We start from the raw sequence: 57671 nt of genomic DNA, 5'->3' as shown, positions 1-57671 counted from the left end.
GACCAGTGCGAAGCCAAACATCGGCCACTTGCGCAACCAGACACTCGACCAGAGCTTGCGCAAGTCGAGCTCCGCCTCCGCCGGTTCCTGCGGCAGCACGCTCAGATGACGCTCGAGAGATGGAGGTTGGCTGGTCATAGCGGCCTCGCTGGATAAGGAAACTCACCACTTGCGCTCATGCACATCAGAAAAATCCTTCTTCGATGGTCACCGTATCGCCCGGCAACACGGGCGTATCCATCGACGCCTCGATCGGCCCTTGAACAGGGTCCAGATCACGGATGATGGTGATGCGCTTTGCCGAAGCCCGCTCGGTCAATCCACCGGCAAGAGCTGCGGCGCGACGCAGGGTCAAGCCCGGCTGATAGGGATAGCCACCAGGCAACTTCACCTCACCGATAATGTAGAAATGGCGGTACTCCAGCACATTGACCGAGACCCGAGGACTGACTAGGTACTTGCCCTTCAAAGCTGTCAGCAGAAAATTTTCGATTTGCGCAACGGTCTTCCCCTTCGCCTTTACTTCGCCGATGAACGGGTAAGAAAACGAGCCCGCGTCGGTCAAACGAAGTTCTTCGAAGGTAAGATCCGGCTCGCCGAGCACTCTGATGCTGACGACATCGCCAGCCGACATTCGATATTGGGATATATCCTGAGCAGCAACTGACGTGCCCAACAGAGATATCGGCAATATGAACAAAGCAAAAACCAGACGGATAGACATTGCCGCCCTCCTCCTTGTAATTACGCGCTAACGGCTATTTGAAATCACGGCCCCAGTCTGTTGGCTCAGGCAATGCGCGGCCCGCCGTTTTGTTCAACCACGCTCCCGCCCTGAGTCGCCACCCAACTACTCAAAACAGAACTACTACTAACTACCGACACCAGAAAAGCCTGCTGCTGCGTAACGCTTTCTCAGGGATACAGTACGGGCTCGATCAAAGCGCTGGAGACCGTCAGTCGACATTCTTGATTAAGAAGTTTTACTAGCAGGACGGCGCGCTCCGCTCCGTCCGCCGCCAGAAAAATTGCGTCGATACCCGAGCTTATTCCCAACCTCACCTGAACTTTATCGCCAGGTTCGAGCGGTTTTTGATCACCGCAGCGATACTTGATCTGTTCGATAAGCGCATCGTCTATCGTGTAAGGCCTGTTATTGAACCCTACGACGCGAAGTACACCGCGCGTACAGCGCAAACTATGCCAGTTCGAGTCTGGAGTAAGACGGACGAACAGGTAGCCGGGAAACAGTGCCTGGGCCTTGTGTATCGAAGGGTCTGCAGCGCTCGGTTTTTTCGCGATGCAAATATGCGGGAGATAGCAAAAGTATCCCTGCTCAGTCAGATTTGCCAACGCTCTACGTTCTTGCCTGGATTTGCAATGAATCAAGAACCAAGCATTCTCAGGTAGTTGTGCAATGTCATTCATAAACAAACTTCCATTGTTTGACAAAAGCAACTAATCGTCCGGTCACGTTCGCACTTCAGCTTTAGCATCGTCGTTCGGTTTGGACGGAACTATGAGAAACCATCCTTGTGAGTGCAAGCCTAAAAAACTATTAACCCAACTTCAGTGCAGTCACAGCCCGATTTAATCGTGAAACCTTTCGTCGGCTCGTTATTTTCTGACCAATAAAGATTAATCATCCAGCATACACAGCGGCCGTCTGTTGCTCCGAGCGACTTTAAAATTCGAAGTCGATGGGTAACCACTTGTAATCAGGCGAAAAATTGAGTACATGAACTCGTAGGAACTGTGCTGTCTCGTTTTTTCCGTGCGGCATTGAGGCAGTAACAAGCGAGACGCGAGACAATTAACCCCAGAAATTGTTCCTGGAGCGAAACGGATTAGCTCCGATCTGTAACATTTTCCATGAAGCAGTCTGACGAACGGTGCCGCAAGCGACTCGCCAGGCGGAGCGAGCCGTCAGCTCGTCACGGAATGCCGCCCCCAGACAGTTCGGGGCCTGCCAGTATTTGCCGGTTTCGTCGAGCATGACCCGCCGGCAAATGCGGGTGGCAGTTATGAACACCTCGCCTTGCCGGGCGTAGCGTCGACACACAACGATGCTTCGTTGGTCAATCATCTCGCTTGAACGCACCACGAAACTCGCTGGGCTTGAGTCCGGCTTGCTTGCGGAAGAACCGACTGAAGTAAGCGGTGTCGGCGAAACCCAGGTCGCGTGCGATCTGCTGGATATGCAGGCTCGTGTAGGCCAGTTGGCGCTGTGCTTCGCGGACCGTGCGTTCGTTGATGATGGCACTAGGTGCGACCCCGGCTTCTTCCCGGCAAACGCGGCCCAGGGTGGCGGTGGTCATTCCGAGCGTTTCGCTGTAGCGCCCCAGCGTCCAATGATTACGGAAGTGCTTGTCGACCAATTCGCGAAACTGCCTCAGCACGGCGGCACGCCGGCTTTTGCCCGGTCGTGGCGCGGTATTGACGGAAGCGTCCAACCGTGCGGCATGGATCAGCAGCGTCAGCAGCAGCGAATGGCCCGCTGCGAGGTTACCGCGGGCATCGCTCCGTGCTTCCGCCTGGATCAGCTCGATCAAGGGCCAGATGGGTTCGCTGCCGTCGGCCTGCCAGGGCAACGGCACGACGCTCGGGCGCTGCAGGAAGCCCAGCAGTCCTGGCGCCACGATACGCGCCATTGATTCCAGCGGCCGTTGTGCCGCGGTGATGACCGGCCCGTCGGTGTCGCGGTGATAGCTGAACGCATGCACGGTGCGGCTCGGCAGGACCAGGATACTGGGGCCGGTAAATGACAAGCGCTGATTTTCCAGCGAAACCTCGCCGCCGCCGCTACGGATGTAGAACAGCTGCAACAGCGCATCGTGCTGATGCGGTTTGATTTCCCACTGAAATTGCTCGCTGCGCTCGTTGATCCATTCGCAGTGCAGCATGTCGCGCCAGGCCGGCTGGGCGATCTCGCCATACAAGCCGTAATTAGGAATTCGCTTCATCGTGCCTCGAACAGGCGGACCGCCTGCGGTATGCGACCAAGACGTTCTAGGATCGAGGGCGCATGATTTTGGGAAGTTCGAATTGTCCTGTTGGTTGTTCGATTTGTCACATCGAAACACCGTTAAATGCAACAAAACGTGTAATACGCCGTAGCGCTCCGCTCCCCGCGATGCGGCCTCGTGAAAAGCCAAACCAATGAATATGCCTACCTGGCGCGAATGGCTGTTTTCAGCCAAAGCGCTGACCGCTGCGTTGCTGTCGCTTTACATCGCACTCGCCATTCCACTGGACAATCCCTACTGGGCGATGGCCTCGGTATATGTCGTCTCGCACCCGTTGTCGGGCGCTACGCGTTCGAAGGCGCTCTACCGGGCGCTGGGGACCCTGCTCGGAGCGGCGGCATCGGTTGCAATATTGCCGCTGTTCGGTCAGCAACCGGTGATGCTGAGCCTGGTCATCTCGCTATGGCTTGCCGCCCTGCTCTACCTTTCGCTGATCGACCGCTCGCCGCGCAGCTATGTCTTCATGCTGGCGGCCTATACCGTGCCGTTGATCAGCCTCACCGAAGTCAACGCTGCGCAGACTATCTTCGACGTGGCGCTGGCTCGTTCCGAGGAAATCCTGCTGGGCATCGTTTGCGCCAGTTTGGTCAATGCGGTGCTGTTTCCCAGCCGCATTGCACCGGTGCTGAATGCGCGTATGGCGGTGCTGCTCGCCGACGCCCGCGCAGGGGCGCTGCAGATGCTCAGCGCAACGGGATCGGCCGACCTCGATCAGCGCGCGTTGCATCAATTGATGATCGACGTGATGGGGCTCGACGGCATGATCGTGCACCTCGAGTACGATGCCGACAGCCACCTTCCGGCCCGCCATGCCCGTGAATTTCGCGCGCGCATGGCGATGCTCGCACCGCAGCTGATCTCCATCGGCGATGCGCTGCGTCAGTTGCGCCAGGTTCTGCCGGAGCCATTGCCGGAATTCGACGACTATCTGCAGCGCGTCGGCCAATGGTTGCAGGACGAGAATGCGCAGCTTGACGCTGACGGGCTGGTCGAGCGCAGCTGGCAACTGCAAACCTGGCTGAGCGATAGCCATCCTGAGCAGCACTTGGCGTTGGCCGGTGCGCTCGGGCAGCTCCGTGCGCTGATCGCTCTATGGCAGGACGCCCTGGAGCTGCGCCGATGCTTTGCCCAGGGCCATCCCGAGCAGGCGCCGGCGCTGCGCTATCGGGTGCGCCAGTTGATCGGCGCACCCCGTCATTACGACTACCCGCTGCTGGCGTTCAGCGCCCTGTCCGCCGGAGTTCTGGTACTGCTGGTCAGCCTGCTGTGGTACTGGTCGGGCTGGGCGCACGGTTATACCGGCGTCTTTCTTGCAGCCGTCGCCAGCTGTTTTTTTGCCGGCCAGGACAACCCTGCGCCTTTCATCAAGTCGATGCTGGTGGCGACGTTAATTTCCACCGCAGCCGCGGCGATCTACCTCTTCGCATTGATGCCCAACGTGCACGACTTCGGCAGCCTGGCCATTCTGCTTGCCGCGCCGTTGCTGCTATTGGGTACTTTTTCCGGTCGCCCCCAATATGCCGGGACGGTGGTCCTGCTGGCGGTCCAGACCATCTCCACCCTCACTATTCAGGATCGCTACAGTGCCGATTTCTCACGATTTGCCGATGTCGCTCTGTCCTCGGCCATGGGCGTGACCTTCGCCCTGATCTGGGCTCACCTGACCCGACCATTCGGTACGCAGTGGGCGGCGCGCCGCCTTGCTCGGAGCGGCTGGATCACGCTTTCGCGGTTGACGCTAGCAAAGCCGCAACAGGATCACGACGACGTTGCTTCCAAGGTGATTGACCGCACTGCACAACTGCTGCCCCGCCTCGCCCAATTGGCGGACCAGGGCCTGGCGCTGCACGATGCGACCCGTGGTTTGAGGCTGTGCTTCCGCCTGCTGGAGCTCAAGCGACGGCAGCTTCCGGCAGACGCCGAGCAACCACTGCAATCGATCCTTCTCGCCCTGCACGACTACTTTCAGGCCTGCGCGCGCACCCGTCATCCTGAGCTCGCGCCGGATGGCTTGCGTCAACAACTGGACGACAGCGCGCACTACCTGTGGAACCGTGGCGGCCAAGCCGCACACGACGCCAGCCTGGCGTTACACGGCCTACGTCTCGCACTGTTTCCCGCAGACTTGCCTACCTCCGCATCGCTACCGACCACTGGACACGAGCCCCTCGGAGCCTCCGCATGAACGGACATCTGAACATCTATGGCGTTTACGTGCCGGTGCTGCTGGTGCTGATGCTTGCCGCCTACCTACTTAAAAACCTGCTGGGCATGATCCTTGGCCGACTGGGCTTGTACCGCTGGATCTGGCATTCGCCGCTATTCAACCTCGCCCTCTACGTCATGGTGCTGGGCGCCTTATCCACCTTCCTACCCGGACTCGAATCGTGAAGAAATGGATACCTGCCACCGGTTCGGTGGTGCTGACCCTGCTGGCCGTCGCCATCGCCGCCGTGGTGAGCGTGCATCTGTGGGACTACTACATGGAAGCGCCCTGGACCCGCGACGGCCATGTGCATGCCGACATCATTCAGGTGGCACCCGATGTATCCGGGCTGGTCACCGAACTGCGAGTGCGGGACAACCAAAAGGTCAGCCGTGGTCAGGTGCTGTTCGTCATCGATCAGGCGCGCTTCGAACTGGCCCTCGGAGAAGCCCAAGCCACCGTGCTGGAGCGGCGTGCCCTGCTCGCTCAGGCGCGCCGGGAAGCCAAGCGCAACCGCGTACTGAAAGACCTGATCGCGGCGGAAACCATCGAGATCGGCGACACCCAGGTCAAACGCGCCGAAGCCGCGCTGAAGACCGCCGAAGCCGCACTCGGCGTGGCCCGGCTCGATTTGGAACGCACCCGCGTGCTCAGTCCTGTCGACGGCTACCTCAGCGACCAGACCATGCGCGTCGGCGATTACGTCCACACCGGCAAACCGGTGCTGTCGATCGTCGATACCCGTTCGCTGCGCGTCGAGGGCTACTTCGAGGAAACCAAACTGCACGCCATTGAGATCGGTCAGCCGGTGGACATTCGGCTCATGGGCGAGTCGCAGCACCTGCGTGGCCATGTCCAGAGCATCGCTGCCGGCATCGAAGACCGCGACCGCGTACGCGGCAACTCGCTGCTGCCCAACATCAATCCGAGTTTCAACTGGGTGCGGCTGGCCCAGCGGATTCCGGTGCGCGTGGTGCTGGAGGCCGAACAGGAAACCGATATTCGACTGGTCATCGGGCGAACCGCGACCCTCTCGGTCCTGCCCTGGCCGCAAGCCGGCGTGACGGAGCCGGCAGCGCTATGAGCCGCCACTGTCTCGCCGCCCTGCTGACTCTGGTCGGCACGCTCAGCGCCTGCACCACGGTGGGCCCCGATTATCGAATACCGGACGATGCTGCGATTCAACGGGCCGAAGTCCAGGCACCGTTCGATCTGGTCGGCAATGCGAAGGTGGAGAAAACCGAGTTGCCGGCCGACTGGTGGAAGCTCTATGACGACCCCCTCCTCGACCGGCTGGTGAGCGAGGCGCTGCAAAGTAATACCGATGTGCGCCTGGCCTATCAGAACCTACTGCGCGCCTACGAAGGCTTCCAGATGGCCCATCATGCGCAGGAAGTCGAGATTGGCGGCGCCGGATCGCTCGCACGTGGCCAGCTATCCAGCGAATCACTGGCGCTGCAGGAAAAAATTCCGGTAATGAACCTCGCCGATGCCGGGCTTTCGGTCGACTACCAGCTCGACCTGTTCGGCAATCTCAAGCGCGCCGCCGAATCGGCCGGAGCCAGTGCCGATGCCAGCGCCACGGCCCTCGACGCGGCCCGTATCACCGTCGTGGCCCAGGTCGTGCGCAACTACGTCGAGGCCTGCCACGCGAGCGAAGAACTGGCCATCGCCGAACATTCGCTGGATATTCAACGGCGCCAGCTGGACGTGGCTACGCGGCTGTTCAGTGGCGGCCGCGGCAACGAGGTGGATGTAGACCGCGCACAGGCTCAGGTCGAAGCGCTGCGTGCTGAGATACCACCGTTCGAGACAAAAAAATCCGCGGCGCTTTATCAACTCGCCGCGCTGCTTGGCCGTACGCCTGGCGATCTGCCCGAAGCGGTGGCTGCATGCAACCAGGCTCCGCAACTGGGTCGACCGATTCCGGTTGGCGATGGCGCGGCGTTGCTCAAGCGTCGTCCGGACATCCGCGCGGCGGAACGCAGCCTGGCTGCGGCCACTGCGGATATCGGTGTCGCCACCGCAATGATGTACCCGCAAATCAGCCTCGGCGCCTCGGCCGGGTATACCGGCATGCTCGAACATATCGCCGATCCCATTACCCGCCGCTGGGAATTCGGGCCCTCCATCTCTTGGCACATTCCGACGCAAGTCGACCGTGCTCGGGTCCGTGCCATGGAAGCCGGCGCCGACGCGGCCCTTGCACGCTTCGACGGTGTGGTACTCAACGCCCTGCGTGAAACCCAGACGCTGTTGGCGCGGTATGCCCATGACCTGCAGCGCAACCGTGCGCTGCGCGATTCCCGCGAGGCCGCCAGCCGCGCCGCCGATCACACCCGCAGGCTTTATCAGGAAGGCCGTCTGGCCTACTTAGACAGCCTCGACACCGAGCGCACCCTGGCGTTTGCCGAAGCCGCGCTGGCGGAATCGGAAGCACAGCTCTCGCTGGATCAGGTCGACCTGTTTCTGACACTGGGTGGCGGATGGGAAAACGCTGAGCCAGGGCACAGCTTGCGCACTGAGGTGTCTGCAACGATGCCGGGCGGCGACAAATGACGATTTCCAGACTCAGAGTGAAATTGAAATGACAGACAGAACAGGCGCATTGGTCGCGCCCGGCAGCGGCCAGCGGGACCTGCTCACGTGGCTTGGAGGTCACTAGGCCAATGGACATGCTCCATGCGATGCGAGTGTTCGTACGGGTAGCTGATGCCGGCAGCTTCACCGCAGCAGCGCTGCAGTCCGACACGTCCACCGCTCAGGTTTCCCGACTGGTATCGGAGCTGGAGAACCACCTGCAAGCGCGTCTGCTGCAACGCACCACGCGGCGTTTGTCTCTGACCGAAGCGGGTCAGCGTTTTCTCGAGCAAAGCCGTGCGATTCTCGATCAGGTCGAGCTGGCGCGAGTCGAAGCCAGCGGCGCGCATCTGGTGCCCAGAGGGCGGCTGCGGGTGCATTCCACCATTGGCCTGGGTATCCAGTTGCTGGCATCGCTCGCAGGTCGCTACGACGAGATCTATCCGGATGTCTATCTGGACCTGATCCTTTCCCAGCGCCAACCCGATTTGCTGGAAGACAACCTCGACGTGATCATTACGCTGTCGCGCGAGCTGCCCGATTCCGAGCTGATTGCCCAACAGCTGGGCACGGTCTTTCACGTCGTCTGCGCCTCACCGAGCTACATCGAGCAGCACGGTGCTCCACAGGTGCCGGCCGATCTCGAACGGCATCGCTGCCTGCGGCTTGCCGATCCGGTGTTCGCGGACAGTTGGAGCTTCATCGGCGGCGGTATCGAACAGACGATCCAACCCAGCGAAACCTTCAAGGTGAACGTGGCCGAAGCCATGAGCTCGGCCGCCGAAGCGGGAATGGGCGTTTGCCTGTTGCCCGATTACGTGGCGGTCCCGGCGCTGCAGCGCGGCACGTTGGTGCGGCTGTTGCCGCAGTTCCGTCTGCAGGAAAAAAACATCTACGCACTCTACCCGTCGCGGCGGTTCCTCGACGCCAAGGTCAAGACCTGGGTCGAATTTCTCAAAACGGAATTGCCGCAAGCCTTCGCCGGTTATCACCGGGTCATACAGAACCCCAACTACTGGGCCTGAAGATTGTTACCCCAGGGGTAAAGATCCCTCTCTGAAAACGCCATTTTTCCGCTGTTCGGCACTCCTTACTCTTTGCCTCGTGGAGAACGCGGTCGACTCCGGTCCCGCGTTGCGTCGTTCGAATTTTCGTTCCTGGAATCGCTCGGCACTTACCACTTTTGGCTGCCTTTCCTCGTTGGTAGCCAGTTTTATTCCCTAGCGTTCGCCACATCCGGCGGGCGTCAAAAGATGCAAAGAGGTCTTTATGAAAAATCTGCTCTGGATTGCCGGTCTGTCCGTGTTCGCTCAACTGGCTAGCGCTGCTCCGCAACCCGCTGCGTATGGATACGGCGACAAATTGGACATCGCCAAAGTCATCTCCATGGAGGTGCCGAACGGTGGTTGTGAAGTGGTCGAAGCCAAGATGACCTACCTAGACTCCAAGGGTGAAACCCATGTGATGAGCTATCTACGTCAGGGCGCTGACTGCAACGATCACTGATCGGCTCCTGGCTGTAGCAATCATTTCATCCCCAGCCGCTCGCGCATATCCGCTGTAATCGTTTGATCCGTCTCGTCGATACCGGCCCAGGGATCGTCATCACCCTGCTCTTCCAGCCGTGACATGAGGTTGCGGATGGTCCAGAGATTGGCGCCCTTGAGCTCGGCGAGCTCGTCGCGGTGAATCGGCACCGACACCGAAAGCCCTTCACGCGCGCGCACCGAATAGGCGGCGACGGTGCTGGCGCCCTGGCTGTTGCGCAAATAGTCGATGAAGATTCGTCCGACGCGGTTCTTCGGCCCGCTGACCGCAGAGAAATGCTGCGGCAGCAACTTCGCCATGTACTGCGCGATCGCCTGGCTGAACACCTTCACTTCCTTCCAGCTCAGGGTCGGCTTCAGTGGTACCAGCATGTGCAAGCCCTTGCCTCCGCTGGTCTTGAGGAAGGATTGCAGGCCGATCTCATCCAGCAGTGTCTGAGTTAGTTGGGTCGCCTCAACCATGCGCTTCCAAGGCAACGCTGGGTCGGGGTCGAGATCCAGTACGAAGCGGTCCGGATGATCGAGTACCGGAGCGACGGCGTTCCAGGTGTGCAGCTCGATGGTGCCCATCTGCGCGGCACTGACCAAGGCTTCGACGCTGTCGATGGTCATCAGCGCGGCGTGTTTGGGAAACAACGCCGTGTCCAGCTGGGTAATGTGCGGAATGCTCAGCTTCTCGGTGTGTTTCTGGAAGAACAGCTCGCCTTCGATGCCTTCCGGGGCGCGCACCAGTGCCAGCGGCCTCTGGCGTAGATGCGGCAATGCCCAAGGCGCTACCTCGGCGTAGAAACGCGCCAATTCCATTTTGGTCGCGCCGATGGATTTGTCGATGACGCGCTCGGGGTTGGAGATCTTGATCTTGCCGCCCGCGCTGCTTGCTGTTCTATCAGCGGCTTTACTCTTGGCCTTGGGTGCTTTCGCCGGGCGCTCATGGGTAATAGCCTGTGCGGGCTTGTCCGAGCGCAAGCCATGGAAGACTGAGTGACGAATCACGCCCTGCCGGGTCATTTCGGCAAAGGCTACCTCGCACATCAATTCCGGCTTGAGCCAGTGCGCGCCGCGCACATCCGCAGCTGGCGGTGCCTTCGCAAGCGGGCTTTTGTCGATTTTCAGCGGCTTCAGCTTGGCGTGCAGGCTTTTGAGCGTGGCCTGATTGAAGCCGGTCCCTACTTTGCCCGCGTAATGCAGTTCGCCCTCGTCGTTATGCAGACCCAGAAGTAAGGCGCCGAAGCCGGAGCGTGTGCCCTTTGGATCGGTGAAGCCAACGATGATGAATTCCTGGCGGTTCTTGCACTTGATCTTGACCCAGCTATTGCTGCGTTTGGAGACATAGGTGCTGCCAGCGCGCTTGCCGATCAATCCTTCGAGCTTCATCTGGCAGGCACTGTCCAGCACGCTTTCAGGCTGTTCGGTGAAGTCCGTCGAAAAACGAAGCAGCTCGTTTTCATTGGCTTCCAGCAGCTGACTCAAAGCCGCCCGGCGTTCTTCCAGGGGAACTTCGCGCAGGTCCATGCCGTTCAGATAAGGCAAATCGAACAGGTAATAAATAATGGTGCCGCTACGCCCGATTTCAAACGCGTTCTGCAATGCCTGGAAGTCAGGCGTACCCTCCTCGTTGGGCACCACCACTTCGCCGTCGAGCCAGGCCGATTCCAGCCCGAGCGCCGCTAACGCTTCGGCCTGTTGTGGCATCTTGGCCGTCCAGTCGTGTCCGTTGCGAGTGAATAGCTGAACCTTGCCCGACTCGATGCGCGCCATGATTCGATAGCCATCGAACTTGATCTCGTAGCGCCAATCCCCATCGGGCACGGATTCGACCAGCGTCGCGAGTTGCGGTTTGAGACTGTCCGGGAGCGGCGCGGGCTTTGCGCCGGATAGCGTAGTGTGTGCGGCTTTCTTATGAGTGCGCGCCGCAGGTGTTTTGACCGGCTTGGCGTCTACTTCGAGCTTCGCCTTGCCGCGTTTGCGCGGGATCAACGTTCGGTCGCTGAGTACGCTGTCAGGCTGTTCCTTAACAATGTCGTAATCCTGCTCGGGGCGCGCCGCGTCGTCGTTCGACTTGATCAGGAACCACTGCTCCTTGCCGCCGTCCATGCGCGTGCGCACCAGGTTCCAGACGCCGGCAAGCTTTTCCCCTTCCAGCGTGAATTTGAGTTTGCCTTTGCGATACCCCTCATGCGGATCGCCTTCCGGAATCCAGATGCCCCGGTCCCAGACGATTACATCGCCCGCGCCGTAATGGCCGGCCGGAATGGTGCCTTCGAAGGTGGCATATTCCAGCGGATGGTCCTCGACGTGCACCGCCAGCCGGCGCGACTTGGGATCCAGCGACGGGCCTTTGGGCACCGCCCAGCTCTTGAGCGTGCCGTCCAATTCGAGGCGGAAGTCGTAATGCAGCCGGGACGCATCGTGCTTCTGGATGCAGTACTGAAGCGCTCCGCTTTTGTCTTGCTTGCGACGCGTGCGGGTTTCGCCGCCCGGCTCGGGCGTCCCGGCAAAATCCCGCTTCCGGTTGTATTCGTCGAGGGCCATGGTGCCGGCTCCGTGACGCCGGGTTTATTCGAGCGTGCCGGGATCGGACGCCGAATCGGTCGGCCCGCCGTGGCTGGAATGGCGCCCCGGATTGACTGAAGCATCGCCCGCGTCCCGATCGGCCTCACCCTCGGTAGCAGGCGGCTCGCTGACAAGATCACCGTCTTCGGTCACGGTACGGCCTTGACTGTCCTTATGCGTATCGAGCGTTTCCTGAGGCGTCGGGTTGCCCATCGGGCTGGGACGGGCACCGCGTTCGTCTTCAGGCGTGCCGGCAGGCCACTGGGCGAACGCGGATGAAGCCATAAGGCTTGCAAATACCAATGCGAATATGGATTTCATAAAGGTTCCTCGTCGTCAGGTGTCGGCGCTCGCTGCGAGTGGCTCGCGAGTACCGTGACTGGTGTGGTTGCGCCGTATTTCGAAAGCGCTGAAGCCGTCGGCAAGCGCAACGGCGCAGGTTTTGCCACTTACATCTGGTCTGCCGAGCGGCGGCAAAGTGATGTTTACAACGGGACAGGGCCTGCTAGCGTTATTAGACGCTGCTACCGCAAAACCGTAGCGTCCGACCGCGAGCATGCTCGCCGACTCTGGAGACTCGAAAGGAGGAAGGATCATGGCTTCACGTCTACCTCTGCTGACGATTGAGAATATCCTCCGCAATTACCTGTATCCCTTCCGCTGTGATTGCCATGCTCAAGAAGATAGCCGTGTCACCGTCCGACTCTATGAAGAGCACGTGGACGGCGAAGAACTCACCGTTTTCGGCATCACCGATGATCAGTGTCGCGACGCCGCAAATCTGGTGCGGCTGGCTCAGGAACTGCGCTTCGAGCTGTACGCCACACGAGGCGGTCTGATGTCCGCCTCGCTTCCCGACAAAGTTGCCGAGCAGTAGCCGTACGTCGCGCGGTTACTCAACACCTTGTCAGCGTTTCGCCTCGACGTCGGGGGTCTGCGCGCGGGTCAGATAGGCCTGGGTCAGCTCGGCAAGGTGGCTGCGCATCCATTCGGCCATCGCCACTTCTTCAGCCAGAATGCGCGTACAAATCTCGGCGGTCTGGGTGTCGCCAATGGTCTCGGCCGCCGCAATCAGAATCTCGTAGGACGCGATTTCCAGGTTTTCGAAGACGTAGCCCATCTGAGCGCCCTTGACGATTTCGTCATTGACCATCATTCCGCCCATGGCTTGTCCCATAGCCATCATTTTGCCGCCCAGATCCTTGAGGCCCGAATACGACTTGTCGTAGCGCTGTAGGCAGCTTTCGATCAGCTTGGCCTGGTTCTGAGTCTCGGTAATGTGTTGCTCGATACGCGCTTTCAACTGGGGATAATGCTCGATGCGACTGGCCTGTTTGCTGAGCATGGACTCGGCCTGAGCCTCCATCGCGTGAGCATCGCGCAGCCATTCAATCAAACGTTCGACGCGGACGTCGTTTCCGGTTTGTGCACTTTGCATGTCGCTTCTCCCATGGGTTGGATACCGATTGGGTTTTCACCCTTGTTAAGTGTGAAAAGAGCCGTCACGGGGAGTTCCGCGTATCCGACTGAATGCACGTTCATGAACTTTGGAAAACAGCCATTAGTCATTTGAAGCAGTCATTCGAACGGAGCTGACTTATCGAAACCCTCGCCTTGCCCATGCCCTGGGAGAACTACATAGACGAGCCCGCGTTGCGGATACTGCTGGCGGCCTCCTTCGTGGTGGTCGTATTGAGTGTGTTTGGCCGTGTACTGACCGCGGTGATGCTGCGCTTGGGGCGAAGCTTTTTGTTTACCAAGGCAGTGTCAGAGCAGCTGGAAAAGCCCATACGGCTGCTGCTTCCGCTGCTTGGCCTGCAGGCCGTCTTGACGGCGTCCGGCGATGAATTCGCCTTGCTGGATGCGGCTCGGCGCATAACAGCCCTGTTGATCATCGGTTGCTTCACCTGGCTCGCTCTACGGCTTCTGCGCGGCCTTGAGCAGGCCGTGCGAATGAAGAACCCCGTGGATGTCAGCGATAACCTGCGCGCACGGCAGATCCAGACGCAGTCGCGTGTGTTGCTGCGGACACTGGCGTTTTTCGTCCTGCTGATCGGCGCCGCCAGCATGCTGATGACCTTCCCGGCGGCGCGCCAGCTCGGAGCCAGCCTGCTCGCTTCGGCAGGTCTCGCTGGCCTTGCCGTGGGCTTCGCTGCGCGTCCGGTGCTCGCCAACCTGATCGCAGGCATACAGATTGCGATCACTCAGCCGATTCGCCTGGATGACGTGGTGATCGTTGAAAACGAGTGGGGCCGTATCGAAGAAATTACCGGGACCTACGTCATCGTTCGCATCTGGGATGACCGCCGGTTAGTAGTGCCTCTGCAGTACTTCATAGAGAAGCCGTTCCAGAACTGGACGCGGCGCAACTCCAGCATCATCGGTTCGGTGTTTCTCTGGGTCGACTATTCACTGCCACTGGAACCGTTGCGCGAGGAACTGCGTCGGCTCTGCCAAGACGTTCCGCAGCTGTGGGACGGCCGTGTCATCGTGCTGCAGGTGACTGACACCAGTGAGAAATCCATTCAGCTACGAGTGCTGGTGAGCTCCCCGGATTCGTCGCGCAATTGGGATCTGCGCTGCCATCTGCGTGAGGGCTTGATCGGCTTCGTTCAACGTCAATACCCACAGTGCTTGCCACAACTGCGGGCAGACCTTAGCGTCGGTCACAAGCCGAACATAGACAAGTCCGTTCCGGAACACATGGAACCGGAGCGTCAGCCGCCGGTTTGACCGCGGCGAAATGGGCCCGCGACTCGCCCCGACTGCGGGCGCCTGGTTACCACTTCGGTGCAGCGCATATGTCGATCAGTCGTGCTCACGGAGTTTATCGATCAGCTGCTGGTATTTGATCGGCAACTGCTCCAGCCCGTAGCGCGCGGCCTGTTTGCGGATCTCCACCCGGTCTCCAGCGAACCGCACGGTCTCGCTGATGCTGACTTGGCGCTCGCCTTGCATCAGAGCAAAGGCGTAGCACTGAGTGCCGCTAGCGTCCTCTTCGCTACCATCGGCGACGCCGGTATTAGCAACCGCGATATCTGCGTAGCTGGCGTTCAACGCGCCTATCGCCATCTCGGTGGCGACTTCTTCACTGGTCAAGCCAAAGGTTTCAATGGTTTCGAAACTGACGTGAAGCATGCGGTTCTTGGCTTTCGGCGAGTAGACGACGAAACCGCTGTCGAGCACTTGGCCGCACCCAGGAATGTCACCTAGCAGCGAGGCCATCAGGCCGCAGGTGCAGGATTCAGCCGTGGTCAATTTCATCTCTTTGTCGCTAAAAAACCGCACGATTTCAGCAAGGTCTTGCATGGTCTTGGCTCCGACTGGCAGCGGTAAAACAACAGTGTCGCGTCAGTTTTCCGAGCCGGCCTTCGAGCGCAAAGTTCCACTCGGCGATTTTGGTAGAAAACTGAGAACGAATTCATAGCGCTGGAGTCTTTTTCAAGGTAGGGCCTTCGCGCTTCTACGCCGCGTAACAAGCGACTCCAAAAAAAGAAGAAACCACTCTTGCCGTGCTCATGATCTGCAGCTCCAGAGGGATGCTGCTTGGAAAACAAACGTGCTTGTGATCGGCCTCACGCCAACACCGGTCACCTGGGGAAGTGCTTATGAGTATTGCTGCGGTAAATAGCCAATCTGCCCGGCTAAAATCCATTCAACCTCAAGGCGTGCTCGTCGAGCGCCCTGTGCTGCAGCTTCGCAGCACGCAGAACGATAAGAAAAAGATCCTTTTCGTAACCTCTGAACTCACCGATCTGGTCAAGACGGGCGGGCTTGCCGACGTGTCCGCCGCCCTGCCCCGCGCGCTGAGCGATCTGCACGATGTACGTGTGCTGATCCCCGGTTATACGCAGGTGATGCAATGCGGCGAACCGATCCGTATCGTGGGCAGCGTGCATGCCTACAGCGACCTGCCCCCGTGCAAGATCGGCCGCCTCGATATGCCGGACGGCCTGATCGTCTACGTGCTGATCTGCCCGGAACTGTACGAGCGCGACGGCCTGCCCTACGGTGACGAACAGGGCAACGACTGGCCGGACAACCCGGTGCGCTTCGCCCGCCTGTGCCTGGCCGCGGCGGATATCGCCGCCGGTACCGCCTGCATCCGCTGGGCACCTGATCTGGTGCATGCCCATGACTGGCCGACCGGGCTGACGCCGGCCTATATGAAGTGGCGTGGTTTGAGCACGCCGAGCGTGTTCACCATTCACAACCTGGCGTACCAGGGCAACATCGACATGAGCCTGCGCCGCAAACTGGGCATTCCTCAGGAAGCCTGCAGCCCGGAGCGGATGGAGTTCTACGGCGCGCTGTCGCTGCTCAAGGCCGGCATTGCCTATGCCAACCGGGTCACGACCGTCAGCGCGACCTATGCCGAGGAAATCACCACGCCCGAATTCGGTTGCGGCATGGAAGGCTTTCTCGCCATGAAGGCGCGCCAGGGGCTGTTGAGCGGCCTGCTGAACGGCATCGACGAGAGCTGGGAGCCGCAGAGTTGCTCGTATCTGGTCAGCCCGTTCGGCCCGCACGAATGGGCCGGCAAACAGGCCAATGCGGCGCATGTGCGCGACCTGTTCGGCCTGGAGCCGGGCGAGGGTCCGCTGTTCGCCGTGGTGTCCCGGCTGGTGCATCAGAAAGGCATCGACCTGACCATCGAGGTCGCCGAGACCATCGTTCAGCGCGGCGGCCAGCTGGCCATCCTCGGCCGTGGCGAACCCCTTATCGAAGAGCAGGTGCGCCGGCTCACCGAACGCTTTCCCGGTCGTGTCGGCGCGCACATCGGCTTCAACGAGACCGATGCCAGACGACTGTTTGCCGGCAGCGATTTCCTGCTCATGCCCTCGCGCTACGAGCCATGCGGCCTGAGCCAGATGTATGCCCAGCGCTACGCGTCGCTGCCCATCGCCCACCGCACCGGTGGCCTGGCGGACAGCATCGATGACGGCGTCACCGGCTTTCTGTTCAACGAAGCCACCACGCACAGCTACCGCCAGGCCGTCGAACGGGCATTGGCGGTTTATGAGAACCCGCAACTGCTCAATGCGATGCGTTGCCGCGCCATGAGCGGTGGATTCTTCTGGAGCCACGCGATCGAACCTTACGACCGGCTGTATCGACAGCTGCTGGGCGAACGGCGCGAGGCCCAGGCCATCTTTTAACGAGGTCAATCAATGCAAAACAGGCCAGCCCATGAAGGGCGACACGGACCGGTGCTACTCGATGCCTCGCGTACCCGGTTCAGCCTCTGGGCACCGGACGCGCAACGCGTCAGCCTGGTGATGGTCGGCGGCGATACGCTGCCCATGCAGGAAGGCGAAGACGGTTGGTACAGCATCGAGGCGAATGCGCCCGCCGGCTCGCACTACAGCTTTCTGATCGACGACGAACTGACGGTGCCCGACCCCGCCTCGCGCGCGCAGTCGGCGGACATCCACGACCCCAGCGTTGTGGTCGATCCCGATGCCTATCAGTGGCGTAACCGCGACTGGCAAGGCCGGCCGTGGCATGAAACCGTGCTCTATGAACTGCACGTGGCCGCATACGGCGGCTATGCGCAGATCGAGCAGCGCCTGCCCGCGTTGGCCGAAATGGGCGTCACTGCGATCGAACTGATGCCGCTCGCCGAATTTCCCGGCGACCGCAACTGGGGTTACGACGGTGTCCTGCTCTACGCGCCCGAGGCATCCTACGGCACGCCCGAGCAGCTCAAGCATCTGATCGATACCGCTCACGGGCTGGGCCTGATGGTCTTTATCGACGTGGTCTACAACCATTTCGGGCCGGACGGCAATTACCTACACCGCTACGCCAAGCACTTCTTCCGCCACGATCAGCAGACGCCCTGGGGCGACGCCATCGATTTTCGCCGCCGTGAGGTGCGCGATTTCTTCATCGATAGCGCGCTGATGTGGCTGATGGAATACCGCTTCGATGGCCTGCGCATGGATGCCGTCCATGCCATTCCCGATCGCACCTTCCTGACCGAACTGGCCGAGCGGGTGCGCGCCGAAACGGAGCCGGGTCGCCATGTCCATCTGGTGTTGGAGAACGAAGACAACCGCGCCAGCCTGCTGACCCAAGGGTTTACCGCGCAGTGGGACGATGACGGTCACAACGTCCTGCACACGTTGCTGACCGGGGAAAGCCAGGGTTATTACGCGGAATACCATCAGGACGCGACCGACAAGTTGGTGCGCTTCCTCGGCGAAGGTTTCATCTATCAGGGTCAGCAGAACCGCCGCGGTGAATCGCGTGGCGAACCCAGCGGTCATCTCAGTCCAACGTCGTTCGTGCTGTTTCTGCAGAACCATGACCAGACCGGCAACCGCGCCTTCGGCGACCGGCTGATCAGCCTCACCGATCCCGACTCCCTGAAGGCAGCGACCACCATTCTGCTGCTTTCACCGATGATTCCGCTGCTGTTCATGGGCGAGGAATGGGGCGCGCGCGAACCCTTCCTGTTCTTCACCAGCCACCACGGCGAGCTGGCCGATGCCGTTCGTGAAGGCCGTCGCGGCGAGTTCGCCGAGTTTTCCGAGTTCGCCGACGAGCAGACCCGCGCGCGCATCCCGGACCCGAACGCTGTGGAAACCTTCGAGGCGTCCAGACCCGACTTCAGCAAGCGGGACCAACCCGAACATGCCGAGTGGCTGGCGTTGTATCGCCAGCTGCTGCAGATCCGCCATCGGGAAATCGTGCCGCGCCTCGAAGGCTCGCGGTTCCTCGGTGCGCAGGCGCTGGGAGACGCCGCCGCCCTCGCCCGCTGGCGCCTGGGCGACGGCAGCGAACTACGGCTGGAATTGAATCTCAGCGACCGCGACCTCGAGATGACTCCGCCTGCCGCCGATGCGCGACTGCTACATGCCAGCCGCAGCACTGACACGTCCAATCCCGGCACGCTGCCCGCGCGCTCCGCCAGGATGTATCTGGAGACTGCAGATGAGCGATGAACGACTGAACCAACTGGCCGAGGCAGCCGGCCTGTCCATCGATTGGGTAGACGCCGATGGCCGCGACCAGCGGGTGACTCCTGAGGTGCTGCGTGCGGTGCTCAACGGACTGGGACTCGCTGCAGGCAGCGACGAAGAAATCGACAGCAGCCTGGAAAAGCTCGACGCCATCAATGGCGGTGCGCACCTGCCGCCGCTGCTCACTGTCGATCAGGGGACTGCGCTGGAACTGGGCCGATACTGCGAGCCTTCTACCCGCTATCGCCTGGAACTGGAAGACGGCAGCCTTCATGAAGGAGCGCTGGACGAGCGGGCCCGCCTGGTTGCGATCGACACGCCGGGCTATCACCAGCTGGAGATCGCCGATCAACGACTGACCGTCGCAGTAGCGCCGCATGCCGGCCCCAGTGTCGAAGATGTCGCTGGCCCCCATGCCTGGGGGCTGACGGCACAGATATATAGTCTGCGTCGCCCCGGCGACGGCGGGCTGGGCGATACCCTGGCGCTCGAAACCCTGGTGCGCAACGCTGCCGCGCATGGTGCCGCGGCGCTGGGCATCAGCCCGATACACGCCATGTTCACCGGCAACAGCGGTCAGTACAGCCCCTACTCGCCCTCCAGCCGGCTGTTCTACAACATTCTGCACAGCGCGCCGGAAGCAATCCTCGGCGAGAAGCCGGTGCGGATCGCCGTCGATTCCTGCGGCCTGGCCGACGAACTGCAGCGGCTAGAACAGCTGGAACTGATCGACTGGGATGCGGTTTCCCGAACCCGTCAGTGCCAGCTTCGCGCGCTTTACGATGACTTCCGCACCGGTGGCAATGCCCAGCAGGCCGACTTCGACAGCTTCCGCGAGGCGGGCGGCGAAGCGCTGGAGAACCACTGTCGCTTCGAGGCCCTGCACGCGGCGCTGCTCAGCCCCGACGGGCATCCGCAAAACTGGCGCGACTGGCCAGAGGAATACCGCACGCCGCAAAGCGCTGGCGTCGAACGATTCGCCCAGGAGCATGCCAACGAGGTGAGCTATTACGCGTTCTGTCAGTGGCTGATCGCGCGCGGTCTGGAGCGTGCGCAGATCGCAGCGCAGAGCGCCGGAATGAAGATCGGCCTGATCAGCGACCTGGCCGTCGGCGCCGATGGCGGCGGCAGCCAAGCCTGGAGTCGACAGGACGAAGTACTGGCCGCACTGAGCGTCGGTGCGCCGCCGGACATCATCAATCGTCAGGGCCAGAGCTGGGGCATTTCCGCGTTTTCGCCGTGGGGTCTCAAGGCTCACGGCTATCGCGCCTTCATCGAGATGGTGCGCGCCAACCTGGCGCACGCGGGCGGCATGCGCATCGATCATGTGATGGGCCTGATGCGTCTGTGGGTGATGCCCTCCGGCGCAGGCCCTGCGGAAGGCGCTTATCTGAATTACCCGTTCGACGACCTGCTGCGGCTGCTGTCGCTCGAAGCCTGGCGGCGCAATGCGGTGATCCTCGGCGAAGACTTGGGCACTGTACCGGAGGGGCTGCGCGAGAAACTGGCGGCGCGCAACCTGCTGGCCATGCGCGTGCTGTTCTTCGAGCGCGATCACCAGGGCAACTTCCGCCCTCCGATGCACTGGCCGAGCAGCGCACTGGCCACCTCAACCACCCATGACCTGCCGACTATCAATGGCTGGTGGCAAGGCCATGACATCGATTGGCGCATCAAGGTCGGCCAGCACCAGGAGCACGAGCGCCCAGCGCAGCTGGAAGAACGTGAGCGTGAACGTGCCGGACTGCTTCGCCTGTTGCGAGAGTACGCACCGAACATCGAGGGCGACCTCCGCGATCCAGAAGTGCTAGCCGACGCGTGCGGCGCGTTCATCGGGCGCACCCCCGCGCCGCTGGCATTGTTTCCGATCGAGGACGCGCTGTGTCTGTTGGAGCAACCCAACATGCCCGGCACCGTCGACGAACATCCGAACTGGCGACGCCGCTATCCCGGCGACAGCGCCACGTTGCTCGACAGTCCGGCCTGTATGCGCCGGTTGAGCATCATCGCCAACGCCCGCAAGCAGACCATTGGAAGCAACCGTTGATGAAAGACCTGAGCGCCACCCTGCGATTGCAATTCCATCGGGACTTCACCCTTGACGATGCGACAGCACTGGTCGATTACTTCGCCGAGCTCGGCATCAGCCACCTTTACGCATCGCCCTTACTGACGGCGCGGCCCGGCTCGATGCACGGCTACGATGTCATCGACCCGACCCGCATCAATCCTGAACTGGGCGGCGAACCCGCCCTGCGTCGTCTGGTCGAGGCGCTGCGTGCCAAGGGCATGGGGCTGATTCTGGATATCGTCTCCAACCACATGGCCGTTGGCGGCGCGGGCAATCCCTGGTGGCTGGACGTGCTCGAATGGGGCCGCCGCAGCCCTTATGCGCAGTTCTTCGACATTCAGTGGAACTCGCCCGATCCCTTGCTTGAAGGCCAGCTGCTGGTTCCCTTCCTTGGTTGCGACTATGGCGAGGCGCTGCAGGAAGGCAAGATTCCGCTGCGCCTGGACGCGGAAAATGGCGCCTTCCATGCCGAGCACTACGAGCACCGCTTCCCTATTACGCCACCCAGCTACGGCGAAATCCTGCGGTTGACCGATAACCAGGAGCTGCGCGCCCTGGCGCAACATTTCGATGCTCTGAAAACCGAGCCGGCGCCTTATCAGACCGCACGCCAGCTGCGTGCCGATCTTGCGCAACTGCTGAAGGACAGCGCGCTCCGGCAAACACTCGAAGATGCCCTCACGCACTACGATTCGACCACAGACGAAGGTTTCAAGCGTCTGCATGGGCTACTCGAACGACAGAACTACCGCCTCGCCAGCTGGCGCACCGCTGGAGACGACATCAACTGGCGACGCTTCTTCGATATCAACGAACTGGGCGGCCTGCGCGTCGAGCGGCCAGTCGTATTCGAGGAAACCCACGCGAAGATTTTCGAGCTGCTCGCCGAAGGGCTGGTCGACGGGCTGCGCATCGACCACATCGACGGCCTGGCCAACCCGCGCGGTTATTGCCGCCGGCTGCGGCGCCGGGTCGATCGCCTCAATGCCGCCCGGCCTGCGGAAGCTGCGCAGGATCATGTGCCGATCTACGTTGAAAAGATCCTCGCCGAGGGCGAGCGCCTGCACGACGACTGGGGCGTGGATGGCACCACCGGTTATGAGTTCATGAATCAGGTTTCGCTGCTGCAGCACGATCCGGCTGGTAAAGCGGTGCTCTGCGGGCTGTGGAGCGAGACCGCCGAACGCCCGGCGGACTTTATGGAAGAGGTACGGCAGGCGCGGCAATTGGTGCTGACCGGGCCGCTGGCGGGCGACTTCGAAGCCGTCGCCCAGGCGCTGCTGCAAGTGGCGCGCTACGACGTGATGACGCGGGACATCACCTTCGGTGCTATCCGCCGCGCGCTGCTGGAGCTGATCGTGCACTTCCCGGTGTATCGCACCTATGTCGGTGCCCGCGGCCGGCGCGAAGCCGATGAGCCGTTCTTCCAGCAGGCACTGGCCGGCGCGCGCACGACGCTGGGCGAGGCGGACTGGCCGTTGCTCGATCTGCTCGACCGTTGGCTCGGTGGCGAAAGCCTGCGCGCATTGCCACCGGGCCCGGCACGGCGAATTCGACGCTACGCCTGCACGCGTTTCCAGCAACTCACCTCGCCCGCCGCCGCCAAGGCTGTGGAAGACACCGCCTGCTATCGCTCCGGTGCACTGCTGTCGCGCAACGACGTGGGCTTCGATCCGCAAACCTTCAGCGCACCGGTACAGAACTTTCATACCGCCTGTCTGGAGCGCGCCGAGCATTTCCCGCGCAATCTGCTGACCACCGCGACCCACGACCACAAGCGCGGCGAAGACACCCGCGCCCGCATGACGGTGATTAGCGAACGCGCCGAATGGTTCGCCGCCAAGGTACGTCACTGGCGGCAGCTCGCTTATAGCCAGCGCCAGGAACTGACCGACGGGCCGGCACCTTCAGCGGGCGACGAGATGCTGGTATTCCAGATATTGCTCGGGTGCTGGCCGCTGGACCTGAACCCTGATGACAAACCCGCCATGGAGGCGTTTTGCGGGCGGATCATCAAGTGGCAGGAAAAGGCCGTGCGCGAAGCCAAGCTGCGCAGCACCTGGACCGATCCCCACAGCGAATACGAAAGCGCCTGCCAGCAATACCTGCGTGCCCTGCTGCTCGGCGATGAGTGCCGGACGCTACGCAATGAAATCGCCGAGGCTGCACTCGAACTGGCGCCGGCCGGCGCCTTGAACAGCCTGACCCAGACACTGCTGCGCATGACCACGCCCGGCGTGCCGGACCTTTATCAAGGTGCCGATTACTGGGATTTCAGCCTGGTGGATCCGGACAACCGTCGCCCCGTCGACTTCGACCGGCGGCGCGCCACTTTCGACCTGCAGGCGCAACCGGCTGAGCTGCTGGCGAACTGGCAGGACGGTCGCATCAAGCAATGGCTGATCGGCCGCACCCTCGGCTTACGGCGTTCGCAGCCACGGCTGTTCACCGAGGGTAACTACCTACCGTTGACGGTCGAGGGCGAGCATGCCGACCGGCTGATCGCCTTCGCCCGCGAGCTCGACGGCAGCTGGCTCATCGTGGTGGCGGCGCGGCTGGCCAGCAGTCTGCTCGCTGACAGTCAGACACCACAGATTCCTGCTGAGCGCTGGGGCGACACGTGGGTGCGATTGCCCAATGCGCTGAGCGGTCATGCTCTGGAGCGACTTTTTGACGGAAAGACAGTCACACCCAAACAAACGGCTCTGAGTGCGGCAGAGGTTTTGCAGCAACTGCCGGTGGCGGTTTTACAGGTAACGATCAGTTCAACAGGAGAATCAGAACGATGAACAAGAACGAGCAGCGCATCCGCGAACTCGCGTACGACATATGGGTATCGGAGGGCCGCCCGCACGGCGAGGACGAACGTCACTGGGAAATGGCCCGCAAGCTTGCCGAGGCGGAGGCCAAGCCTGGCGACAAACCCGCAAGCCGCGCCCGCAAGACCGCCACCAAACCGACCGATGCGACTCCCGTTCCCAAAGCCTCGAAGGCGACGAAAACCGCGAAAGATGCGGAGGATCCGAAAGATGTAAAACCTGCCAAGGCTGCGTCCGCCGCCAAAGGCACCGCCCGCCCGAAGGCCAAGGCCGGCACCGATGCCGCCGAAGGCACCCCGGAAGGCATAAAGAAGAACCGCGCCCCTCGCGCCAAAAAAGAAACCTGAACAGCACCGCGGCGCAGCCCGGCTCCCTCAGAGAGTCGGGCGGCCGAGGTGTTCGATCATCTTGCACAGCCTCAACCTCAATCAAGAGTACGAGCACGAGCTGCCATCGGAGATTTCATGAGTAGAAAAAAGCCTGCGGCGCCTCAGATTCTGACCTCTTCGCGTATTCGCGAAGGCCTCCCCTTCCCGCTTGGCGCCACCTGGGACGGGCTGGGCGTCAACTTCGCGATCTTTTCCGCGAACGCCACCAAGGTTGAGCTGTGCCTGTTCGATGCCGATGGCGAAACCGAGCTCGAGCGTATCGAGCTGCCCGAATACACCGACGAGATCTGGCATGGCTACCTGCCGGACGCCCATCCGGGACAAATCTATGGCTATCGCGTGCACGGCCCCTACGAGCCCGAAGCCGGTCACCGTTTCAATCCCAACAAACTTTTGATCGACCCGTATGCGAAGCAACTGGTGGGCGAGCTGAAATGGTCCGAGGCGCTGTTCGGGTACACCATCGGCCATCCCGACGCCGACCTCAGCTTCGATGAGCGTGACAGCGCGCCCTTCGTTCCAAAATGCAAGATCATCGATCCGGCCTTCACCTGGGGCCACGACCGTCCGGTCCAGGTCCCCTGGGATCGCACCATCATTTACGAGACCCACGTACGTGGCTTCACCATGCGACATCCATCGGTGGCCGAAGACATGCGCGGCACCTTCGGCGGCTTCAAGACACCCGAGGTAGTCGACTACTTGAGCAAGCTCGGCGTGTCATCGATCGAGTTTCTACCCATTCATGCCTTCGTTCAGGACCAGCATCTGCTGGAGAAAGGCATGAGCAACTACTGGGGCTACAACAGCATTGCCTTCTTCGCGCCGCATCCGAAATACCTGGCCAGCGGCAAGATCAGCGAGTTCAAAGAGATGGTCGCGCACCTGCACAACGCCGACCTCGAAGTCATTCTCGATGTGGTTTACAACCACACCGCCGAAGGCAACGAGCTGGGCCCGACCCTGTCCATGCGCGGCATCGACAACGTGTCCTACTACCGGCTGATGCCTGATGAAAAGCGCTACTACATCAATGACTCGGGCACCGGCAACACGCTGGATATGAGCCATCCATGCGTGGTCCAAATGGTCACCGACTCCCTGCGCTACTGGGCTGAAGAAATGCACGTCGATGGCTTCCGCTTCGATCTGGCGACCATTCTGGGTCGCGAGCACGACGGTTATGACGAGCGCCATGGCTTCCTCGTCGCCTGTCGTCAGGACCCGGTACTGGCCAAGACAAAACTCATCGCCGAGCCTTGGGACTGCGGTCCGGGCGGCTATCAAGTCGGCGGCTTCCCACCTGGCTGGGCTGAGTGGAACGATCAATACCGGGACACCGTGAGAGCATTCTGGAGAGGTGACGACGGCCAGCTGGCCGACTTCGCCAGCCGCCTCACCGGCTCGGGCGATTTGTTCAACCAGCGCGGTCGCCGCCCGTTCAGTTCGGTCAACTTCGTGACGGCGCACGACGGCTTCACACTCAAGGATTTGGTGTCCTACAACCACAAGCACAACGAAGATAACGACGAAGACAACCGCGACGGCAGCGACAACAACATCTCCTGGAATCACGGTGTTGAGGGCCCGACCGACGATCCGGAAATCAACGAGCTGCGCTTCCGTCAGATGCGCAACTTCTTCGCCACGCTGCTGTTTTCGCAGGGCACGCCGATGATCGTTGCCGGCGATGAGTTCGCGCGGACCCAGCACGGCAACAACAACGCCTACTGCCAGGACAGCGAAATCGGCTGGGTGAACTGGGATATCCCCGAAGATAGCCGGACCTTGCAGGCCTTCGTTCGTAAACTGATTCGCCTGCGCCAGCGCTACCCGATGCTACGTCGTGGACGTTTCCTGGTCGGTGCCTACAACGAGGACCTTGGCGTCAAGGACGTCACCTGGCTCGCGCCGCACGCGGAGGAAATGTCCGTCGAACACTGGGAAGACGGCAACAACCGCTGCATGGGCATGTTGCTCGATGGCCGCGCGCAGGCTACCGGCATTCGCAAGGCCGGTTCCGACGCAACCTTACTGCTGGTCGTCAACTCACATCACGACATCGTGAATTTCACCCTGCCGGAAGTACCTCAAGGCATTTACTGGAACCGCTTGATCGACACCAACAACCCCGTCGCACGCGCCGAGCGTTTCGAATTCAGCGATGAATACGGACTGACCGGCCGCTCGCTGCTGCTGTTCGAGTTGATCAAGGAAGAGGAATAACGCCGCGACATCATCAATCGCGAAGCCCCGACAACGGGGCTTCGACTTAATAACGGCCCCGCCAGCAGGTACTCAACCCTTCGATGGTTCTCGACGTGCGGTATGAACCCTCGCGGATGTCTCCAGTCCCAACCCCCAGCGCGGCATTCAAGAAAACTCGACGGATTTGTTCTGCCAGCCGCAGGCGGGTTGTCCCTTCCGTGACGGATCGCACCTTATGGCTTCGACTCGGCTGATCGTTTCACTTGCTCTGCTGATCTTCATTTCCATCAGCGCCCTGCCCGTTCTGGCCGGTGGCGCCATCACCAATGCGACGCTCCCGGCGGGCAAAGCCGGTAGCGTCCGGCTATTCGTGAACCGCGTTGGCTCCGGCAAGGCGATGGACGTGCGCAACGATACGGACGTGCCGGTCGAGGTGGTGCTGCGCCTGACACGAATGGTCAATGTCGCGGGCGTCGGCAACGGCGTGGTGCGCAAGACAGTTCCCGCTCGCACCCGTATGCGTATCGCCACCTTGCGCAAGCGTCAGTCCGGCTACCCCTTGATGTATCAGCAGTCGTTCAGCTATTCGCTGATCTACTCGCCGGAGCCGGGCAAGAAAGGTTCGGTGGGCGGCTACGCCTATGCGCTGCCCTGGAAAGGCGGTCCGTTTCGTATTTCACAGGGGGCCGGTGGCGATTTCAGCCACAACTCGCCCAAAGGCCGCTTTGCCGTGGATGTCGCCATGCCGGTAGGCACGCCGATCGTTGCGGCACGTGCGGGTACGGTGGTAAAGGTGCGCAATGACCAACACGGACGCCGGCCGGACCCGGCGGGGAACTACGTGCGAATTCTCCACGATGACGGTACGCATAGTGCTTACCTGCATTTGAAGCGTGGTTCGGTGCAGGTGAAGGCGGGTCAGCAGGTGAAGGTCGGTAGCCTCCTGGGCCAATCCGGCAACACCGGACGCAGCACGGGGCCGCATTTGCATTTCGTAGTGCAGAAAGACATCGGGGACAGCTTGGTATCTGTCCCCTTCCGTTTTACCCAGCCGGTGGATTCGCTGCCCAACTTCGCCCTTAGCGAGCGCTGAAGCCGCTTACAGCATCCGCCGCATGATGTCGTCACGTTTGACGAAATGGTGGAGCAAAGCCATGCCGATATGCCCGATCACCAGCACCACCATGATCCAGGCCAGCGGCGAATGCAGGCTGCCGACGCTGGCTGCCCAATCGATCTCCGGGCCTTTGGCTACCAATTGCATGCCGAACACTTTCAGTCCATAGCCGTTACCCAGCATGGTCAGCAAGCCGGTAATAGGCATCAACAACATGCCGACGTACAACGCGAAGTGTCCTGCCTTGACTACGAATGCCGTCGCCGGATCATGCAGCGGACGTTGCTTGAGCTGGCTCGATGCCCAGAATATGCGCAAAACGATCAGCACCAACAGCAGCGCGCCGATGGAGACGTGCCAGGGCACGAGCGTCTGGCCAATCCAATGTTCACCTTCGCTGATGCGGTCGCCAAACTTAAGCAATTGCCAAATGATCAGCCCGCCCATCAGCCAGTGAAACCATTTACTGACCTTCCCGTAACGCTCTCTCGAGTCGTGAATCATCGCTTTTGCTCCTCCACCGTCCGTTTGAATCATTGCCAGGTAAAGCTCAGCATTTCGCCAGTCGCCATGCGTTCCAGATGATCGGCCACCACCTGTTGCAGATTCTGCAGCTGCTCTGACTCTTCGGCCTCGACCACGACCTGCAGTCCGCCTTCAGTGACCTGTAGCCGGCAATTGCCGATAGGCAGCTCGATCTCACCCTTCTGCTCATCGTGCTGTACGGGAAACTTGTGGCCCCAGTGCTTGCAGAGCCGGTTGATCAGTCGAGATGGGTTTTCGGTTGCGACCGTGGCGGTCGCCGTTTCGGATGATGCTTTCAACTATTCCTCCTTTGACGCGCAATGCGCGTCCGTGGTTGCGCTGGCCTGTTGCGAAGGAGCATACAGGCCGATATTTGGGGTCCGGTTCTCTTAGATGATTTGGAGATACGGTCTGGCATCGTAGAGGCTGGCACTACTCAACACCAAAACCGAACGCCGAGAGCGCGGTTTCCATGACGCGGTCACTGAACAGCTTGCGTCCGGTGGAATCACCTACCGCTCCGGCCACCACCAACAGCGGCAACAGGTGCTCCTCGCCACGCGGCGGGTGACACAGCCGCGCCGAAGGCGCTTGTTCCCAGCGCAGAAGCGCGGCGTTACGGCGCATCGGTTCCGATTCGACCGTCGAACTCAGCCAAGCGTCGAACTCATCTGAAATCGGCCCGAACCGGGCATCGCCATAGCCACGCATATTGTGAAAACTCATGCCGCTGCCGACGATCAGAACACCCTCATCACGCAGCCCAGCCAGCGCTTGGCCCGCATCGAGCAGCGCCTGCGGATCGAGATCGTTGCGTAGCGACAACTGCACGACCGGGATTTTCGCATCGGGAAACATCAATTTCAGCGGGATGAACACGCCGTGATCGTAGCCGCGCTCATCGTCCCGGCTCGAAGCCATTCCCGCTGCCCCCAGCAACTCGATAATCCGTGATGCCAGCGCTGGATTGCCTGGCGCCGGGTAGCGCAATTCATACGTGTGCTCCGGGAAACCGTAGTAGTCATAGATCAGCCCTGGCTGTGCGCCGCCAGTGACACGGAACTCGTCTTCCAACCAATGCCCCGAAATCAACACGATGGCCTTCGGCTTCGCCGGCAGGCTCGCAGCAATGCTTTTGAGGAACCGAGCCGTGGCGTCCCAGGCATGGGGCGGATTCCAGTCCATGAAAAAACACGGCCCCGCGCCGTGCGGCACGAACAGGGTCGGCATGCGCTCGCCATCCCGAGAAATGTCGGACATTTGCATGGCCATGGCCTCTTGAAATGAACGTGCGAGCAGTATGGATTACCATCCGGAACGCTAGAACCCGCAAAAATTAGCTAACACTTATCACCAGGAGTAGGAGCCGATATGCTCGACCGTATCACCAGCATGCGCGTGTTCGTGCGGGCAAGCAGTGCCGGGAGCCTGTCCGCTGCGGCACGCCATCTGGGCATGTCGCCGGCCATGGCGACCAAGCATATCGACGCTCTGGAGGTGCGCCTGGGCATCAAGCTGTTTCACCGCAGTACGCGGCGGCTGACACTCACCGAAGCCGGCAATCGTTACCTTGACGCCTGCCAGCGAATCCTTCTCGATATTGACGAAACCGAGGCCGGCATCGCTTCGCAGCGCGTCGAGGCGACCGGTCTGCTGCGACTCAATGTGCCGCTGGTGTTCGGCATCCATTACATCGCTCCGCTGCTGTTCGAGTTCAGCCGCCGGCATCCAGCGGTGAAGGTGGAGTTAGGGCTGTCTGACAGTCGGGTCGATCTCATCGACGGCGGTTGGGACATGGCGGTACGCATCGGGCGACTCGGCGACAGCTCGCTTCAGGCCCGCAAGCTCGGTGAAGTCCCGCTGGTGTTGTGCGCTGCGCCCACCTATCTGGACACCCGTGGCGTGCCACGCCGAGTCGCCGATCTGGCACAACACAATTGCCTGCTGTACAGCCTGTCGACCTCCACCAGCGCGCACGAATGGGTATTCGGACGCAACGGCGACATACGGGCAAAGGTCGATGGCGACCTGCTGGCCAACAATGGCGAGGCGTTGCTCGTCGCGGCCGTGCGTGGACAAGGGCTCCTCTACGGCCCGCAATTCATTGCCGCGGATGCGGTGCGCCGTGGCGACTTAGTCGTGCTGGAGCTGGATCATCCCGCGCTGATCATCGACGGCATTTACATCCTCTATCCACCCGACCGACGCCCGCCGGCCAAAGTCCGGGTGATGATCGACTATCTAGCCGAAGCCTTCTCCGGCCCTCAGCCCTGGGCGCTGTAGCACCAGATCTGCTAAGTGGCGCAGACGACAAAAGGTGAACTGCCGCTGGCGACGCCAGTCGGAATAGATGCGAGGGGCCTGGTTGGCTCCGCATCACCTGACCTTGGCGCGGACTGCGCGCAAGGCCAGATCCACCTCTGCGGCATCGCGCCGCCGCCCCGGAGACGCTATGAAAGCAGTTGTTTATCACGGTGTGGGCGACATCCGCCTCGAAGACGTAGCCGACCCGCGCATCGAAGCCCCAACCGACGCCATTGTGCGCATTACCGCCTCCGCAATTTGCGGAACCGATCTGCACTTCGTGCGGGGCACGTTCAGCGGCATGAACCCCGGCACCATCCTGGGTCACGAAGCCGTGGGCATCGTCGAAGAGCTCGGTGCGGACGTGCGCAACCTACAGATCGGCGATCGGGTGGTGATCCCGTCGACCATCGCCTGCGGTAACTGCTCCTACTGCCGCTCGGGCTATTTCGCTCAATGCGACGTGGCCAACCCCAACGGCAAGGAGGCCGGCACGGCTTTCTATGGTGGCCCATCCGCTACCGGCCCGTTCCACGGGTTGCAGGCGGAAAAGGCGCGCATTCCGTTTGCTAACATCGGTCTGGTCAAGCTGCCACCCGAGGTCAGCGATGACCAGGCGATCCTGCTCTCCGACATTTTCCCGACTGGCTATTTCGGCGCCGAAATGGCCGAGATCAAGCCCGGCGATACGGTCGCGGTGTTCGGCTGTGGTCCGGTCGGCCAATTCGCGATCGCCAGCGCCAAACTTCTGGGCGCCGGTCGGGTATTTGCGATCGACCAGTTCGAGGACCGGCTGCGCATGGCCCAAAATCAGGGCGCTGAAATCATCGATTTCAACCGGGAAGAGCCGGTCGAGACACTCAAGCGCCTCACGTCTGGCATTGGTGTAGATCGAGTCATCGATGCAGTGGGCATCGATGCCGAACACGGTTGTTGCGGGGGCAAGCCGGCCGACGGCGCGAAGGCGGATCAAGGCGGCCAATGGCAGCCGGGCGACGCTCCTTCGCAAGCGCTGGAGTGGGCGGTGCAGAGCCTGGCGAAAGCCGGCACGCTGTCGATCATCGGTGTCTATCCGCCGGATGCCATGACCTTTCCCATCGGCATGGCGATGAACAAGAACATCACCATGAACATGGGCAACTGCCACCATCGCAAATACATTCCACGGCTGATCGAAATGATCCAGGCGCGGCGAATCGACCCGGCGAAGATCCTGACTCAAATAAAGCCGATGACCGACGTCATCGCTGCGTTCGAGGCCTTCGATCGGCGTGAACGCGGCTGGATCAAGGTTGAGTTGCAGCCACAGCGCAGCAACCCTTCCGGCGCCGGATCGGAAGAGACCGTGATCGATAAGGCGGTCGCCGATACCTTTCCGGCCAGCGATCCGACCAGCATGCAGAACCCGCGATAACCACAGGAGCAAGCGATGGCAGCCATCCATATCGGAATTTCAGGCTGGCGCTACGCACCCTGGCGCGGAGATTTCTATCCCAAGGGCCTCACCCAGAAGAACGAATTGAAGTTCGCGTCGCGTGCCGTAAGCAGTATCGAGATCAACGGGTCGTTCTATTCCCTGCAGCGGCCCGAGCTGTACGCCGCCTGGTATGACGAGACGCCGAAAGGCTTCGTCTTCAGCGTCAAGGCGCCGCGTTACATCACGCACATTCTTCGATTGCGCGACGTGGAAAAGCCCATCGCCAACTTCCTCGCCTCTGGCGTGCTGGCGCTCAAGGACAAGCTCGGACCGATGCTCTGGCAATTCCCGCCGTCGTTCAAATTCGACCCCGAGCTGTTCGAGACTTTTCTCAAACTGCTGCCCCACGATACCGAGGCCGCTCTGGAAGTCGCCAAAGGTTGCGAGGCGCGCATGGAGGGCCGCAGCTATTTGCAGATCGACCGAAAGCGCCAGCTGCGCCATGCCGTGGAGATCCGCAACGAAAGCTTCGTCGACCCCGCGTTCATTGCGCTACTGCGCAAGTACAAGGTCGCACTAGTGGTGGCCGACACCGCGGGTAAATGGCCCTATCGCGAGGATCTGACCAGCGATTTCGTCTACATCCGCCTGCACGGCGCCGAGGAGCTTTACACCAGCGGTTACAGCGACGAGGCGCTGGATAACTGGTGCCAGCGCATCAAACGCTGGAGCGAGGGACGGCAACCCGACGACGCTCAGCTGATTTCCACGACCAAGCCCCGTCCACGCAAGGCGCGAGCGGTCTACTGCTATTTCGATAATGACGTGAAGGTCCGGGCCCCATATGACGCGCGACAGTTGTTGCGCCGGCTCGGACTGGAGGAAGACCTGGAAACCACTCCGGGCCATCTGGAAGGAGTACTGGCGTGAATCTGGACAAGAACCATCCACTCGACAGCAGCGACCTGGACGCGCACATGTCCACGGCGGTCAATTCGGTCCGCCTGCTGACCGTCAATACCCACAAAGGCTTCACCGCGCTGAACCGGCGATTCATCCTCCCGGAGCTGCGCGAAGCGGTCAGGGCCGTATCCGCCGATATCGTGTTCCTGCAGGAAGTGTTGGGCACTCATGAAAAGCATGCCCTGCGCTTTCATGACTGGCCGAAAATGTCGCAGTACGAGTTTCTCGCCGACAGCATCTGGACCGATTTCGCCTACGGCCGCAACGCCGTTTACCCGGACGGCGATCATGGCAATGCGCTGCTGTCCAAGTTTCCCATCACGAAGTACGAGAATCTGGATATTTCCATAGCTGGACCGGAGCGCCGCGGCTTGTTACACAGCGTGCTGCAGGTACCGGGCCATGACCAATTCCACGCGATCTGCGTGCATCTGGGCTTGCGCGAATCCCACCGGCAGCAGCAACTGCGCCTGCTCTGCAACCTGCTCGATTCCTTGCCCGAAGATGCGCCCGTGGTCGTGGCCGGGGACTTCAACGATTGGCGGCTGAAAGGTGCTCAGGTGCTGGATCGCTGCGCCGGTATGCATGAGGTGTTCGCAGTATCCCAGGGCAAAGTCGCAAAGACCTTCCCGGCACGCTGGCCCATGCTGCGCCTGGATCGCATTTACGTGCGCAACGCCACCAGCCACAAACCGCAAATACTTGGTAACAAACCTTGGACACACTTGTCCGATCATCTGCCCTTGGCGGTGGAGATACATCTATGAATTTTCACTGGAGAGACGGTAATCGCCTTCAGTTGCTGGAAAACGGCGAGGAATTCTTTCCTGCCGTGTTCGAGGCCATTGCGGCCGCAAAAAAAGAGGTCCTGCTGGAAACCTTCATTTTCTTCAAGGACAAGGTAGGCCAGGAGCTGCAGAAAGTTCTCATTGCCGCAGCCCAACGCGGCGTGAGCGTCGACGTTACCGTGGATGGCTATGGCTCGGCGGACCTGGACGGCGACTTTGCCGCCGCGATGACCAGTGCCGGGGTGCGGATCCACGTGTTCGATCCCGGCAAACGACTGATGGGCTGGCGGCTCAACGTATTCCGCCGCATGCACCGCAAAATCGTCGTGGTAGATGGCGAGCTCGCCTTCATTGGCGGAATCAACTTTTCCGCCGACCACCTCGGTGACTACGGGCCAGGCGCCAAGCAGGACTACGCCCTGCGGGTCGAAGGTCCAATCATTCACGACATCCATCGCTTCGCCCTCAGCACCATTGCGCCAGAGCAGGCGAACCGGCGCTGGTGGCAGCGTCGGGTGCGTACGCAAAGCAACGGGTACGTTGGCGTCAGCCGGGGCGAGGCGCGTGCGCTGTTCGTGACGCGTGACAACAACGAGCACCGCACTGATATCGAGCAGCACTACCTGCAAGCGATACGTGATGCACGCTCGCGGCTGTTGATTGCCAATGCCTACTTCTTCCCCGGTTATCGCGTGTTGCGCGAAATCCGTAACGCAGCCCGCCGCGGCGTGCGGGTGCGGCTGATCCTGCAGGGCCAGCCAGACATGCCGATCGCCAAGTTCGGCGCACGCATTCTCTACAACTACCTGATGAGCGACGGCGTGGAAATCCATGAGTATTGCCGTCGGCCGCTGCACGGCAAGGTTGCATTGGCGGACTACGAGTGGTCCACGGTTGGCTCGAGCAACCTCGACCCGCTCAGCCTCTCGTTGAACCTCGAGGCGAATCTGATCATCCGCGATCACAACTTCAACCGGCAGCTCCACGAGAAGCTTGACCAACTGCTGCAGGACGACTGCCGGCGGATTCCGCTAGAGCGCATGGTTCGTGGTTACTGGTGGCGCGCGCCGCTGGCTTTCTTCATCTTCCATTTCCTGCGCCATTTTCCACAGATGGTGGGCCTGTTCCCCGCTCACCGCCCAAAGCTGCAGCTGCTTGATGCCGAGCCGTTGGAGCCCGTTCAGCCTCCCTTGCAGCGAGATCAGCAATGACCGAGTCCAACCCCGCTGAGCCACGCACTGGCTGGCGACGTCGCTGGCCGCTGATCAAGAAGATCCTGACCTACGTCTTCTTCATTCTGGTTGCCGGCTTGCTGATCAGCCTTGCCCGCAACGTCGACTGGAATGAGGTCTACACCACCTTGCGCAACTACAGCGCTAGGACGTTGTGGATGGCCGGTGCCGCGGCCTTCGCCAGTTATGTCGTCTATTGCTTGTTCGACGTGCTTGGCAAGCGTTATGCGCAGCACAACCTGCCGGTTCGGCAAATTATCCCTGTGACCTTCGTGTGCTACGCCTTCAACCTGAATCTTAGCGCCTGGGTCGGCGGCATCGCGTTGCGCTATCGCCTCTATTCCCGCCTTGGCTTGAGGGCGTCGCAGATCACCCGTGTGTTCACCATGAGCGTGCTGACCAATTGGCTCGGCTATATCTGGCTGGCCGGGCTGATCTTTGCCATGGGCTGGATCACTCCACCGGACTCTTGGGAAATAGGCCACACCGCGTTGCGTGTGCTCGGCGTCGGCCTGCTGGTAGCCGCGGCGGTGTACTTGTGGGCCTGTGGTTTCTCCAAGCGCCGTCACTGGACCATACGCAAGCACGAGATCCATCTGCCCTCGCTGCGGCTGGCTGCTCTGCAGATGCTGCTGGGTGCGGCCAACTGGTCGCTGATGGCGCTGGTCGTTTATTTCATGTTGTCGCAGAAGGCACCCTACCCCGAGGTCCTAGGCATTCTCATGATCAGCAGCATCGCCGGCGTGATCGCCCACATTCCGGCTGGGCTGGGTGTGATCGAGGCGGTGTTCGTGGCCATGCTGGGCGGGGAACTTAGCAAAGGCGCAATCGTTGCCGGCCTGATCGGTTACCGCGTCGTGTATTTCCTGGTGCCTCTGTTCTTCGCCACCATTCTCTACGTCGTGCTGGAAGCGCGGGCGAAGAAGCTGCGCTCGAGCAACGAGGCGCAACCCAACGAAGATTCCCCGGAAGAGCCAAACGCAGAAAAGGCCGTCAGCCGATAGCGGAAGACGGATATGAAAAAGCCGGAGCGATGCTCCGGCTTTTTCGTGGTACATCGCGCTTTTCAGGGACGCAAAAACTTGATGACGAGCTGGCAAGATTGGGTGTGGTGAAAGAACGTTTTGCGTTCATGGCGCAATTAGCGAGTCACTTGAAAGCTTGGTTTCGCCCTGCTGGGCGAGTCACTTTTTCCAGACGCGGAAAAAGTAACCAAAAACGCTTGCCCCTGCATCCGGCCCCGCGCTTCGCTCCGGGTTCGTTCACTCCATCGCCGCTCCGAGGGTCGCCGTACAAGGGCCATCCATACCGATGGCGGCCCCGACCCATTACGGCTCTCGCCGCATCCATGCGGCTCGCCCCTCTACGCAACGATTACGCTCACCCTCCTGATGGGGCGTCTGGAGTTGTCTGACAGTTCGTCTAAAAATAATAAAAGCCATAGTAGGTATCGAAAGTCTTCAGGCGGTACGGACTTCGTTCCCGTCAGGAGGCCGAGTGGACGTGGTGCACAAGGACGCGAGGCAGGACGCCGAGCGAGGACCGATGGACTGGGACGCCTAAGTATGGACGCCCCAGTCGTGACGACCGCTACTCCTGTGGTCGCAGTATCACCACCCCCAGCGGCGGAAGCGTGAGCATCAGCGATACGTCCTGTCCATGGGAAGGCACCTGTTCGGCCAGCAGACCTCCACCATTGCCCACGTTGGAGCCGCCGTAGCATCCGGCATCGCTGTTGAAGATTTCCTCCCAGCGACCCTCTACCGGAACGCCTACCCGATAGCCCTCTCGTACCACTGGCGTGAAGTTGCCTACCACCAACAGCGGATACCCGGTCGAGCTCTTGCGCAGCCAGGCGAACACGCTGTTGGCGCGGTCATCGCCGATCAGCCACTGGAAACCCTGCGGATCGCTGTCCAGCTCATGCAAGGCAGGCTCATGTGCGTACAGACGGTTGATATCCCGTACCAGGTTCTGCGCACCGCGGTGGTCGGCCTCCTCGAGCAGATGCCAGTCCAGTTCGCGGTCGTGACTCCATTCGCGCCACTGGCCGAACTCGCTGCCCATGAACAACAGCTTCTTGCCCGGATGCGTCCACATGAACGACAGGTACGCCCGCAGGTTGGCGAACTTTTGCCAGCGATCACCGGGCATTTTGTCGATCAGCGAACCCTTGCCGTGAACCACTTCATCATGGGAAATCGGCAGCACGAAATGCTCCGAGTAGGCGTAGACCATGCCGAAGGTCAGCTTGTCATGGTGATACTGGCGGTTGATCGGGTCTTCCTGAATGTACTTGAGCGTGTCGTGCATCCAGCCCATGTTCCATTTGTAGGCAAAGCCCAGCCCGCCCTCGTAGGTTGGTTTGCTGACACCGGGAAATGCCGTGGACTCCTCGGCGATGACCAGCGCGCCGGGCGTTTCGGTGGCCACCACGTCGTTAAGGTGTCGCAGGAAGTCGATCGCTTCGAGATTCTCGCGACCGCCGTGGCGGTTGGGAATCCACTCGCCCTCCTTGCGCGAATAGTCGCGATAGAGCATCGAGGCGACCGCGTCGACACGCAGTGCGTCGACGTGGAATTCACGCAGCCAGTGCAACGCCGAAGCCAGCATGAAGCCGTGCACTTCGGTGCGGCCCAGGTTGTAGATGTAGGTATCCCAATCCTGATGGAAGCCTTCGAAGGGGTGCGCATATTCGTACAGCGCCGTGCCGTCGAATTCGCCCAGGCCATGGGCGTCGGTCGGGAAATGCGCCGGCACCCAGTCGAGGATCACGCCAATGCCGGCGTTGTGGCAGGCATCGACGAAGGCGGCGAAGTCATGCGCGCTGCCGTAGCGGGCGCTGGGCGCGAATTGCGACAGCAGCTGATAACCCCAGGAGCCGCCGAAGGGGTGTTCCATGATCGGCATCAGCTCGATATGGGTGAAACCCAGGTCGACGACATAGGGGATCAGCCGCTCGGCCAGTTCGTGCCAATCGTAGAGCCGCCCGTTATCGCCGCCCTCCTTGCGCCAGGAGCCGGCATGCAGCTCATAGATGGTCATCGGCGCGGTGTAGGACTGGCGCGCGGCCCGGTGTTGCAGCCAGGCCTCGTCCTTCCACTCGTATTCCAGCGGATGCGAAATCACCGAAGCGGTGCCGGGCGGCAGCTCGGTCGCCAGCGCAATCGGATCGGCCTTCAGCGGCAAGATGCCGTTCTGCCCTAGAATCTCGTATTTGTACTTCTCACCCGGCTGCAGGCGCGGAATGAAGATTTCCCAGACGCCGGACGGAAATCGCAGGCGCATGGGATGGCGCCGGCCGTCCCAGCCGTTGAAGCTGCCAACTACCGATACGCGTCGTGCATTGGGCGCCCAGACGGCGAAACGCACGCCCTGCACGCCCTCGACTTCCATCGGCTGTGCACCGAACACGCGGCCAATCTCACGATGGTTGCCTTCGGAGAACAGATACATATCCATCTCGCCGAGCTGCGGCCCGAAGCTGTAGGGATCTTCGGTGACCTGCTCGCCGCCCGCCCAGCGAATATTCAGCAGGTAAGGCTGCGAGTGGGTCAGCCGGGTGACGAAAAAGCCGGGCACCTGGCCCTGCTCCATCGCTGCCAGCAAGCGGCCGCTGGAGCGTTCGAGCACCTCGACGCTCAGTGCGTTGGGCAGATAGGCGCGCACCACCAGCCCATCACCGTCAGGGTGCGGCCCCAGTATCGAGAACGGATTGCCATGTTCGGCGCGCACCAGCGCGTCGACATCGGCATCGTTGGGCAGCAGGGTTTCTCCGGGCATGGTCAGGGCCGGACGATCATTCATGGGAGTCTCCGTGGGTAAGTTGTTGTGCCATATCCGACAGCCCTTGAAGGGGAACCGAGAGCCAGGCTGGCCGATTCTCGGCTTCGTAGGCTATTTCGTATGAGGTTTTCTCGAAGCTGAACAATGCCAGCGCCGCCTCGGCTCCGTTGGCCTCACGCCACGCATGGGGCAACTCCTCCGTCGCTTGGCGATAGGCAGCCAGGAAGGTGGAGCGTGCACTCTGTCGATAGCTTTCGGCGATGCGGCGGCGAGCGGCATCGGCCTCGGGCGAGCTGTCGCTGCCCTGGGCGTTGCGCTGGGTCATGGACGCCGCGTACTCAAAAGATCGCAGTACACCGGCGACATCTTTGAATGGCGAGAGCTTGCTGCGGCGCTCTTCCAAAGGGCGAGCCGGCTCGCCTTCGAAATCGATGAAATAGGCATCGCCCTGCATCACCAGCACCTGCCCAAGATGCAGATCGCCATGCACGCGTGTGCGCAGGCCGCCAATCGCACAGCGTGCCAGCCGGTCCACCTTATCGAGCAGGTCGTCGCGCAATCCCATCAGCCGGTCCACCTCGGCCGCCGCCTTGCTGTCTAGGTCCGAGCGATGCGCGACAAGCACGTCCAGCGCATGCCCAAGCTGGACGCGGATGCTTGCCGCGCATTGCTCGCTGTCGGCCTGTGTGGTGGTTTCGTGGGCGAAGTCCGGGTTGTCCGTGTCCGAAGCCAGCGTCATATGCAACTCGCCCAGACGCTGGCCCAGCAGGCGATTGAAGTCCTCCAGTTCATGCAGCGCGGCATACTGGTTTTCCACCAGGGACACGCCACCGGTCAGCTCGTCACGCACGGCGCGGTCCAGGGTGTTCAACGTCCATTCCCAGGCGTCGCCCTGATTGTCGAGGAAGCGCTGCACGACCATCAGCGCATGCGGCTCGCCCCGCTTGTTGACGCGCGTGACCTGACCGAGCATCGCTGAAATGTGCTGGAAGCCCTGCTCGGTCAGGAAGCGGCCCATTTCCAACTCCGGGTGCACGCCCGCCGAAACCCGGCGCAGCACCTTGATCATCATGCTGCTGCCGATGATGGCCGAGCTGTTGGATTGCTCCGCCGTGAGATAACGCACCTCGGCATCGGCCGGCAATTCCACGTTGGCCAGATCGCCGATCGGCTCGAAGCGGATCTCGCCCTCGCCGCACGGCAGTTTCTGTTTTTCACGCAAGCCTTGAATCACGCCCAGGATGAACTGCTTAAGCGCGAAAGCATCTGTCAGCAGCCCTACCTGCGGGCCACGGCGCACCCGTGCCATGGCCAATTGCTGTGGCAGCGCAATGTTGAAATCGTCTTCATTGAGGAAGCCCAGCGGCAGCTGATAAAGGTCGGTTCGCCCGGCCGTCGCCACGGCAATCTCGCTCAGCAATACCGGCCGCTGTGGATCGCCGAACGGCACGCTGTAGCAGATCTTGATCGAGTCGATCGCGGCATCCTTGCTGGCGAACCAGCGCCGTTTCGGCAGATAAGCCGGTAGCGACTCGGTTTCGAGAATGCGCTTGTTCGCTGCAGTGAGCGTATCCAGGCGCTTGAGCACGAGGGTTTGGAAGTCGGGCATGGTTTCCACCGGTTCCTGGTGCCAACTGGGCATCTGATGACTGGTTGCCAGCTGGAACCAGTAGAAACCGTAAGGAGGCAGCGTCAGCAGATACGGCAACTGGCCGATTGGCGGGAAGGCACTGCCGCCGACCATTTCCACCGGCACCATGCCGGCGTAATGCGACAGTTCCAGTTCTGCGGCCTGAGCCGAGCGCGATACGTTTGCAACGCAAAAGATGACTTCCGTATCACCGTTGGGCCCGGTGTATTCGCGCAAATACGCCAGAATCCGTCGGTTGCTCGGTGCGAGCATTTTCAGCGTGCCCCGTCCGAACGCTTTGAATTGCTTGCGGATCGAGAGCAGACGCCGCGTCCAATTCAGCAACGAGTGAGGATCGCGCTGTTGTGCCTCGACGTTGATCGCCTGATAGCCGTACAGCGGGTCCATGATTGGCGGCAGCACCAAACTCGGCGGGTCGGCGCGGGAGAAACCGCCATTGCGGTCCACCGACCATTGCATCGGGGTACGCACGCCGTCTCGGTCACCGAGGAAGATGTTGTCGCCCATCCCGATCTCGTCGCCGTAATAGATCACCGGCGTGCCGGGCATCGATAGCAGCAGGCTGTTGAGCAGCTCGATGCGGCGACGGTCGCGTTCCAGCAGGGGCGCCAGACGGCGGCGAATGCCGAGGTTGATCCGAGCGCGCTTGTCCGAGGCGTAGTAGTTCCAGAGGTAGTCGCGCTCCTTGTCGGTCACCATTTCCAGCGTCAGCTCGTCATGGTTGCGCAGGAAAATTGCCCATTGGCAGTTCTCCGGAATGTCGGGCGTCTGGCGCAGGATGTCGGTGATAGGGAAGCGGTCTTCCTGCGCCAGCGCCATGTACATGCGCGGCATCAGCGGGAAATGGAACGCCATGTGGCATTCATCGCCCGGTCCGCCGTCTTCGCCGCCGAAGTACAACTGGGTGTCTTCCGGCCACTGGTTGGCCTCGGCCAGGAGCATGCGGTCGGGGTAATTGGCGTCGATCTCGGCGCGTATCTGTTTCAGCACCACATGGGTTTCGGGCAGGTTCTCGTTATTGGTTCCGTCACGCTCCACCAGGTATGGGATGGCATCGAGCCGCAACCCGTCGATGCCGAGGTCGAGCCAGTAGCGCATGACGCTGAGCACGGCCTTCATGACCTGCGGGTTGTCGAAATTGAGATCCGGTTGGTGCGAATAGAAGCGATGCCAGAAGTACTGCTGAGCCACCGGGTCCCAGGTCCAGTTCGACACCTCGGTATCGAGAAAGATGATTCGCGTGCCGTCGTACTTGTCATCCGTGTCCGACCAGACGTAAAAGTCGCGCGCCGCAGAACCCTTTTTCGCCTTGCGCGCACGCTGGAACCAAGGGTGCTGGTCCGAAGTGTGGTTGATGACCAGTTCGGTAATCACCCTCAGCCCGCGCTTGTGGGCAGCGGCAATGAAGCGCTTGGCATCGGCCATGGTGCCGTAGTCAGGATGCACACCGCGGTATTCGGCGATGTCGTAGCCGTCATCACGCCGGGGTGAGGGATAGAACGGCAACAGCCAGATGGTATTCACGCCCAGATCGGCAATGTAATCGAGCTTGTCGATCAATCCTTGAAAGTCCCCAACTCCGTCGTTGTTCGAGTCGAAGAACGATTTCAGATGGACCTGATAAACGACCGCATCCTTGTACCAGAGCGGGTCGGTGATGAAGGCGGATGGCTTGCGTGATTTGGCCATGTCTCGTTCCTTTTTTCTGCCTCAAGATTGGGACGCGGGGTCCCAGCCGAGACGGCAAAGGTCACCAGTAGGCGTAACAAAACAGATCATTTGTTACTTCTAACCTACTGATAAATAGGGTTATAGCCTTGTTCTTAATAAATCACTTGAGGTCTGGGTCTGGGGCCCCAGCGCTCAGACGCCAGATACCGAATGGCAGATGCCAGGGCTCGATCCGCATCCATTGGGTCTTGCCATACCAAGTCCAGCGATGCCCATTCATAAGGTCTTCGCCGCGGGTTTCAGCGTGATCGGGCAAGCCGAGTTCCCAGAGCGGCAACTCGAAATGCGCTTCCTGGGCGTTATGTGGATCAAGGCTGACCGCGACCAAAATGAAATTCGAACGATCCGCCGTGCGCTTGCCGAAATAGAAGATGTTGTCGTTGTAGGCCGTATAGGCTTGGAAACCGAGGTGGGTTTGCAAGGCTGGATTCTGACGGCGGATGCGATTGAGCTGAGCGATCTCGGCAACGATGTTGCCCGGCGCGTGATAGTCGCGCGGACGAATCTCGTATTTCTCCGAGTCCAGGTATTCCTCCTTGCCGGGAATCGGCGCGGATTCGCACAGCTCGAAGCCGGAATACATGCCCCAGAGCCCGGAGCCCATGGTCGCCAGCGCCGCACGGATGAGAAACCCGGCGCGGCCGGAGTCATGCAGGAAGAAAGGGTTGATGTCCGGCGTGTTGACGAAGAAGTTTGGCCGATAGCAATCGCGCAACGGCGGCTCGTTGAGCTCGGTGAAATATTCGCTCAGTTCCGCCTTGTTGTTGCGCCAGGTGAAATAGGTGTAGCTCTGGTTGAAGCCGACCTTGCCCAGGCGCGCCATCATAGCCGGGCGGGTGAAGGCCTCGGACAGGAACATCACGTCCGGGTCGCGCTCACGGATATCGGCGATCATCCATTCCCAGAAAGGCAGGGGTTTGGTGTGCGGATTATCGACGCGGAAGATCTTCACGCCCTGCTCCACCCAATGCCAGACCACGTCGCGCAAGGCGATCCACAGGTCGGGCATGGCGTCTTCGGCATAGAAGTCGACGTTGACGATGTCCTGGTACTTCTTCGGTGGATTCTCGGCGTAGCGGATGGTCCCGTCAGGGCGCCAGGAGAACCAGCCCGGATGTTCTTTTAGCCAGGGGTGATCCTGGGAACACTGAATGGCGAAATCCAGCGCGATTTCCAGGCCGTGGTCGCGCGCCGCCGCCACCAGGTCGCGGAAGTCGCCAAGCGTGCCGAGCTCCGGATGGACCGCATCGTGACCACCGTCTTCGCTGCCGATGGCATAAGGACTGCCCGGATCGTTGGGGCCGGCCTCCAGAGTGTTGTTTCGGCCTTTACGGTGCTGGCGCCCGATGGGATGAATGGGCGTGAAGTAGAGCACATCGAAGCCCATGTCACGGATCGACGGCAGCCGCTTGTGCACGTCGCGGAAGGCGCCATGGCGGTTCGGATCGTCGGTTTCCGACCGCGGGAAGAGTTCGTACCAGCTGGCGAACTGTGCCAGTGGTCGCTCCACTTCAAGCGGGAACACCGGGCTCTGGCTGCAATGCGCACGCGGGTCGGCATCAGCCATTGCAGCAGCCGTCTCGTCGGCCAGCATGACCGAGACACGCTCGTCATCCAGGTGCGCAGTGCTCAGGCGGTGCAAGAGATCATCGATGATCGCCTTGGTTTCTCCCATGGCCCGCCCGCTGGCGCGCTCCAGCAATAGGCGGCCTTCCTCCAGCTCCAACTGCACCGGAACACCCGCTGCATGTTTTTTCGATAGCTCGTAGCGGTAGGTCTCATAGACGTCCCACCAGGCCTCGATCATGAACTCGTGGCCAGCCACTTGTGTTGGGGTGAAATGACCTTCCCACTTGTCGTTGCCGAGCAGCTTGAGACGGGCGCGACGCCAACCGCTTTCGTCCTTGGTACGCCAGCAGATCGCAGCGGCCAGCTGATCATGACCATCGGCGAATACCTTGGTGGTCACGGTCACCGGATGGCCGATGATGGCCTTGGCAGCGAATCGACCACCGTCGAGAACCGGCTCGGTCGCCTCGATGGCTATACGCGGCATCTGCAATGCTTGTTCAAGTCGGGGATGGATTGTTGCGTGGGGCTGTGCGTCGTTCATCGAACGGGCTCCTGGGGCCTGAATCATTGCGATACGGCAACCCAACCGCTTCGCAAGCGGCGTCGGCAAGGTTGGGGTTGTCGTCGTGAAACCTCGCTGCGGGGTTTCACTCACTTCTGTTCTTCCGAACCAAGGGAGGCTGTAAAAGTTCAGCAGCGAGGCCTGTCAGAGAGCCGCCTGGCGCCGCTGTCGGACGGACGTTGAAATTGCGTAGGGGTTACAACGATGTGGTTGCCAATCAGGCTGCGGACTGCACCCTGAAACATGGCTGCATGGTTGTGCCAAATGTGGAACGGCCAAGTTGTTCGCTTCGGCGCCATCGCTGCGGTCACGCCTGCGTTTCGGACGGGCCTGCGGCCTGTATTCGCCGCGAGGGCGCGCCTCCTACAAAAGCGGGTCGGCGTGGGGGCTGCGGTAGCGTGCTTTGGCTTTTATGGGAGGCCCGCCCTCGGGGCGAACGTGTTCAGGTGAACGGCAACCTGAGCCACACCGACAAACTAGTGAGATGCCAGGCGCTTCCATCATTGCCGCAGTCCACAAGCGCAGGTTCGGGACACGCTAATGAACTGTTTCTCGGTGACCACGCGTGTCGGGTATGTCAATCAGCCTGACTCTCCAGCTAGCGTCCCGCAGCTGCCTCAGGTAGCAGCGCGACAAGACTCCGCTTTATTCCCCCATCACCAGCAAGGGGTTGTACCCGCTGCGTGCGTATTCGTCCTGCTCGGCCAGCAGCATGTCCAACGCGAGGCTGGCCAGATCGTCGGCAACCGGGTCGGCGCGCCCATGGAGTTCGCGCTGCATGACCTTCAGATAGCTGTGGCATTCGTTGCAGGCTTCTGCCTGGACCGGCAAAAATGCCTTGCCCTGCCCTTCGTCGAGCGTCAGATAGAGCAGCTTGCCACCGGTGTCGCACGCGCTGCACTTCACGCGCTCCAGATGCCATTCGGTGGCGCACAACGAACAGTGTAAATAGCGCACGCCACTGCGATGGCGCTCGTTATGGACCACGCTGGCCACAGGTGCAGCACCGCAACACGGACAAAGCGCCTTTGCCTCACCTATGGGACGCGCCGGCGCGCTGGGTAGTCCAATGGCCAGGCGCGCCCAGGTGACCTGGAGCGCCGCAGCGACCAATGGCAATAGCGCGCGAGTCGCCTCATCGCCGGGACGCATTTCGAACACGTCATCGGCCAGTTCATCGAGTCGCTCAGCGGGCGTCTCTCGCAGTGCGGCGAGCAACGGCCGCTGACGTTCGCCCACATGCAACTCCACCGCATCGAGAATGGCGAGCAAATCGGCATGCCAATGCACGTCTCGTCGTAATGCCTGGAATCCCAGAGGTGGCATGTCATGCTTCAACGCTTGATCGAAGGCATCCGGCGCCGGCCGCCAAGCGGGTTCATGCTCGGTCAGTACCTGATGCTGGGCCTGTACCAGACGGGCCATGAACGCCAGGAACTCATCCAGCGACGGCACCTGCATGACCAGTTCTCTTAGCCGCGTGGCGCGTTTGCTGAACACCTTGGCATCCGGCAGCACCACGTGGGGCGCGTCCATGATTCCGGACGGCGCGCTTCCATACGAATGATTCACTTCAGCTCCTTTCATCGACGACGGTCCTGCACTTCGCTGGTCGGCGATGCGGCTTGCGCATCGGATTTCTCGTTGCGCACGACATCCTCGTACCACAGCCCGTGATGGTGACGCGCCCAGGCGTGGCTGACGCGGCCCTGCGTCATGGCCCGCACCGAGCCTTTGACCCAGATGGCCGAGTAGACATGAATGACCAGCGTGATGATGGCGATGAATGCAGCGATCGCATGAATCAACACGGCCCAGCGCAGCGCCCAGATTGGCATGCCATCGGCGATCCAAGGGCGCCAGAGCACGATGCCGGTGATCAAAAGCACCGGTACGGTGGCCAGGAAGATCCAGTACACCAGTTTCTGCCCGGCGTTGTTCTTGCCTACCGGTGGCAAGCGCTCATCGCGGTTGCTGAGCACGTCGCCGATCTGCTTCATCCACTGCACATCGTGGCGGCGTATCAGGTTATCGCCGAAGAAGCGCACCGCCTGGATGATGAAGAACAGTGACATGAACACGCCAATGTACGGATGCACGATCCGCGTCGGCTCCGGCCCACCGAACAGCGCGGTGAGCCCGAAGAAAGCCGGATAGAACAGTGCGAGGCCACTCAGCGTGAGCAATACGAAACTGATCGCGATAAGCCAGTGATTGACCCGCGCCCAGCAACCGTAACGCAGGATGCCGTATTTGACGTTGGAATGGCTCATAACCGGTCCTCCCCACGACGATCAAGTTCGCGATCGGCCGCCGCCAGCTCCGGGTCCGGATCATCCTCCGGCTCTTCCTTCGGCCCTTTCATGACGTAATGGAAGAAACCGGCCAGCACCGAAACACCCAGCGCCACGGACATGATCGGCTTGGTCACGCCCTTCCACAGCTCCACCGTCGGGCTGATATGCGGGTCCTTTGGCAAGCCACTGTAGATTTCCGGCTTGTCGGCGTGTTGCAGCACATAGACCACATGGGTGCCGCCAACGCCGGACGGATCATAGATACCGGCGTTCTCGTAGCCGCGCCCCTGGAGGTGCTGGACCCGGTGAGCGCCGTAATCGAGCATGTCCTCCTTGGTGCCGAACATGATTGCCGAGGTCGGGCAACTCTTCACGCAAGCCGGCTCGAGCCCATGGAACACCCGATCGGAACACAGCGTGCACTTGTACGCCTTATTGTCCTTTTTCGAGATCCGCGGGATATCGAAGGGGCAACCGGCGACGCAATAGCCGCAGCCAATGCAGTGTTCCGAATTGAAATCGACGATGCCGTTGGCGTACTGCACGATGGCACCGGGCGATGGGCAGGCCTTGAGACAACCCGGCTCGGCGCAATGCATGCAGTTATCCTTGCGGATCAGCCACTCCAGGTTGCCCTGTTCATCCTCGTATTCGCTGAAGCGCATGACCTCGAACGACTCGGCGGTCAGGTCCTGCGGGTTGTTGTAGGTGCCATCACAGGTCCCGACATCGTCGCGCAGGTCATTCCATTCCGAACACGCGACCTGGCAGGCCTTGCAGCCGATGCAGACCGACACGTCGATCAGTTTGGTGACCTTTTCCACACCCCCGTGCCGCACCTGCGGCGAGGGCGTGGTGGTCGCCGAGCGGGCGATGATGTTTTGCAGATTGATCTGGTCACCAACCATCAGACGGCTCCTCCAATCTTCTCCACGTTCACCAGAAACGACTTGAACTCCGGTGTCTGTGTATTTCCGTCACCCACGAATGGCGTGAGGGTGTTGGTCAGGTGCGCCTTCTTCGCCACACCTTTGAAGCCCCAGTGAATGGGGATGCCGATCTGATGCACGGTGCGCCCGTCGATCTGCAGCGGCACCAACCGCTTGGTCACCACCGCAACGGCGGTGATATAGCCCCGTTTGGACGTCACCCGCACCCGGTCGCCCGCAGCGATGCCCAGCTCCTCAGCTAGTACCGCACCCATCTCGATGAACTTCTCCGGCTGGGCGATGGCATTGAGCCGCGCATGGACTGTCCAGTAATGGAAATGCTCGGTCAGACGATAAGTCGTCGCCGCGTAGGGAAAGTCCTTGTTGGAGCCAAACGAATCGCGATCCTGCTCGAAGACGCGAGCGATCGGATTGCTCATCGCCAATGGGTTGTTTGGGCTCATCGGGTTGCGATCGATGGGGCTCTCCATCGGCTCGTAGTGCTCCGGGAATGGCCCTTCGTTCAGCCATTCGCAAGCGAAGAAGTGCCCGCCTCCAGACTGGGTGATGATGAAGGGGCCGACGCCCTGGGACGGCGGCGATGTGAGCGGGAAGTCCGGTACATCCGCCCCGGTCCAGCGTTCACCATTCCACCAGACGAACGCTTTGTTGGGTGCCCATGGCGTGCCGTCTGGCCGGGCTGAAGCGCGGTTGTAGAGGATTCGCCGGTTCATCGGCCAAGCCCAGGCCCACTCCAGCGTGTTGCCGGTGTTGTAAGGGTCGGAGTTGTCGCGCCGGGCCATCATGTTGCCTTCTTCGGTCCAGGCGCCGGAATAGATCCAGCAACCGCAGGCCGTCGAACCATCGGCACGAAGCTCACTGAAGTCTTTCAGCAACTCCCCTTTGCGGCGGATCACATTACCCGCTTCGTCGGTGAGATCCACCAACGCCCTGCCGTTGTATTCCTGAGCCAGTTCGGCAGGTTTCGGGAATTTCGGGTCCTTGTAGTTCCAGCTCATGTTCAGAATCGGGTCGGGGAACGCACCGCCCTCCTCCTGGTACATGTGCTTCAACCGCAACATGACCTCGCCGAGAATTTCGGTATCGGTCATCGACTCGCCGGGGCCGGGGGCACTCTTCTCATGCCATTGCAGCCAGCGCGAACTGTTGGTGATGGAGCCGTCATCCTCCGCGAAGCAGGTGGTCGGCAGGCGGAATACCTCCGTGCCGATCTGCGATGGATCAACGTCGTGGTACTCGCCGAAGTTCTTCCAGAACTCGCCGGTTTCCACCGTCAGCGGGTCCATGATCACGAAGTATTTAAGCTTCGACAGGCCATCCATGACCTTGGCCTTGTTCGGAAACGCCGCCAGGATGTTGAAGCCCTGGCAGAAGGCACCGGTCATCTTGCCCAGCGTCATGTCGTTGATGGCATAAAGCACGTCGTAGATCGGCACCGAGAGCTTCGGCAGCCAGTCGTAGCACCAGTTGTTCTCGGCCGTTGCGACATCGCCGTACCAGTCCTTCATCAGGCTGACGAAGAACCGTTCATAGAACTTCCAGTACGACACCTCGCCTTCCCTGAGCGGCGGCTTGATACGCGTCTTCATGTAGTCGGCGTAGGTCTGCAGATTCGCCGACGGCAGGTTGAGGTAGCCGGGCAGCAGGTTGGACAGCAGACCGATATCGGTCAGCCCCTGGATGTTGGAGTGCCCGCGCAAAGCGTTCACGCCGCCGCCAGGCATGCCCATGTTGCCGAGCAGCAACTGCACCATCGCGCCGCAACGGATGATCTGCGAACCGATGGTGTGCTGCGTCCAGCCCAAGGCGTAGAGGATGGTCATGGTCTTGTCGGGCGCGGACGTCTGCGCCATCAGGTCCCACAACTCTTGCACCTTTTCCTTGGGCATGCCGCAGACGTTTTCCACCTGTTCGATGGTGTAACGGCTGTAATGCTCGCGCATCAGCTGGAACACGCAGCGCGGGTGTTCGAGGCTCGGATCGGAGCGAGCGAAGCCGCGCTCGTCCAACTCGAAATTCCAGGTTTCGCGGTTGTAGGTCCTGTCCTCGGGGTTGTAGCCGACGAACAAGCCTTCGTCGAAACCGAAGCCTTCGGCGACGATCAGGCTGGCGTCGGTGTATTCACGCACGTATTCGTGAGCGTAACGGTCGGATGCGATCAGGTAGTTGATGAAACCACCCAGGAACACGATGTCCGTGCCGGTACGGATCCAGGCGTGATAATCCGCTACCGCCGTGGTGCGGTTGAAGCGTGGATCGATGGAAATCAGGACCGCATTGCTGCGCTCCTTGGCATGCATGACCCAGCGGAACCCCACGGGATGCGCTTCAGCGGAGTTGCCGCCCATGGACAGAATGACGTCAGCATTGGCGATGTCGACCCAGTGGTTCGTCATGGCACCGCGACCAAATGTTGGGGCAAGACCTGCCACCGTTGGTCCGTGTCAAACGCGCGCCTGGTTGTCGAGTTGCAGAATACCGAGCGCCCGGGTGATCTTCTGCGTGATGTACGCCGTCTCGTTGGTACAGGCCGAGGCCGCCACCATGGAGGTCGTCAACCAGCGATTGACCAGCCGCCCCTGCTCATCATGGGTTTCGAAATTCTTGTCGCGGTCGTCCTTCATGTGTCGCGCGATGCGCGTGAAGGCCTCGTCCCAGCTGATGCGCTTCCATTCGTTGGTGAATGGCTCACGCACTTCCGGATATTTGACCCGGGATTCGCTGTTGATGAAGTCGAGTACGCCCGCGCCTCTTGGGCAGAGCGAGCCACGACTGACCGGATGGTCCGGATCGCCTTCGACGTGGTAGATCTGATCGACCACGTTGGCGGCGCCGTCTCCACGTGAGTAGAGCAACATGCCGCAGCCTACCGAGCAGTAGGTGCAGATATTGCGAGAAATTTTGGCGCCGGTCAGTTTGAAGTGACGAATCGACGCGACGGCTTCATCAGGCGCAAACCCCATCATGGCCATGCTCGATGCGCCTACAGCGGTCGCACCGAACTTCAGGAACTGTCGCCGGGATACTCGCACGGTCATCGGTATCTCCTGTTACTCGTTATGTACTGCACATCACGTCTGCAACCGCTCTACGGCGGTTATTGCAGACTGCTGATGGGTTAGGTGCATGTTCGCTACGCTAGTTCAAAGGCTAGCTGGAGATTCGACAAAAGAAAGGTCACCCGTCTTGCGCGAGTGCTTTTAACAACGAAGCCGATATGGATTGGCGAGTCGATGCGTAATCAGACCAAGGATCGCCAGACCGCTCCGCCAAGCGTTGATGCAGGTTTAGGATGTTCCACTGGTTCGCCCCGGCGATCTGCTCCAGCTCGTCGCGACCGATAGGCACCGATACCGGCAAGCCGGGCCGTGCGCGAACCGAATAGGCCGCGACGGTGCTGGCACCGCGCTGATTGCGCAGGTAGTCGACGAATATCTTGCCGATTCGATTCTTCGGCCCCATCTTCTCCGCGAACTTGTCTGGCTCTTCTCGGGCCAGGCGCATCGTCACGCCGCGAGCGAACTCGTTGATGCAATCCCAACCCTGACGGCGATCAATCGGCACCACCACGTGCATGCCGCGGCCACCGCTGGTTTTGAGAAACGCATTGAGGCCTAGCTCGTCGAGCAGATCGAGCGTCAGACAGGTCGCCTCGACCATACTCGACCACGGAAGCGCGGGGTCCGGATCGAGGTCGAAGACGATTCGGTCCGGTCGATCGATACGATCGCTGCGGGCGTTCCAGGTATGAAACTCGACGGTGCCCATCTGCGCCGCCTCAACCACTGCCGTGATGCTGTCGGCCTGGATCAGGCGGGCGTGTTCAGGGTCGAGGGATTTGTCCAGCACGCGCATGTGCGGCATTTTCAGCCGGCCGCAATGGCGCTGGAAGAAACTGTCTCCATCCACTCCGTCCGGCGCGCGGACGATGGACAGCGGGCGTCCGGCCAGATGCGGCGTCAGCCAATTGCCCACCGACAGATAGTATTCAGCCAGCTGCAACTTGGTGGCGCCGCTTTGCGCATCGATGACGCGTTGCGGACTGCTGATACCGATGCCGCCCACATCGGGGCGTTTGCTCTTGCCGGACGCTGCTGACATGAGGCTCCTCGCTATCAGCTGGCTTTTTTCCTGGTGGACTTACTGGCTGCACTCTTGCTTGTGGTGGACGATTTGCTGCCAGTGGATTTGCTTGCCGTGGACTTGGCCGGTGCCTTGGCCTTGCTGGCGGCGCTTTTGCTCGCCGTGCGCTTGGGCGGCGGCGCCTGTTCCTCGGCATCGTCTTCGTCGTCTACCTCTTCGACCGGGGCTTTTTTGGCAGCCTTCCCGGCCAGGCTGCGCTTGAGCAGTTCGGTCAGGTCGATGACATCGGCGCTGCGGCGATCGACTGCTTCCTCCGGCCCACCCACGGCTTCGAGTTTGCCTTCGCGGGCCTTGGTTTCGACCAGGTCCATGATCTGGTCCTGAAACGTGTCCTTGTACTGGTCGGGATTCCACTCGTCGCTCATGTCCTCGACCAGTCGCTTGGCCATGTCCAGCTCGCGCGGGTTGAGATCGGCATTGAGCGCTTCGTCCTTCATCTCAAGGTACTCCAGCCCCCGCACTTCCTCAGCCCAACGTAGCGTGTTCATCACCAACGCTTTGCCCAGCGGCATCACTACCGCCAGGTGCTGCTTGTTGCGCAGTACGACGTTGGCGATGCCGACCTTGCCGGTCTGGATCAAGGTTTCGCGAAGTAGCGCATAGACCTTTTCGCCTCGCCGGTCGGGCGTCAGGTAGTACGGCGTATCGATATAGAGGAACGAAATGTCCTTGGCATCGACGAAGGCGACGATATCCACCGTCTGCGTCGCCTTCGGGTGCGCGGCCTTGATCTCTTCGTCGCTGATCACAACGTAGTGGCCCTTCTCGTACTCGACGCCCTTGACGATGTTCTCGCTATCGATGTCCTCGCCGGTGGTCTTGTTGATGCGCTTGTAACCGACCCGGTCCATGCTGCGCTTGTCCAGCCAATCGAAATCGATACCCGTGCGGGTGGTGGCCGGCACCAGCGCGACGGGAATATGAACCAAGCCGAAACTGACGGCGCCCTTCCAGATCGTGCGAGGCATAAGCTTTTCTCCTGTCGACTGGTGCTCAGCCGTTGAGCACCGTACCGCCGTTTACATGCATCACTTGGCCGCTCACATAGGACGAATCGCTGCTGGCGAGATAGACATAGGCCGGTGCCACTTCGTCCGGCTGGCCAGGACGCTTCATCGGCACGTTGGCGCCGAATTTCGCGACCTTGTCCGCATCGAAGGTCGACGGAATCAGCGGCGTCCAGATCGGGCCTGGCGCTACGCCGTTCACGCGGATGCCGCGCTCGGCCAGGTTCATCGACAGCGAGCGGGTAAACGCGGTGATAGCGCCCTTGGTGGCCGAGTAATCGAGCAACTGCGGGCTGCCCTTGTAGGCCGTTACCGAGGTGGTATTGATGATGGACGAACCCTGCTTGAGGTGCGGCAGCGCCGCCTTGGTCATCTGGAACATGCCGAAGATATTGGTGCGGAAGGTCTTCTCCCACTGCTCTTCGCTGATGTCCTCCAGGCTTTCCTGCGGATGCTGTTCGGCGGCGTTGTTGACCAGGATGTCGAGCTTGCCGAACTTGGCCAGCGTCTCGTCGATGGCTTTCCGGCAAACCTCGCGGTCGGCTACGTCACCGGCAAAGGTCAGGCATTGACGGCCATGGCTTTCGACCACTTTGCGGGTTTCGTCCGCGTCCTGATGTTGGTCGAGATAGAGAATCGCCACATCGGCGCCTTCCCTCGCGAACAATACGGCTACGGAACGGCCGATACCGCTGTCGCCGCCCGTGATGATCGCCACCTTGCCCTGCAGCTTGCCGGCGGCCTTGTAGTCTTCGCCCTTGAACTCCGGACGCGGGTTCATCAAGCCTTCCTTGCCGGGCTCCGGTTGCTCCTGAGGTGGCAAGGTCTGGTTTTCTTCGCCCATGTGTTTTTTCCTCCGTCGAGTGAATTAGCTGTCTTCGGAGGACTTGAACGGCGAAGGAAAAGTTTCTGTGAAGCGATGAGAGGCCCCTGAATCAGGCCACTGAAATCCCTAACCGGCGCCGCCCGCTTCACCTGTAGGGCCGAATTTATTCGGCTATCAACTGCACTGTGCATCCACTGACCGAACAAGTTCGGCCCTACTAGAGTCAACCGGCGCGCAGCGTTGCTATAAAACGAGAGGCCCTGACCCCGATTACCGAAATCCCAGACCGGACACCGCCGCTTCACCTGTAGGGCCGAATTTATTCGGCCAGTAACTGCACTGTGCATCCACCGACCGAACAAGTTCGGCCCTACGGGAAATCAATCGACGCGCAGCGCGACCCGACCGCGCGGGGTGCCGCTTTCGACATATTTGTGCGCCGCTACCACCTCATCGAACCCGAACACCTTATCGATCTGCGGCGTAATCAGCCGATCGGCGGTGAGCTGGTTGATGTGCAGCAGCGCGCGTCGGACCGCGTCACGGTTCTGCTCGATGCCCAATTCCGGTTGTCCGGTGAAATCGCACAAACAATGAAGGAAGAATTTGAAGTTTTTCTTGAACGCCGCACACGCTGGAAAAGCTGTCTCGTTGCCGCCGTTGAGCCCGTAAAGGATCAGCTTTCCGCGTGGCGCGATGACATCGCCTAGAAGCTTCATCTGAGGACCGCCACACGCGTCGAGCACCACCTCGACGCCCGCGCCAGCGGTGATTTTCTGCAGGCGACCAACCAAGTCTTCCTCTTCGGTGACGATCACCGTTTCGGCGCCCAGCGTCTGGAGAAAGTCGCGATCTTCTGCGGTCTCACAGGTGGCTATCACCCGGGCGCCTAATGCCTTGGCCAACTGCACGGCGATCGGTCCGGTGCAACGACTCGCTTGGGTCACCAAAACATGCTGTCCGGGCTCGAGTTGCGCCAGTTCGACCAACGCGAAGTAGGCGACCAACGCCGGCATGTAATGCACGCTGGCTTCGACCGGGCTGAGCATGTCCGGATAGTGAACAAGAGAGAACTGAGGCAACAGTACCTGCTCGCCGTACAACGGATACTGGTTGAGGTCATGAGCTAGGAAGCTCGCGACCCGATCGCCAATGACGAAACCATCCACCTCGTCGCCCACCGCCAGCACTTCACCAGCGACTTCGCAGCCGAGTCCGGCCGGCAGCTGTGCATGGCGTGGCGCAAGGTCTTGCCGCCAGAGCACATCGCTCCAGCTGATGCCAATCGCGTTTACGTTGATCAGCACTTCACCAGGACCTGGCCGTGGCACGTCCTGCTGTTCATAGCGCAGCACTTCGGCAGGGCCGAACTGATGGAAACGGATCATGCGGGACATTGAAAGACCCCTCGATTACTACTGTATTAGCGACTCTATCTGCACTGTCGGCACAACTCCAGCCGCGATGCCCGCATTCCGTTCGATAGTCGCCATGCGCGCCAATGATGTTCGGCTGTACGTAAAGCCGCATCCCGCTCTGCAGGTTTATGTCATTGCAAAGCGGAAATGGACATGCCGGCGTCACCCCGATCTGTCTAGAATGCAGACGCACCCTGAAGGTCCCGCAGCTTCCTGCGTGACACACGCATGAATGAAATGGCATGAATCGCAACGACCTCCGCCGCCTGGATCTCAATCTGCTGATCGTCTTCGAAACGCTGATGCACGAGCGCAGCGTGACGCGGGCGGCTGAAAAGCTGTTTCTCGGACAGCCGGCAATCAGCGCCGCTTTGGCTCGTCTGCGCACGCTGTTCGACGATCCGCTGTTCGTGCGTACGGGCCGCAGCATGGAGCCTACTGCTCGCGCACAGGAAATCGCCGGCTTGCTCTCGCCTGCGCTGGATTCGATTTCCACCGCGGTGAGCCGCGCCTCGACTTTCGATCCGGCAACCAGCGAACTGGTGTTTCGCATCGGTTTGACCGACGAGGTGGAATTCGCCTTGCTGCCTCAATTACTCAGACGCATACGCGCTGAGGCTCCGGGTGTGGTGCTGGTGGTGCGGCGCGCCAATTACCTTTTGATGCCGGGCCTGCTGGCGTCCGGGGAAATCTCGGTGGGCGTCTGCTACACCGTCGAGCTGCCGGCCAATGCCAAGCGCAAAGTGCTGAGACGGCCGAAGCCCATGCTGCTGCGCGCCGACAGCATCCCAGGCCGCATGAGCCTGGACGATTACTGCTCGCGCCCGCATGCGATGGTGTCCTTCGCCGGCGACCTGAACGGCTACATCGACGAAGAACTGGCGCTGCACGGCTGCAAGCGCAAGGTGGTGTTGGCCGTGCCGCAGTTCAATGGATTGTCGAGTCTACTGGCCGGCACCGATATCGTTGCCACCGTGCCCGACTATGCCGCTGCTGCCCTGGCCGCCAACGGTGGCGTCCGGGCCGAGCCGCTACCCTTCGAGACCAGCCAGGACTTTGAACTCTCCATGGCCTGGCGCGGCGCGCAGGACAACGACCCAGCAGAGCGCTGGCTGCGCTCGCGCATCCAGATGTTCGTCGGCGATCCGGATAGCTTATGAGCGAGCTGCGGGCTCGCTCAACTTCTTGGCGAAACCCGATCCCGAGGCCTCAGCATTTGGGCTAGACGCTGAAGAGCCTCACCCTTTCCGACAGTTTCCTGGCCAGGCCAGCCAATGCCTTGCTGGCTACCGCGACCTGCTCGGAGCCGGTGGAGGTCTGCTGCGTTGCGTCGTTGATGTGAGTGATGTTGCGGTTGAGGTTTTCGGCAACGCTAGATTGCTCGTTCGCTGCATTGGCGATCTGAACGTTCATGTCGCTGATTGCCCCAACCTCCAGATTGATTCGAGCCAGAGACTGCTCCGCTTGAGCGGTCTGCTCCACCGCCTGCCCGGCGAGCCGGCGGCTTTGGTCCATCACCTCTGCCGCTTTGCCGACTCCGTCGTGCAATTGGCCAATCATGGCGCGGATTTCCTGGGTCGAATCCTTGGTTCGGTTCGCCAGGGATCGCACCTCGTCAGCCACCACCGCGAATCCCCGCCCCTGTTCGCCAGCCCTTGCCGCTTCGATGGCTGCGTTCAGCGCGAGCAGGTTGGTTTGCTCTGCAATCGCCGTAATGACGCCGATGATGTTTTCGATGTTCTGGCTGTCTCGGGAAACCTCCTGGACGCGCTCGACGGCGTCATCCAGGGTCAGCGCCAAATGCTGAATCGCCTGCGCCGTTTCGGTGACGACGCGATTGCCGATCGTTACTTCACCGTTGGCGTTGTGGGTCGCTTCCGCGGCTTTGGCTGCATAGCCCGCCACCTCACTCATGGTGGCCGACATCTGTGAAATAGCGGTCGCCATTAGCTCGGCCTCATGAATCTGCATGCGGATTTGCTGGCTGTTCTCACCGGAAATCCCCTGCAGTTTTCCAGATGACCCCGTTAGCTCATCTGCCACCTGGCGCACCTGGCCGATGGTTTCGGCCAAGTGCACCGCCATGGTCCGGATCGCGCCCATAACGCTATCGGGATAGTCCGTGTGCACATCGAGGGAAAGCTGCCCTTTCGCCAGCTGGTCGATGGCATGCGCGACCTGATCAGGCTCGGCGCCCAGCGTGGACTTGAGCCAGCGGATGATGATCCAGGTGACCGCGATACTGCACAGGATCGCCAGGGTAAGCAGGACGAAGATCATGTTCAGGAAACTTCCAGCCGCCGAGCTGACGCTGGTCAGGTCTTGCTTCAGGATTCGTTCCTGTTAATCGATGAACGCATTGATGCGCTTGAGCCATTCGGTGTAAGCCGGTGCGACATCGCGCAGCAGCAGCGTCTTCGCCTCGTCGCTCCGGCCTTGCTGGCGCTGTGCAAGCAGCGCATCGGTTTGCGGCAGCGCGGCGCGTTCGATGTCCCTGATGGCGTCCAGCAGGCGCAGCTCTTCCGGGTCTGCTACTCCAGCGGCAAAAAGCGCGTCCATTGCCATGGCAGCGTCTTTGTAAAAGGCTTTCAGCCGCTCGATTTCATTGAGCTGCGTACGCAGCTCATTGTCGCTTTCAACCAAGACTGCATCGCGTATGGCAATGGCACGATCATGGACGCTGCCGCGGAAGTCGATCGCGTAGCGCTGCTTGGCTGGCGCGCCCACGCTCTGGGTCAGGGTCTGCTTGATGTAGCCGACACGTTGAACTCCCACGAGGCCGATAACAATAATCATCGCCAGAATCAGGCCAAACCCAAGGCTCAGTCGCTGGGCGGTTGTCAGGTGAATCATGAAAGTGTTCCTTTGGAAGCGTGCGTAGATTCGCGTGCGATGCAGTCACCGGTCCGTCGGGCCGGCATGGCCCCGTAGTTGGTAACAGCCTGGTATCGACCCTCACTGCCGTTTCTGAAGGCACCGCGTCGCTCGCTCATCCTTCGGCGATGAAAGGCTCCT

Annotated in this window: 42 protein-coding genes and 2 pseudogenes (1 of these 44 running past the window's edge); 22 read left to right on the top strand and 22 right to left on the bottom strand. The window is 60.9% G+C overall.

Features of this window, described 5'->3' with window-relative positions:
* The 4 genes from NA647_RS16045 to NA647_RS16030 all read right to left on the bottom strand — a co-directional run.
* Positions 1–138, bottom strand: the 5' portion of a protein-coding gene (locus tag NA647_RS16045; protein WP_256058601.1) for a GumC family protein. The gene continues 2094 nt to the left of window position 1, outside the view; only the first 138 of its 2232 coding nucleotides appear in the window; the start codon lies at positions 136–138; its stop codon lies beyond the left edge, outside the window.
* 46 nt (positions 139–184) lie between these two features.
* Positions 185–724 (bottom strand): polysaccharide biosynthesis/export family protein, encoded by a 540-nt coding sequence (locus NA647_RS16040; protein ID WP_256058600.1) that lies wholly within the window; start codon positions 722–724, stop codon positions 185–187.
* A gap of 191 nt (positions 725–915) precedes the next feature.
* Entirely contained in the window at positions 916–1428 is a 513-nt protein-coding gene (locus tag NA647_RS16035; protein ID WP_256058599.1) for a transcription termination/antitermination NusG family protein, read from the bottom strand.
* A gap of 650 nt (positions 1429–2078) precedes the next feature.
* Positions 2079–2963 carry a helix-turn-helix domain-containing protein gene (locus tag NA647_RS16030; protein ID WP_256058598.1) on the bottom strand — a complete coding sequence of 295 codons (885 nt, stop codon included), beginning with the start codon at positions 2961–2963 and terminating at the stop codon, positions 2079–2081.
* 196 nt (positions 2964–3159) lie between these two features.
* Here NA647_RS16030 and NA647_RS16025 point away from each other — a divergent pair, with 196 nt between their 5' ends.
* The 6 genes from NA647_RS16025 (at position 3160) to NA647_RS16000 (ending at position 9318) form a co-directional block, all read left to right on the top strand.
* Positions 3160–5211, top strand: coding sequence for an FUSC family protein (locus NA647_RS16025; RefSeq protein ID WP_256058597.1), 2052 nt, complete (start codon positions 3160–3162; stop codon positions 5209–5211).
* Entirely contained in the window at positions 5208–5417 is a 210-nt protein-coding gene (locus NA647_RS16020) for a DUF1656 domain-containing protein (RefSeq protein ID WP_256058596.1), read from the top strand. The genes NA647_RS16025 and NA647_RS16020 overlap by 4 nt, the downstream gene beginning before the upstream one ends.
* Positions 5414–6316, top strand: coding sequence for an efflux RND transporter periplasmic adaptor subunit (locus NA647_RS16015; RefSeq protein WP_256058595.1), 903 nt, complete (start codon positions 5414–5416; stop codon positions 6314–6316). Before NA647_RS16020 ends, NA647_RS16015 begins: the two co-directional genes overlap by 4 nt.
* Positions 6313–7791, top strand: a complete 1479-nt coding sequence (locus NA647_RS16010) for an efflux transporter outer membrane subunit (RefSeq protein WP_256058594.1) — start codon at positions 6313–6315, stop codon at positions 7789–7791. The genes NA647_RS16015 and NA647_RS16010 overlap by 4 nt, the downstream gene beginning before the upstream one ends.
* A gap of 110 nt (positions 7792–7901) precedes the next feature.
* Complete coding sequence (locus tag NA647_RS16005) at positions 7902–8837, top strand: LysR family transcriptional regulator (protein WP_256058593.1); 936 nt, start codon at positions 7902–7904, stop codon at positions 8835–8837.
* A gap of 244 nt (positions 8838–9081) precedes the next feature.
* Positions 9082–9318: a DUF2790 domain-containing protein gene (locus NA647_RS16000; RefSeq protein ID WP_256058592.1), complete on the top strand. Its 237-nt coding sequence runs from the start codon at positions 9082–9084 to the stop codon at positions 9316–9318.
* Between the two features lie 20 nt (positions 9319–9338).
* Here the strand turns inward: NA647_RS16000 and ligD (NA647_RS15995) are convergent, their stop codons facing one another.
* Both ligD (NA647_RS15995) and NA647_RS15990 read right to left on the bottom strand, forming a co-directional pair.
* Entirely contained in the window at positions 9339–11891 is a 2553-nt protein-coding gene (gene ligD / locus NA647_RS15995) for a DNA ligase D (RefSeq protein WP_256058591.1), read from the bottom strand.
* 24 nt (positions 11892–11915) lie between these two features.
* Positions 11916–12233 (bottom strand): hypothetical protein, encoded by a 318-nt coding sequence (locus NA647_RS15990; RefSeq protein ID WP_256058590.1) that lies wholly within the window; start codon positions 12231–12233, stop codon positions 11916–11918.
* Between the two features lie 274 nt (positions 12234–12507).
* Between NA647_RS15990 and NA647_RS15985 the strand changes: the two genes are divergently transcribed.
* Positions 12508–12789, top strand: coding sequence for a DUF1652 domain-containing protein (locus NA647_RS15985; RefSeq protein WP_256058589.1), 282 nt, complete (start codon positions 12508–12510; stop codon positions 12787–12789).
* A 30-nt stretch (positions 12790–12819) separates the two neighbouring features.
* Here the strand turns inward: NA647_RS15985 and NA647_RS15980 are convergent, their stop codons facing one another.
* The gene (locus tag NA647_RS15980) at positions 12820–13350 is read right to left on the bottom strand and encodes a ferritin-like domain-containing protein (protein ID WP_256058588.1); all 531 of its coding nucleotides are present in this window, start codon (positions 13348–13350) and stop codon (positions 12820–12822) included.
* Between the two features lie 182 nt (positions 13351–13532).
* Between NA647_RS15980 and NA647_RS15975 the strand changes: the two genes are divergently transcribed.
* Positions 13533–14645 (top strand): mechanosensitive ion channel family protein, encoded by a 1113-nt coding sequence (locus tag NA647_RS15975; protein ID WP_256058610.1) that lies wholly within the window; start codon positions 13533–13535, stop codon positions 14643–14645.
* 75 nt (positions 14646–14720) lie between these two features.
* Here the strand turns inward: NA647_RS15975 and NA647_RS15970 are convergent, their stop codons facing one another.
* Complete coding sequence (locus NA647_RS15970) at positions 14721–15221, bottom strand: CinA family protein (RefSeq protein ID WP_256058587.1); 501 nt, start codon at positions 15219–15221, stop codon at positions 14721–14723.
* Between the two features lie 299 nt (positions 15222–15520).
* On the opposite strand from NA647_RS15970, the gene glgA reads away from it, so the two are divergent.
* The 7 genes from glgA to NA647_RS15935 all read left to right on the top strand — a co-directional run bounded on the left by glgA (position 15521) and on the right by NA647_RS15935 (position 27460).
* Positions 15521–17071 (top strand): glycogen synthase GlgA, encoded by a 1551-nt coding sequence (glgA, locus tag NA647_RS15965; protein ID WP_256058586.1) that lies wholly within the window; start codon positions 15521–15523, stop codon positions 17069–17071.
* 12 nt (positions 17072–17083) lie between these two features.
* Positions 17084–18862 (top strand): malto-oligosyltrehalose trehalohydrolase, encoded by a 1779-nt coding sequence (treZ, locus tag NA647_RS15960; RefSeq protein ID WP_256058585.1) that lies wholly within the window; start codon positions 17084–17086, stop codon positions 18860–18862.
* Positions 18852–20927, top strand: coding sequence for a 4-alpha-glucanotransferase (malQ, locus tag NA647_RS15955; protein WP_256058584.1), 2076 nt, complete (start codon positions 18852–18854; stop codon positions 20925–20927). Before treZ ends, malQ begins: the two co-directional genes overlap by 11 nt.
* A complete protein-coding gene (locus NA647_RS15950; RefSeq protein ID WP_256058583.1) occupies positions 20927–23740 on the top strand; it encodes a malto-oligosyltrehalose synthase in 2814 nt (937 codons plus the stop codon). Before malQ ends, NA647_RS15950 begins: the two co-directional genes overlap by 1 nt.
* Positions 23737–24117, top strand: coding sequence for a DUF2934 domain-containing protein (locus NA647_RS15945; protein WP_256058582.1), 381 nt, complete (start codon positions 23737–23739; stop codon positions 24115–24117). Before NA647_RS15950 ends, NA647_RS15945 begins: the two co-directional genes overlap by 4 nt.
* 117 nt (positions 24118–24234) lie before the next feature.
* Entirely contained in the window at positions 24235–26385 is a 2151-nt protein-coding gene (glgX, locus tag NA647_RS15940) for a glycogen debranching protein GlgX (protein ID WP_256058581.1), read from the top strand.
* 217 nt (positions 26386–26602) lie between these two features.
* Complete coding sequence (locus NA647_RS15935; protein WP_256058580.1) at positions 26603–27460, top strand: M23 family metallopeptidase; 858 nt, start codon at positions 26603–26605, stop codon at positions 27458–27460.
* Positions 27461–27466: 6 nt separating this feature from the next.
* On the opposite strand, the pseudogene NA647_RS19720 reads toward NA647_RS15935, so the two are convergent.
* Both NA647_RS19720 and NA647_RS15920 read right to left on the bottom strand, forming a co-directional pair.
* Positions 27467–28308: pseudogene (locus tag NA647_RS19720) on the bottom strand (DUF2218 domain-containing protein).
* A gap of 133 nt (positions 28309–28441) precedes the next feature.
* Positions 28442–29275, bottom strand: a complete 834-nt coding sequence (locus tag NA647_RS15920) for a DODA-type extradiol aromatic ring-opening family dioxygenase (RefSeq protein WP_423836487.1) — start codon at positions 29273–29275, stop codon at positions 28442–28444.
* Between the two features lie 105 nt (positions 29276–29380).
* Here NA647_RS15920 and NA647_RS15915 point away from each other — a divergent pair, with 105 nt between their 5' ends.
* The 6 genes from NA647_RS15915 to NA647_RS15890 all read left to right on the top strand — a co-directional run bounded on the left by NA647_RS15915 (position 29381) and on the right by NA647_RS15890 (position 35717).
* A complete protein-coding gene (locus NA647_RS15915; RefSeq protein ID WP_256058578.1) occupies positions 29381–30292 on the top strand; it encodes a LysR family transcriptional regulator in 912 nt (303 codons plus the stop codon).
* 169 nt (positions 30293–30461) lie between these two features.
* The gene (locus tag NA647_RS15910) at positions 30462–31727 is read left to right on the top strand and encodes a zinc-dependent alcohol dehydrogenase (protein ID WP_256058577.1); all 1266 of its coding nucleotides are present in this window, start codon (positions 30462–30464) and stop codon (positions 31725–31727) included.
* Positions 31728–31742: 15 nt separating this feature from the next.
* Positions 31743–32660 (top strand): DUF72 domain-containing protein, encoded by a 918-nt coding sequence (locus NA647_RS15905; RefSeq protein WP_256058576.1) that lies wholly within the window; start codon positions 31743–31745, stop codon positions 32658–32660.
* Positions 32657–33460: an endonuclease/exonuclease/phosphatase family protein gene (locus tag NA647_RS15900; RefSeq protein ID WP_256058575.1), complete on the top strand. Its 804-nt coding sequence runs from the start codon at positions 32657–32659 to the stop codon at positions 33458–33460. The genes NA647_RS15905 and NA647_RS15900 overlap by 4 nt, the downstream gene beginning before the upstream one ends.
* Positions 33457–34692: a cardiolipin synthase ClsB gene (gene clsB / locus NA647_RS15895; RefSeq protein ID WP_256058574.1), complete on the top strand. Its 1236-nt coding sequence runs from the start codon at positions 33457–33459 to the stop codon at positions 34690–34692. The genes NA647_RS15900 and clsB overlap by 4 nt, the downstream gene beginning before the upstream one ends.
* Positions 34689–35717: a lysylphosphatidylglycerol synthase domain-containing protein gene (locus NA647_RS15890; RefSeq protein ID WP_256058573.1), complete on the top strand. Its 1029-nt coding sequence runs from the start codon at positions 34689–34691 to the stop codon at positions 35715–35717. Before clsB ends, NA647_RS15890 begins: the two co-directional genes overlap by 4 nt.
* A 586-nt stretch (positions 35718–36303) precedes the next feature.
* Here NA647_RS15890 and glgB read toward each other — a convergent pair.
* The 11 genes from glgB to NA647_RS15835 form a co-directional block, all read right to left on the bottom strand.
* Positions 36304–38520 carry a 1,4-alpha-glucan branching protein GlgB gene (gene glgB, locus NA647_RS15885; RefSeq protein ID WP_256058572.1) on the bottom strand — a complete coding sequence of 739 codons (2217 nt, stop codon included), beginning with the start codon at positions 38518–38520 and terminating at the stop codon, positions 36304–36306.
* Positions 38513–41839 carry a maltose alpha-D-glucosyltransferase gene (treS, locus tag NA647_RS15880; protein ID WP_256058571.1) on the bottom strand — a complete coding sequence of 1109 codons (3327 nt, stop codon included), beginning with the start codon at positions 41837–41839 and terminating at the stop codon, positions 38513–38515. The genes glgB and treS overlap by 8 nt, the downstream gene beginning before the upstream one ends.
* A gap of 142 nt (positions 41840–41981) precedes the next feature.
* Positions 41982–43994 carry an alpha-1,4-glucan--maltose-1-phosphate maltosyltransferase gene (locus NA647_RS15875; protein ID WP_256058570.1) on the bottom strand — a complete coding sequence of 671 codons (2013 nt, stop codon included), beginning with the start codon at positions 43992–43994 and terminating at the stop codon, positions 41982–41984.
* 666 nt (positions 43995–44660) lie between these two features.
* On the bottom strand, positions 44661–45602 hold the full coding sequence (gene fdhE, locus NA647_RS15870; RefSeq protein ID WP_423836486.1) for a formate dehydrogenase accessory protein FdhE: 942 nt from the start codon (positions 45600–45602) through the stop codon (positions 44661–44663).
* Entirely contained in the window at positions 45599–46288 is a 690-nt protein-coding gene (locus tag NA647_RS15865; RefSeq protein WP_256050403.1) for a formate dehydrogenase subunit gamma, read from the bottom strand. The genes fdhE and NA647_RS15865 overlap by 4 nt, the downstream gene beginning before the upstream one ends.
* Positions 46285–47220, bottom strand: coding sequence for a formate dehydrogenase subunit beta (gene fdxH, locus NA647_RS15860; protein ID WP_181103510.1), 936 nt, complete (start codon positions 47218–47220; stop codon positions 46285–46287). Before fdxH ends, NA647_RS15865 begins: the two co-directional genes overlap by 4 nt.
* Positions 47220–50300: a formate dehydrogenase-N subunit alpha gene (gene fdnG / locus NA647_RS15855; protein WP_256058569.1), complete on the bottom strand. Its 3081-nt coding sequence runs from the start codon at positions 50298–50300 to the stop codon at positions 47220–47222. Before fdnG ends, fdxH begins: the two co-directional genes overlap by 1 nt.
* A gap of 139 nt (positions 50301–50439) precedes the next feature.
* Complete coding sequence (ligD, locus tag NA647_RS15850; RefSeq protein ID WP_256058568.1) at positions 50440–51363, bottom strand: non-homologous end-joining DNA ligase; 924 nt, start codon at positions 51361–51363, stop codon at positions 50440–50442.
* A 14-nt stretch (positions 51364–51377) separates the two neighbouring features.
* Positions 51378–52373: a Ku protein gene (locus tag NA647_RS15845; RefSeq protein WP_256058567.1), complete on the bottom strand. Its 996-nt coding sequence runs from the start codon at positions 52371–52373 to the stop codon at positions 51378–51380.
* A gap of 25 nt (positions 52374–52398) precedes the next feature.
* A complete protein-coding gene (locus NA647_RS15840) occupies positions 52399–53256 on the bottom strand; it encodes an SDR family oxidoreductase (RefSeq protein WP_256058566.1) in 858 nt (285 codons plus the stop codon).
* 362 nt (positions 53257–53618) lie between these two features.
* Positions 53619–54635 carry a zinc-dependent alcohol dehydrogenase family protein gene (locus NA647_RS15835; RefSeq protein ID WP_256058565.1) on the bottom strand — a complete coding sequence of 339 codons (1017 nt, stop codon included), beginning with the start codon at positions 54633–54635 and terminating at the stop codon, positions 53619–53621.
* Positions 54636–54898: 263 nt separating this feature from the next.
* Between NA647_RS15835 and NA647_RS15830 the strand changes: the two genes are divergently transcribed.
* Positions 54899–55816: a LysR family transcriptional regulator gene (locus NA647_RS15830; RefSeq protein WP_256058564.1), complete on the top strand. Its 918-nt coding sequence runs from the start codon at positions 54899–54901 to the stop codon at positions 55814–55816.
* A gap of 61 nt (positions 55817–55877) precedes the next feature.
* On the opposite strand, the pseudogene NA647_RS15825 reads toward NA647_RS15830, so the two are convergent.
* A pseudogene (locus NA647_RS15825) lies at positions 55878–57509 on the bottom strand (methyl-accepting chemotaxis protein).
* Between the last annotated feature and the right edge of the window lie 162 nt (positions 57510–57671).

It is taken from the genome of Stutzerimonas stutzeri (genome assembly GCF_024448985.1).
GTDB classification, from domain to species: Bacteria; Pseudomonadota; Gammaproteobacteria; order Pseudomonadales; family Pseudomonadaceae; genus Stutzerimonas; species Stutzerimonas stutzeri_AP.
Note: the sequence above shows the minus strand (reverse complement) of the source record. Positions and strands in the feature narration are given on the sequence as shown.

Bases quoted from the DNA above. Each gene is read 5' to 3' on its own strand.
- NA647_RS16040 (WP_256058600.1), bottom strand. From the start codon at position 724: ATGTCTATCCGTCTGGTTTTTGCTTTGTTCATATTGCCGATATCTCTG.
- NA647_RS16035 (WP_256058599.1), bottom strand. From the start codon at position 1,428: ATGAATGACATTGCACAACTACCTGAGAATGCTTGGTTCTTGATTCAT.
- NA647_RS16030 (WP_256058598.1), bottom strand. From the start codon at position 2,963: ATGAAGCGAATTCCTAATTACGGCTTGTATGGCGAGATCGCCCAGCCG.
- NA647_RS16025 (WP_256058597.1), top strand. From the start codon at position 3,160: ATGAATATGCCTACCTGGCGCGAATGGCTGTTTTCAGCCAAAGCGCTG.
- NA647_RS16020 (WP_256058596.1), top strand. From the start codon at position 5,208: ATGAACGGACATCTGAACATCTATGGCGTTTACGTGCCGGTGCTGCTG.
- NA647_RS16010 (WP_256058594.1), top strand. From the start codon at position 6,313: ATGAGCCGCCACTGTCTCGCCGCCCTGCTGACTCTGGTCGGCACGCTC.
- NA647_RS16005 (WP_256058593.1), top strand. From the start codon at position 7,902: ATGGACATGCTCCATGCGATGCGAGTGTTCGTACGGGTAGCTGATGCC.
- NA647_RS16000 (WP_256058592.1), top strand. From the start codon at position 9,082: ATGAAAAATCTGCTCTGGATTGCCGGTCTGTCCGTGTTCGCTCAACTG.
- ligD (WP_256058591.1), bottom strand. From the start codon at position 11,891: ATGGCCCTCGACGAATACAACCGGAAGCGGGATTTTGCCGGGACGCCC.
- NA647_RS15990 (WP_256058590.1), bottom strand. From the start codon at position 12,233: ATGAAATCCATATTCGCATTGGTATTTGCAAGCCTTATGGCTTCATCC.
- NA647_RS15985 (WP_256058589.1), top strand. From the start codon at position 12,508: ATGGCTTCACGTCTACCTCTGCTGACGATTGAGAATATCCTCCGCAAT.
- NA647_RS15980 (WP_256058588.1), bottom strand. From the start codon at position 13,350: ATGCAAAGTGCACAAACCGGAAACGACGTCCGCGTCGAACGTTTGATT.
- NA647_RS15975 (WP_256058610.1), top strand. From the start codon at position 13,533: ATGCCCTGGGAGAACTACATAGACGAGCCCGCGTTGCGGATACTGCTG.
- NA647_RS15970 (WP_256058587.1), bottom strand. From the start codon at position 15,221: ATGCAAGACCTTGCTGAAATCGTGCGGTTTTTTAGCGACAAAGAGATG.
- glgA (WP_256058586.1), top strand. From the start codon at position 15,521: ATGAGTATTGCTGCGGTAAATAGCCAATCTGCCCGGCTAAAATCCATT.
- treZ (WP_256058585.1), top strand. From the start codon at position 17,084: ATGCAAAACAGGCCAGCCCATGAAGGGCGACACGGACCGGTGCTACTC.
- malQ (WP_256058584.1), top strand. From the start codon at position 18,852: ATGAGCGATGAACGACTGAACCAACTGGCCGAGGCAGCCGGCCTGTCC.
- NA647_RS15950 (WP_256058583.1), top strand. From the start codon at position 20,927: ATGAAAGACCTGAGCGCCACCCTGCGATTGCAATTCCATCGGGACTTC.
- NA647_RS15945 (WP_256058582.1), top strand. From the start codon at position 23,737: ATGAACAAGAACGAGCAGCGCATCCGCGAACTCGCGTACGACATATGG.
- glgX (WP_256058581.1), top strand. From the start codon at position 24,235: ATGAGTAGAAAAAAGCCTGCGGCGCCTCAGATTCTGACCTCTTCGCGT.
- NA647_RS15935 (WP_256058580.1), top strand. From the start codon at position 26,603: ATGGCTTCGACTCGGCTGATCGTTTCACTTGCTCTGCTGATCTTCATT.
- NA647_RS15920 (WP_423836487.1), bottom strand. From the start codon at position 29,275: ATGCAAATGTCCGACATTTCTCGGGATGGCGAGCGCATGCCGACCCTG.
- NA647_RS15915 (WP_256058578.1), top strand. From the start codon at position 29,381: ATGCTCGACCGTATCACCAGCATGCGCGTGTTCGTGCGGGCAAGCAGT.
- NA647_RS15910 (WP_256058577.1), top strand. From the start codon at position 30,462: ATGAAAGCAGTTGTTTATCACGGTGTGGGCGACATCCGCCTCGAAGAC.
- NA647_RS15905 (WP_256058576.1), top strand. From the start codon at position 31,743: ATGGCAGCCATCCATATCGGAATTTCAGGCTGGCGCTACGCACCCTGG.
- clsB (WP_256058574.1), top strand. From the start codon at position 33,457: ATGAATTTTCACTGGAGAGACGGTAATCGCCTTCAGTTGCTGGAAAAC.
- NA647_RS15890 (WP_256058573.1), top strand. From the start codon at position 34,689: ATGACCGAGTCCAACCCCGCTGAGCCACGCACTGGCTGGCGACGTCGC.
- glgB (WP_256058572.1), bottom strand. From the start codon at position 38,520: ATGAATGATCGTCCGGCCCTGACCATGCCCGGAGAAACCCTGCTGCCC.
- treS (WP_256058571.1), bottom strand. From the start codon at position 41,839: ATGGCCAAATCACGCAAGCCATCCGCCTTCATCACCGACCCGCTCTGG.
- NA647_RS15875 (WP_256058570.1), bottom strand. From the start codon at position 43,994: ATGAACGACGCACAGCCCCACGCAACAATCCATCCCCGACTTGAACAA.
- fdhE (WP_423836486.1), bottom strand. From the start codon at position 45,602: ATGAAAGGAGCTGAAGTGAATCATTCGTATGGAAGCGCGCCGTCCGGA.
- NA647_RS15865 (WP_256050403.1), bottom strand. From the start codon at position 46,288: ATGAGCCATTCCAACGTCAAATACGGCATCCTGCGTTACGGTTGCTGG.
- fdxH (WP_181103510.1), bottom strand. From the start codon at position 47,220: ATGGTTGGTGACCAGATCAATCTGCAAAACATCATCGCCCGCTCGGCG.
- ligD (WP_256058568.1), bottom strand. From the start codon at position 51,363: ATGTCAGCAGCGTCCGGCAAGAGCAAACGCCCCGATGTGGGCGGCATC.
- NA647_RS15845 (WP_256058567.1), bottom strand. From the start codon at position 52,373: ATGCCTCGCACGATCTGGAAGGGCGCCGTCAGTTTCGGCTTGGTTCAT.
- NA647_RS15840 (WP_256058566.1), bottom strand. From the start codon at position 53,256: ATGGGCGAAGAAAACCAGACCTTGCCACCTCAGGAGCAACCGGAGCCC.
- NA647_RS15835 (WP_256058565.1), bottom strand. From the start codon at position 54,635: ATGTCCCGCATGATCCGTTTCCATCAGTTCGGCCCTGCCGAAGTGCTG.
- NA647_RS15830 (WP_256058564.1), top strand. From the start codon at position 54,899: ATGAATCGCAACGACCTCCGCCGCCTGGATCTCAATCTGCTGATCGTC.